This is a genomic window from Marinomonas pollencensis (genome assembly GCF_003387375.1).
Taxonomy (GTDB): domain Bacteria; phylum Pseudomonadota; class Gammaproteobacteria; order Pseudomonadales; family Marinomonadaceae; genus Marinomonas; species Marinomonas pollencensis.
Genome location: NZ_QUNG01000010.1, coordinates 1 through 57,671, shown reverse-complemented (window position 1 = coordinate 57,671; position 57,671 = coordinate 1). Strand labels below are relative to the sequence as shown.

General features: G+C 43.2%; 56 protein-coding genes, 1 pseudogene and 3 riboswitches (1 of these 60 running past the window's edge). Of the genes and pseudogenes, 42 read left to right on the top strand and 15 right to left on the bottom strand.

From position 1 onward, the window contains the following. Positions 1-892: the 3' portion of a leucine-rich repeat-containing protein kinase family protein gene (locus DFP81_RS13655; protein WP_115898529.1), read on the top strand. The gene continues 356 nt to the left of window position 1, outside the view; 892 of the gene's 1,248 nt are visible here — the last part of the coding sequence; the start codon falls outside the window, past its left edge; its stop codon occupies positions 890-892. Positions 893-969: 77 nt separating this feature from the next. On the opposite strand, the gene cfa is transcribed toward DFP81_RS13655, so the two are convergent. Both cfa and DFP81_RS13645 read right to left on the bottom strand, forming a co-directional pair. Beyond that, the gene (cfa, locus tag DFP81_RS13650) at positions 970-2,184 is read right to left on the bottom strand and encodes a cyclopropane fatty acyl phospholipid synthase (RefSeq protein WP_115898455.1); all 1,215 of its coding nucleotides are present in this window, start codon (positions 2,182-2,184) and stop codon (positions 970-972) included. Between the two features lie 395 nt (positions 2,185-2,579). Continuing rightward, positions 2,580-3,077, bottom strand: a complete 498-nt coding sequence (locus tag DFP81_RS13645; RefSeq protein ID WP_115898454.1) for a 6,7-dimethyl-8-ribityllumazine synthase — start codon at positions 3,075-3,077, stop codon at positions 2,580-2,582. Positions 3,078-3,202: 125 nt separating this feature from the next. Next, positions 3,203-3,359, bottom strand: a riboswitch (FMN riboswitch). Positions 3,360-3,634: 275 nt separating this feature from the next. Between DFP81_RS13645 and DFP81_RS13640 the strand changes: the two genes are divergently transcribed. The 24 genes from DFP81_RS13640 (at position 3,635) to DFP81_RS13525 (ending at position 27,526) form a co-directional block, all read left to right on the top strand. Then, on the top strand, positions 3,635-3,991 hold the full coding sequence (locus DFP81_RS13640) for an MliC family protein (RefSeq protein ID WP_147299454.1): 357 nt from the start codon (positions 3,635-3,637) through the stop codon (positions 3,989-3,991). Between the two features lie 136 nt (positions 3,992-4,127). Next, positions 4,128-4,904 (top strand): precorrin-3B C(17)-methyltransferase, encoded by a 777-nt coding sequence (cobJ, locus tag DFP81_RS13635; RefSeq protein ID WP_115898452.1) that lies wholly within the window; start codon positions 4,128-4,130, stop codon positions 4,902-4,904. Positions 4,905-4,929: 25 nt separating this feature from the next. Next, positions 4,930-5,709 (top strand): precorrin-4 C(11)-methyltransferase, encoded by a 780-nt coding sequence (cobM, locus tag DFP81_RS13630; protein WP_115898451.1) that lies wholly within the window; start codon positions 4,930-4,932, stop codon positions 5,707-5,709. A gap of 14 nt (positions 5,710-5,723) precedes the next feature. Continuing rightward, the gene (gene cobW / locus DFP81_RS13625) at positions 5,724-6,812 is read left to right on the top strand and encodes a cobalamin biosynthesis protein CobW (RefSeq protein WP_115898450.1); all 1,089 of its coding nucleotides are present in this window, start codon (positions 5,724-5,726) and stop codon (positions 6,810-6,812) included. 112 nt (positions 6,813-6,924) lie between these two features. Further along, complete coding sequence (gene cobN, locus DFP81_RS13620; protein WP_115898449.1) at positions 6,925-10,791, top strand: cobaltochelatase subunit CobN; 3,867 nt, start codon at positions 6,925-6,927, stop codon at positions 10,789-10,791. An 83-nt stretch (positions 10,792-10,874) separates the two neighbouring features. Continuing rightward, positions 10,875-12,107, top strand: coding sequence for a sirohydrochlorin chelatase (locus tag DFP81_RS13615; protein WP_115898448.1), 1,233 nt, complete (start codon positions 10,875-10,877; stop codon positions 12,105-12,107). 1,009 nt (positions 12,108-13,116) lie between these two features. Next, positions 13,117-13,524, top strand: coding sequence for a DUF1801 domain-containing protein (locus DFP81_RS13610; RefSeq protein WP_245959169.1), 408 nt, complete (start codon positions 13,117-13,119; stop codon positions 13,522-13,524). A 137-nt stretch (positions 13,525-13,661) separates the two neighbouring features. Next, positions 13,662-14,492: a GIY-YIG nuclease family protein gene (locus DFP81_RS13605; RefSeq protein WP_181903097.1), complete on the top strand. Its 831-nt coding sequence runs from the start codon at positions 13,662-13,664 to the stop codon at positions 14,490-14,492. A 742-nt stretch (positions 14,493-15,234) separates the two neighbouring features. Beyond that, positions 15,235-15,615, top strand: coding sequence for a hypothetical protein (locus tag DFP81_RS13595; RefSeq protein ID WP_115898446.1), 381 nt, complete (start codon positions 15,235-15,237; stop codon positions 15,613-15,615). 113 nt (positions 15,616-15,728) lie between these two features. Beyond that, the gene (locus DFP81_RS13590) at positions 15,729-16,835 is read left to right on the top strand and encodes a hypothetical protein (protein ID WP_115898445.1); all 1,107 of its coding nucleotides are present in this window, start codon (positions 15,729-15,731) and stop codon (positions 16,833-16,835) included. An 85-nt stretch (positions 16,836-16,920) separates the two neighbouring features. Then, positions 16,921-17,877, top strand: coding sequence for a hypothetical protein (locus DFP81_RS13585; protein ID WP_115898444.1), 957 nt, complete (start codon positions 16,921-16,923; stop codon positions 17,875-17,877). Positions 17,878-17,964: 87 nt separating this feature from the next. Further along, the gene (locus DFP81_RS13580) at positions 17,965-18,522 is read left to right on the top strand and encodes a hypothetical protein (protein WP_115898443.1); all 558 of its coding nucleotides are present in this window, start codon (positions 17,965-17,967) and stop codon (positions 18,520-18,522) included. A gap of 115 nt (positions 18,523-18,637) precedes the next feature. Next, on the top strand, positions 18,638-19,396 hold the full coding sequence (locus tag DFP81_RS13575) for a protein-tyrosine phosphatase family protein (protein ID WP_115898442.1): 759 nt from the start codon (positions 18,638-18,640) through the stop codon (positions 19,394-19,396). Positions 19,397-19,484: 88 nt separating this feature from the next. After that, positions 19,485-20,168 carry a hypothetical protein gene (locus DFP81_RS13570; RefSeq protein ID WP_115898441.1) on the top strand — a complete coding sequence of 228 codons (684 nt, stop codon included), beginning with the start codon at positions 19,485-19,487 and terminating at the stop codon, positions 20,166-20,168. Positions 20,169-20,284: 116 nt separating this feature from the next. Beyond that, positions 20,285-20,509: a hypothetical protein gene (locus tag DFP81_RS13565; protein ID WP_115898440.1), complete on the top strand. Its 225-nt coding sequence runs from the start codon at positions 20,285-20,287 to the stop codon at positions 20,507-20,509. 103 nt (positions 20,510-20,612) lie between these two features. Then, positions 20,613-20,990 carry an HNH endonuclease gene (locus DFP81_RS13560; RefSeq protein ID WP_115898439.1) on the top strand — a complete coding sequence of 126 codons (378 nt, stop codon included), beginning with the start codon at positions 20,613-20,615 and terminating at the stop codon, positions 20,988-20,990. Between the two features lie 111 nt (positions 20,991-21,101). Further along, positions 21,102-22,043, top strand: a complete 942-nt coding sequence (locus DFP81_RS13555; RefSeq protein ID WP_115898438.1) for a PD-(D/E)XK nuclease family protein — start codon at positions 21,102-21,104, stop codon at positions 22,041-22,043. Positions 22,044-22,261: 218 nt separating this feature from the next. After that, on the top strand, positions 22,262-22,402 hold the full coding sequence (locus DFP81_RS18245) for a hypothetical protein (protein ID WP_181903096.1): 141 nt from the start codon (positions 22,262-22,264) through the stop codon (positions 22,400-22,402). 324 nt (positions 22,403-22,726) lie between these two features. Continuing rightward, positions 22,727-22,891 (top strand): hypothetical protein, encoded by a 165-nt coding sequence (locus DFP81_RS18365; RefSeq protein WP_220342976.1) that lies wholly within the window; start codon positions 22,727-22,729, stop codon positions 22,889-22,891. Beyond that, positions 22,884-24,494 carry a hypothetical protein gene (locus DFP81_RS13545; protein WP_220342975.1) on the top strand — a complete coding sequence of 537 codons (1,611 nt, stop codon included), beginning with the start codon at positions 22,884-22,886 and terminating at the stop codon, positions 24,492-24,494. The genes DFP81_RS18365 and DFP81_RS13545 overlap by 8 nt, the downstream gene beginning before the upstream one ends. Before the next feature lie 117 nt (positions 24,495-24,611). Then, on the top strand, positions 24,612-25,607 hold the full coding sequence (locus tag DFP81_RS13540; protein ID WP_115898436.1) for an AAA family ATPase: 996 nt from the start codon (positions 24,612-24,614) through the stop codon (positions 25,605-25,607). A gap of 104 nt (positions 25,608-25,711) precedes the next feature. After that, a complete protein-coding gene (locus tag DFP81_RS13535; RefSeq protein WP_115898435.1) occupies positions 25,712-26,554 on the top strand; it encodes a hypothetical protein in 843 nt (280 codons plus the stop codon). 2 nt (positions 26,555-26,556) lie between these two features. Beyond that, positions 26,557-27,036 carry a hypothetical protein gene (locus DFP81_RS13530; RefSeq protein ID WP_115898434.1) on the top strand — a complete coding sequence of 160 codons (480 nt, stop codon included), beginning with the start codon at positions 26,557-26,559 and terminating at the stop codon, positions 27,034-27,036. A gap of 85 nt (positions 27,037-27,121) precedes the next feature. Continuing rightward, positions 27,122-27,526 (top strand): GNAT family N-acetyltransferase, encoded by a 405-nt coding sequence (locus DFP81_RS13525; RefSeq protein ID WP_115898433.1) that lies wholly within the window; start codon positions 27,122-27,124, stop codon positions 27,524-27,526. Between the two features lie 170 nt (positions 27,527-27,696). Here the strand turns inward: DFP81_RS13525 and DFP81_RS13520 are convergent, their stop codons facing one another. The 3 genes from DFP81_RS13520 to DFP81_RS13510 form a co-directional block, all read right to left on the bottom strand. Beyond that, complete coding sequence (locus DFP81_RS13520) at positions 27,697-28,620, bottom strand: nucleotidyl transferase AbiEii/AbiGii toxin family protein (RefSeq protein WP_115898432.1); 924 nt, start codon at positions 28,618-28,620, stop codon at positions 27,697-27,699. After that, on the bottom strand, positions 28,607-29,011 hold the full coding sequence (locus tag DFP81_RS13515) for a DUF6088 family protein (protein ID WP_115898431.1): 405 nt from the start codon (positions 29,009-29,011) through the stop codon (positions 28,607-28,609). Before DFP81_RS13515 ends, DFP81_RS13520 begins: the two co-directional genes overlap by 14 nt. Positions 29,012-29,852: 841 nt before the next feature. Continuing rightward, complete coding sequence (locus tag DFP81_RS13510) at positions 29,853-30,740, bottom strand: LysR family transcriptional regulator (protein WP_115898430.1); 888 nt, start codon at positions 30,738-30,740, stop codon at positions 29,853-29,855. A 133-nt stretch (positions 30,741-30,873) separates the two neighbouring features. Between DFP81_RS13510 and DFP81_RS13505 the strand changes: the two genes are divergently transcribed. The 6 genes from DFP81_RS13505 to DFP81_RS13480 all read left to right on the top strand — a co-directional run bounded on the left by DFP81_RS13505 (position 30,874) and on the right by DFP81_RS13480 (position 35,554). Continuing rightward, positions 30,874-31,476: a short chain dehydrogenase gene (locus tag DFP81_RS13505; RefSeq protein ID WP_245959168.1), complete on the top strand. Its 603-nt coding sequence runs from the start codon at positions 30,874-30,876 to the stop codon at positions 31,474-31,476. Between the two features lie 39 nt (positions 31,477-31,515). Then, positions 31,516-32,286, top strand: coding sequence for a meso-2,3-butanediol dehydrogenase (gene budC / locus DFP81_RS13500; RefSeq protein ID WP_245959167.1), 771 nt, complete (start codon positions 31,516-31,518; stop codon positions 32,284-32,286). 11 nt (positions 32,287-32,297) lie between these two features. Beyond that, positions 32,298-32,960 (top strand): nitroreductase family protein, encoded by a 663-nt coding sequence (locus tag DFP81_RS13495; RefSeq protein ID WP_115898429.1) that lies wholly within the window; start codon positions 32,298-32,300, stop codon positions 32,958-32,960. 13 nt (positions 32,961-32,973) lie between these two features. After that, entirely contained in the window at positions 32,974-33,510 is a 537-nt protein-coding gene (locus DFP81_RS13490) for a peroxiredoxin family protein (RefSeq protein WP_181903095.1), read from the top strand. Positions 33,511-33,994: 484 nt separating this feature from the next. Then, entirely contained in the window at positions 33,995-34,813 is an 819-nt protein-coding gene (locus DFP81_RS13485; protein ID WP_220342973.1) for a M23 family metallopeptidase, read from the top strand. A gap of 147 nt (positions 34,814-34,960) precedes the next feature. After that, positions 34,961-35,554 (top strand): class I SAM-dependent DNA methyltransferase, encoded by a 594-nt coding sequence (locus tag DFP81_RS13480; protein ID WP_115898427.1) that lies wholly within the window; start codon positions 34,961-34,963, stop codon positions 35,552-35,554. A 241-nt stretch (positions 35,555-35,795) separates the two neighbouring features. On the opposite strand, the gene DFP81_RS13475 is transcribed toward DFP81_RS13480, so the two are convergent. Genes DFP81_RS13475 through DFP81_RS13460 form a run of 4 tightly spaced genes read right to left on the bottom strand, consistent with a single transcriptional unit; the run spans position 35,796 to position 39,880 of the window. Further along, positions 35,796-36,917 (bottom strand): lyase family protein, encoded by a 1,122-nt coding sequence (locus tag DFP81_RS13475; protein WP_115898426.1) that lies wholly within the window; start codon positions 36,915-36,917, stop codon positions 35,796-35,798. Next, positions 36,910-38,427 carry a tripartite tricarboxylate transporter permease gene (locus DFP81_RS13470; protein ID WP_115898425.1) on the bottom strand — a complete coding sequence of 506 codons (1,518 nt, stop codon included), beginning with the start codon at positions 38,425-38,427 and terminating at the stop codon, positions 36,910-36,912. The genes DFP81_RS13475 and DFP81_RS13470 overlap by 8 nt, the downstream gene beginning before the upstream one ends. 3 nt (positions 38,428-38,430) lie before the next feature. After that, positions 38,431-38,904 carry a tripartite tricarboxylate transporter TctB family protein gene (locus DFP81_RS13465; protein ID WP_115898424.1) on the bottom strand — a complete coding sequence of 158 codons (474 nt, stop codon included), beginning with the start codon at positions 38,902-38,904 and terminating at the stop codon, positions 38,431-38,433. Positions 38,905-38,917: 13 nt separating this feature from the next. Further along, entirely contained in the window at positions 38,918-39,880 is a 963-nt protein-coding gene (locus tag DFP81_RS13460; RefSeq protein WP_115898423.1) for a Bug family tripartite tricarboxylate transporter substrate binding protein, read from the bottom strand. 310 nt (positions 39,881-40,190) lie between these two features. Between DFP81_RS13460 and DFP81_RS13455 the strand changes: the two genes are divergently transcribed. Then, entirely contained in the window at positions 40,191-41,123 is a 933-nt protein-coding gene (locus DFP81_RS13455) for a LysR family transcriptional regulator (protein ID WP_115898422.1), read from the top strand. 441 nt (positions 41,124-41,564) lie between these two features. After that, positions 41,565-41,656, top strand: a riboswitch (glycine riboswitch). Further along, positions 41,657-41,767, top strand: a riboswitch (glycine riboswitch). Between the two features lie 23 nt (positions 41,768-41,790). Continuing rightward, entirely contained in the window at positions 41,791-42,405 is a 615-nt protein-coding gene (locus DFP81_RS13450; protein WP_115898421.1) for a trimeric intracellular cation channel family protein, read from the top strand. A 204-nt stretch (positions 42,406-42,609) separates the two neighbouring features. Here DFP81_RS13450 and focA read toward each other — a convergent pair. Then, positions 42,610-43,511: pseudogene (gene focA, locus DFP81_RS13445) on the bottom strand (formate transporter FocA). Positions 43,512-43,809: 298 nt separating this feature from the next. Between focA and DFP81_RS13440 the strand changes: the two are divergent. Next, positions 43,810-44,166 (top strand): MerR family transcriptional regulator, encoded by a 357-nt coding sequence (locus tag DFP81_RS13440; RefSeq protein WP_115898420.1) that lies wholly within the window; start codon positions 43,810-43,812, stop codon positions 44,164-44,166. Between the two features lie 59 nt (positions 44,167-44,225). Continuing rightward, positions 44,226-44,603 carry a carboxymuconolactone decarboxylase family protein gene (locus DFP81_RS13435; protein ID WP_115898419.1) on the top strand — a complete coding sequence of 126 codons (378 nt, stop codon included), beginning with the start codon at positions 44,226-44,228 and terminating at the stop codon, positions 44,601-44,603. A 65-nt stretch (positions 44,604-44,668) separates the two neighbouring features. Here DFP81_RS13435 and DFP81_RS13430 read toward each other — a convergent pair whose 3' ends face one another. Together DFP81_RS13430 and DFP81_RS13425 are read right to left on the bottom strand one after the other, a co-directional pair. Further along, the gene (locus DFP81_RS13430) at positions 44,669-45,187 is read right to left on the bottom strand and encodes an aggregation factor core (protein ID WP_115898418.1); all 519 of its coding nucleotides are present in this window, start codon (positions 45,185-45,187) and stop codon (positions 44,669-44,671) included. 132 nt (positions 45,188-45,319) lie between these two features. Beyond that, positions 45,320-45,499: an SEC-C metal-binding domain-containing protein gene (locus DFP81_RS13425; protein WP_115898417.1), complete on the bottom strand. Its 180-nt coding sequence runs from the start codon at positions 45,497-45,499 to the stop codon at positions 45,320-45,322. Between the two features lie 109 nt (positions 45,500-45,608). On the opposite strand from DFP81_RS13425, the gene DFP81_RS13420 reads away from it, so the two are divergent. From DFP81_RS13420 to DFP81_RS13410, 3 genes are all read left to right on the top strand, one after another. Further along, positions 45,609-46,163 (top strand): NUDIX hydrolase, encoded by a 555-nt coding sequence (locus DFP81_RS13420; RefSeq protein ID WP_115898416.1) that lies wholly within the window; start codon positions 45,609-45,611, stop codon positions 46,161-46,163. A 68-nt stretch (positions 46,164-46,231) separates the two neighbouring features. After that, a complete protein-coding gene (locus DFP81_RS13415) occupies positions 46,232-46,627 on the top strand; it encodes a TlpA family protein disulfide reductase (RefSeq protein ID WP_115898415.1) in 396 nt (131 codons plus the stop codon). A 239-nt stretch (positions 46,628-46,866) separates the two neighbouring features. Then, the gene (locus tag DFP81_RS13410; protein WP_220342971.1) at positions 46,867-48,105 is read left to right on the top strand and encodes a cystathionine gamma-synthase family protein; all 1,239 of its coding nucleotides are present in this window, start codon (positions 46,867-46,869) and stop codon (positions 48,103-48,105) included. 229 nt (positions 48,106-48,334) lie between these two features. Here the strand turns inward: DFP81_RS13410 and gloA are convergent, their stop codons facing one another. From gloA to DFP81_RS13390, 3 genes are all read right to left on the bottom strand, one after another. Then, positions 48,335-48,862, bottom strand: a complete 528-nt coding sequence (gloA, locus tag DFP81_RS13405; protein WP_115898414.1) for a lactoylglutathione lyase — start codon at positions 48,860-48,862, stop codon at positions 48,335-48,337. Positions 48,863-49,179: 317 nt separating this feature from the next. Continuing rightward, on the bottom strand, positions 49,180-51,090 hold the full coding sequence (locus DFP81_RS13395) for a TonB-dependent receptor domain-containing protein (protein ID WP_115898412.1): 1,911 nt from the start codon (positions 51,088-51,090) through the stop codon (positions 49,180-49,182). A gap of 40 nt (positions 51,091-51,130) precedes the next feature. Continuing rightward, entirely contained in the window at positions 51,131-52,105 is a 975-nt protein-coding gene (locus tag DFP81_RS13390; RefSeq protein ID WP_115898411.1) for an MBL fold metallo-hydrolase, read from the bottom strand. A gap of 180 nt (positions 52,106-52,285) precedes the next feature. Between DFP81_RS13390 and DFP81_RS13385 the strand changes: the two genes are divergently transcribed. The 4 genes from DFP81_RS13385 (at position 52,286) to DFP81_RS13370 (ending at position 57,600) form a co-directional block, all read left to right on the top strand. Beyond that, on the top strand, positions 52,286-53,197 hold the full coding sequence (locus DFP81_RS13385) for a LysR family transcriptional regulator (RefSeq protein WP_245959175.1): 912 nt from the start codon (positions 52,286-52,288) through the stop codon (positions 53,195-53,197). A 227-nt stretch (positions 53,198-53,424) separates the two neighbouring features. Continuing rightward, positions 53,425-55,626: a YccS family putative transporter gene (yccS, locus tag DFP81_RS13380; RefSeq protein ID WP_115898409.1), complete on the top strand. Its 2,202-nt coding sequence runs from the start codon at positions 53,425-53,427 to the stop codon at positions 55,624-55,626. A 457-nt stretch (positions 55,627-56,083) separates the two neighbouring features. After that, entirely contained in the window at positions 56,084-57,091 is a 1,008-nt protein-coding gene (gene yiaK, locus DFP81_RS13375; RefSeq protein ID WP_115898408.1) for a 3-dehydro-L-gulonate 2-dehydrogenase, read from the top strand. Between the two features lie 26 nt (positions 57,092-57,117). Continuing rightward, complete coding sequence (locus tag DFP81_RS13370) at positions 57,118-57,600, top strand: TRAP transporter small permease (protein WP_115898407.1); 483 nt, start codon at positions 57,118-57,120, stop codon at positions 57,598-57,600. Positions 57,601-57,671 lie beyond the last annotated feature (71 nt).

Sequence of the window (57,671 nt, the reverse complement as noted above, 5' to 3'; positions counted from 1 at the left end):
GCCAGATGAAATTGGTTTGCTACCGCGCTTGCAAAAATTGGCGTTGGCGGGCAATCAATTGCGTCACATTCCAGAATCCATCAAAGGTTGCCAAAACCTAGAGTTGATCCGTTTATCCGCGAATAAACTGTCGTCCTTTCCTGATGTTTTATTACGCTTGCCGAAATTGGCGTGGCTGGCGTTTTCCGGCAACCCTTTTTGTGCAGATCGCCACTATCATCAAGAGTTTAAAACCGTGGCTGCCGAAGATTTGATCTTGCATCAGGTGTTAGGGCAGGGGGCTTCTGGGGTAATTTCGAAAGCCACTTGGCAGCGTAATCTTTATGGCTTTCCTGACAAGATTGCCGTCAAGGTGTTTAAAGGTGAGGTAACCAGCGACGGATACCCAGACGATGAACTGGACGCCTGCTTGTCAATTGGTGTGCATGAAAACATCGTTAAGCCTCTTGCGCAAATCTCTGAGCCTGAGTGTTCTGCGTTATTGATGGAGCTGATCCCTGAAGACTATCAAAACCTGGGGCAGCCTCCAAGTCTAGTAACTTGTACGCGTGATACTTTCACCCAAGGACAGGCTTTCTCTATTCAGAAAATTGATTTTATTGTGACGCAAATGGACGCCGTGTTGCAGCACTTTATGGATAAAGAAATATCTCACGGTGACCTGTATGCGCACAATGTGCTGATCAACCCAGATGGACACATTCTATTTGGTGATTTTGGCGCAGCCTCTAAATACGCCAATTTATCCGCTGAGCAAAAGCAAGGTATTCAGCAAATAGAGCACAGAGCCATGGGACATTTTATTGATGACATGTTGAGTCTTTGTGTGGCCTCAGACAGCAAGAGTGAGTTGTATCAAGCATTGCGCCAACGGCTTATTGAGCTGGCGTAAGCTGTCTTTATCTGTGCTATAAAACGCATCAAGAATGCCACCAATAAAGGCTCTTTCTTGATGCGTTCTACTGCTTGTTAACGCACGCTTTGGTAACGCGGTAAGTTAGCCGCGCGCTTTCTTAGTACGACTTGATAAAGCTGTAGTGAACGACTGCGAAATGCGCCAGCGCAGACCTTCAAATAGTAGACCCACATGCGGTAAAAACGCTCACTGTATTGTTCTTTTAACTCTGGCCACGCGGCCACAAAATTATCATGCCATGCCAGCAGCGTGGTTGCATAGTCAGGGCCAAAGTTGTGCACGTCTTCTATGACAAAATAAGGTTCTACTGCCTCGCTGATCTGGCTAAGGGATGGAATGACCCCGTTGCGGAAAATGTATTTGTCTATCCAAGGGTCTGTTCCTACCGAGGCTTGTGCATTGCCAATAGTGTGCAATACGAAGATAGCGTCGTCTTTCATTAAGCGATGGGCGGTTTGCATATAGGTGTCATAGTTTTTCGGGCCCACGTGTTCAAACATACCAATCGACACCAGTTTGTCGTATTGCCCATCTAGGCTTCGGTAGTCTTGCAGCGCAATGTTAACCGGCAGCCCTTGGCAACGCTCATCGGCCAGTTTCTTTTGTTCTTTCGAGATAGTAATGCCGGTGACATTGACGCCATATTCTTTGGCGGCCAACTCAGCAAAACTGCCCCAGCCACAACCAATTTCTAATACGGATTCGCCTTTTTGTAATCTGGCTTTTTCGCAAATGAGGCGTAGCTTGTTGATTTGCGCCTGATGAAGATTGTCTGCCTGATGCCAATAACCACAAGAATACGCCATGGTCGGGTCTAGCATGGCTTGGTACAAATCATTGCCGGCGTCGTAATGTTGCTCACCCACTTGATAGGCGCGTTTTTCTGATTGGCGGTTCATCAAGGTGGCGGCAAGCCAGTGGCGCATTTTAACCCAACGACCGCTGACCTTTTTATCCAGTTGAGCATTGATGATACGCGAGATAAATTCATCAATTTGCTCACAGTCCCACCAACCATCCACATAGGCTTCACCTAAACCTAGAGACCCATGGCGCAGAACGCGCTGCCATATTGCCTCATTATGCACCTGAGGATCCCAAGGGTTATTACCATTAATAGTGATGCCAGCGTGGGCAAGTTGCGAGCGAACCCAGTGCTCAATGGCAGACCTTGGTTTAATAGGCTGGGGAGTCGATGAGGGAGGTTGAGTCTGAAGGTTCGCTGAAGATGTCGTATTCTGATCGAATTGTTCGCTGGACACGCCCATTTATTATCTCCTTATCATATTGAGCCGCAAAAATTGCTATACAACTGGAAACACATTTTTCAAATATTACTCTTTTGAAAATGAAAGCCTATATCAAAGAAGCTATTAAGGTTATTGGAGAATTTTATAAGCAAGTTGTTGTTGGTTATATGCGGGAAAATGACTAATCTTCGGCTAAGTTGCTGTTATATTTTTATAAGTGGGTATTTCTAGGGAGCGGAAAGTGGTTTTGTCACGGCTAAATAGCGACTGAATATAGTGAGACATCGCCCAGTAATAGGCCAAAAGCGTTGAGTGGGTAGCAACCAATGAACAAAAAAACGCCTTATTTAAGAGAGTAAATAAGGCGCTTTATTAGACGCTCTGGGCGAGTGTCGGGCGTAGAAGTGCTGGTTTTATAGCAGCGCTTGCTTTGTCTTAGTCGTTAATTGAATCGTCATGTCACAAGCATTAGCAAGCTCGATGCCTTTCTTCACGAAGTGACGGCTGTAGTAACTAGAGTGCTCATCGTGTTCGTGGAAGTTGTGTGGTGTTAGTACCGCAGTAAGTACCGGAACTTCGGTTTCTAGTTGTACTTGCATCAATGCATTACATACGGTTTGTGCCACAAAGTCGTGACGGTAAATACCACCATCAACCACCAGTGCGCTGCCTGCGATTGCCGCGTATTGGCCGCTTTTAGCAAGTAACTTGGCTTGAAGAGGTATTTCGTAAGCACCTGGAACAGGGAAAATATCAATTTTATCTAGGTCGTAACCACGAGCGGCTAGCTCAGTTTTAAACCCTTCTAAACAATTTAAAACGATGTCGGTATGCCAAGACGCATGAATAAATGCAATGCGTTGGTTTGCTGAGTTAAAGTCAGTAACATTCGTTGTTGAGCTCTGATTCATTTTTAAATCCTACAAATAAAGGTGAATCAGGGCGAACGGACAGGCAAATACGTCACTATTTAGTGAAGTACCTAACATTAGGCGAAAGTACAGCGTAAAGCGTACCTTGCTTGAGGTATTGTCTGACGCGCTCTCTATCATCCGGACTGTAACCGTCGGCTCTGGAATCACACCAGATCTGCTGACCTCAATCCTTGATATAGAAAAGGAGTGAGCGCTCGCGGGCTTAGAATAAAATTCCTTACCGCCGGTGGGGAATTTCACCCCGCCCCGAGAACGAAATCGAATAGTTTCGATGTACGCAATATACGGTCTTTTAATAACAGCTGTCAAAGCCTAGAGTAATGTTTTCTAAGGAGATTCATTTTTCTTGTCATCTTGCTAAGCGTAAAAGCGCTTTTGTTTCTGCTGTGAAAAAGCGAAAATAGCCACATCCGTGTTTTTTATCTGATGACTCTGTGTTTACCAACCGTGAGTCAGCCACTTTTTGATCCGCCTGATTATTGTTTGTGAAAGGAGTGATTGTGAAAGGAGTGATTGTGAAAGGAGTCTCTAAAATGTCGACTACAAAGAAATGGACAAGCCGCTTGTTTGCTGGTGTGACTTTACTGGGGTTGACTGCCTGTAGTGGCATGGACACCGGCCCAGAAGACAGTTACCCAAGCTTAGAAAATAGCCAAACAGATGTGGCGGATTATCTATGCACGGGCATGCCGCTAAAAGTCATGTTCCACGGTGAAAAAGCGCACATCTTATGGCAACAAGAAACCTATGACTTAACTCGGGCCATCAGTGCCTCAGGGGCTTACTACCTAGGGGAAGATGTGTCTTTTTGGGTAAAAGGTAAGCGAGCTGGTCTAGAAATTGACAACCTGACCAAGGTGAAATGTCAATTGATTCGCGTTGAGGCTTAATCGGGCGCTTAGTTCTTTGATTTACCTGAAGAACGCTCACGTTAACCTTGTCTGTTTTCATCTCATCTTAGTGCGTTCACGTGTACAATAGTCCGATTCGCGTAATGACAACGCACGACTATTTTTAAGAGATGTGATGAGCAAACTATTTGTAATGGGCATGGGCCCTGGTGATTTAGGTTTGGTTGCACCAAACGCAACCAAAGCATTGGCAGCCTGTTCTGATTGGGTGGCATACGGCTATTATTTAGACCTGTTGGGAGAGTTGAGTGAAGGCAAAACTTTCCATGACCTACCGTTAGGTGAAGAGATAGGCCGTGCCCGTCTTGCGTTAACTTTAGCTTCACAAGGCAAAAGTACCGCGTTAATTTCCAGTGGTGATATTGGAATTTACGCCATGGCGACCTTGGTGTTTGAATTGCTGGACCTGCAACTGCAAGGCAAAGAAGAGCACCCTGAATGGTTGGATGTTGAGATCGAAGTGATTCCCGGCATCTCCGCAATGCAAGCGGGCGCCAGCCGAGTGGGCGCCATGCTGGGTCATGATTTTTGTACTATCTCCCTTTCTGATTTATTAACCCCCTGGGAAACCATCGACAAACGACTGCACGCCTGCGGCGCAGGGGATTTTGTGGTGTCTTTTTATAACCCAGTCTCGAAAAAGCGCGACTGGCAATTAAATCACGCCCGTGATGTCTTATTGCAATATCGTCCGGCCAACACGCCAGTGATGATTGGCCGTCAGCTAACTCGCCCAGAAGAACAGATTACCTTTACCACGCTTGGTCAGTTAGATGCCAAAGACGTTGATATGTTCACCATGGTGAGCGTGGGTAACTCAGACACAAAACACATAGTGAATGGCGAAAAAGAGTGGATTTATACCCCGCGTGGCTATTCAAAAAAGCTTTAATGCTGACTAGATTAAAGGAAGTAAGATGACGGTTTACTTTATTGGCGCAGGCCCTGGTGACCCAGATTTGATGACCATCAAGGCGGTCAAAATCATGGAGAGCTGTCCTGTCGTTTTGTACGCGGGGTCTTTGATTCCTACACAAGTCATCGACAGTGTGCGTGACAGCGCCGAAGCGATTTACGACACGGCTGAAATGAACTTAGATGAAACCACAGCAGTGATTGAAAAAGCGGCCAAAGAAGGCAAGGACGTAGCGCGCTTACAGTGTGGTGACCCGGCTTTATATGGCGCCATTGGTGAACAAATTCGTCGTCTTGAAGTCTTAGACATTGATTATCAAGTGATACCGGGTGTCAGTGCGGTGGCAGCGTCTGCGGCCATGCTGAAAAAAGAGCTTACTCTGTCTGGCGTATCGCAAACTGTCATCATGACGCGCTACGAAGGCAAAACACCGTTCCCTGAACGCGAGCGCTTGCCGGCGCTTGCACAAAGTGGGGCTACCCTTGCGATTCACCTTGGAGTGACCCGCATACATAAAATTGTCGATGAGCTGATACCCCATTATGGCGCTGATTGTCCGGTGGCCGTGTGTTACCGAACCAGCTGGCCAGACCAAGATTATGTGGTCGGTACCTTAGCGGATATTGTTGCTAAAGTTCGGGAAAAAAAGTTTACTCGAACCAGTCTTATTTTAGTGGGGCAAGTGCTAGACACTGAGGACTTTGCGGACTCTTATCTTTACGATAAAAGTCAGGCCCATATATTCCGAAAAATCCATCGTCGAAAAGACGACAAAAAATAAAAGCAGGATTCATTATGCAGCTTAATAAAATCCCAACCACCATAGTTACTGGTTTTCTAGGCAGTGGTAAAACCACCTTATTGTCCAATGTACTGAAACAAGCGGCAGGCAAACGCATTGCTGTGATCGTCAATGAATTTGGCGAGCTGGACATCGACTCCGAAATCCTGCGTTCTTGCCCGCTTGACTGCCCTGAAGGCGAAGAAGGTCAAGAAAACGGTGAGCGCAGCGACGATGGCTTTTATGAATTAGCCAATGGCTGTATCTGCTGTACCGTAGAAGAAGAGTTTTTGCCTGTCATGGAGCAGCTAGTCGCGCGTCGTAAAGACATCGACCATATCTTGATTGAAACCAGTGGCTTGGCTCTGCCTAAGCCTTTGGTTCAAGCGTTTAACTGGCCGGGTATTAAAGAATATTGCACGGTAGACGCAGTGATTACCGTGGTGGATGGCCCTGCGGTTGCTGCTGGGCGCTTTGCCAATAATGAAGAGCAAGTGCAAGCTCAGCGCCAAGCAGACGAAAGCCTGGATCATGATCCAAGCCTACAAGAATTGCTCGACGACCAGCTAAGTGCTGCGGACCTTGTTGTGGTCAGCAAGAATGACTTATTAGATGAGAATGACCGTGCCAAGGTGCAGTCTATTATCACCAACGAAGTGCCTAGCACGGTGAAAACTGTGTATATCGAAAACGGCGAAGCGGCGCTGGATATGTTGTTAGGCATTGATGCCGCAACAGAAAGTCGTATTGATGACGTGCATAATCACCACGATCACCACCACGCACATGGCGCGCACCATGACCACGCCCACGATCATTTTGATTCCTTTGTGATTACCTTGGGTGAAGTGTCGTCTGATTTGTTGCAAGAAACTCTGACTCAGTTGATCGAAGAGCACAATATTTTCCGTGTGAAAGGCTTTGCTGCGGTACATGGCAAGCCAATGCGCCAAGTCTTCCAAGCCGTGGGCACGCGTTTGGATCGTTACTTTGACCGTTTATGGTTGCCAGAAGAAGTGCGCCAGACTCAGTTGGTCTTTATCGGCAAAGGCATTAACAAAGAGCAAATTGAAAACATTTTGCACGATGCGTTAAGCGCATAGCAGGTCGAGAACCAGCCCCCAATACGTCACCAAGGTTGTTCGCATCTGCTGATAACCCTGGTGACTCAGGGTGGTTTATCGCCGAAAAATATCAGTAAAGAACGGAGAAGATGTGCATTTATTAGCAGCCAAACCGGGCGGATTCGTCGACGATGAAGGCATTGTCGACCTAGGTCAAGCGCCGGCACAGTTGGTGATACTTGCCGCTGCAGACAGCGTACTGGGTGCTTTAGGCAGTACGCTAGACCAGCTCACCTCGGTGGGCGCCTCTTTGCCGACCGTGCGCTTGGCAAACTGGATGCAGCTGGTTAAACCCGCGGCCTATGATTTGTATGAGCATAAGGTACTAGAGCAGGCTCAGGTAGTGGTACTCTCGCTGCTTGGCGGTGAGCATTATTGGACCTATGGCTTTCAACAACTGCAAGCTTGGTCGCGAGCCAAACCTGGCCGTACCTTGATAGTCGTACCGGGTGACGACACTCCTGACCCTGCATTATTTAACGCTTCAAGCGCTCCACCAGAAGACAGCCATCGTGTGTGGCGCTATCTTCGGGACAGTGGGCAAAGCAACAGTCAGCAACTCTTCTATTTTTTGGGTGATCGCTATTTTGCTAAGGCACACCCTTGGCAAGAACCTGCGCCACTGCCCAATGCTTTGATCTATCACGCCGGCCAATCCGCCAGCTTTTTACAATGGCAAGATGACTATCAGCACGCTATCCACGCGGGTCAGTCTGTGGCTATTTTGGTGTTTTATCGCTCTCATTTGCAAAGCGGCAATACCGTCATGTTCGATGGCCTTATTGAGGTATTGTCGCAACAAGGCCTAGTGCCACTGGCGGTGGCGGTCAGCTCACTAAAAGATTCAGTGTCGGTTGGTTTGATCGAGTCGCTCATTGAACGCACCCAAGCTAAAGTCATCTTAAACACCACGGGCTTTGCTGCAAACCGAGTCGGCAGCCCAGACTTGGCTTCTGAGCCAACCGATTTTCAGTCCGCGTTTGCCTCACCGATTCCAGTGTTACAACTGGTTTTATCAGGTAGTACCCAAGACGATTGGCAGCAGCAAAGCCAAGGCTTACGCAGTCGTGATGTGGCGATGCAAATCGTGTTGCCAGAAATGGATGGCCGTATTATTACCCGAGCGCTCAGTTTCAAAGCCTTGAGCCATTACAACGAACTCGCACAAGTTGACCTGGTGCGTTATGAATTGCACTCGGAACGCGCGCACTTTGTTGCCGAGTTAGCCAAGCGCTACACGGAGCTCGCTAACAAACCGAATCGGGAAAAACGCATTGCTTTTGTGCTGGCTAACTACCCAACTAAAGACGGACGCATTGGCAATGGCGTGGGGTTAGACACCCCCGCATCGACGGTAAATTTGTTAACCGCACTGGAAGCCGCAGGCTATCCGATTCAAGACATTCCTGAGCATGGCAATGCGTTAATAGAAGCCTTGCTGGGGGCCGTAACGAACAACCCAACCACCTTACACGAGCGTGGTTGTTGGCAAAGTTTGGCACTGGAAGACTACCTGCATTATTTTTACCAGCTACCGTTAGACTGCCAACATGCCGTTTGGGACCGTTGGGGGCCACCAGAAGACGACCATAAATGCCGCGAACAAAACGGCCAGCGTCGCATCATGCTAGCGGGCATTCGCTTGGGAGAAACCTTTGTCGGGATTCAGCCTGCGCGAGGTTTTAATTTGGACCTCGCCGCGAATTACCATGACCCAGACCTGATTCCACCACACAGTTACTTGGCGTTTTATTTTTGGCTGAGACACGTTTATAAAGTCGATGCTTTTGTGCATGTGGGCAAACACGGCAACCTAGAATGGCTGCCGGGCAAAGGCACGGCCTTGTCTGATCAATGTTGGCCCGATATTGCTCTCGGCCCTATGCCGCACTTTTACCCCTTCATCGTTAATGATCCGGGCGAAGGCGCACAAGCGAAACGCCGTACCCAAGCAGTAATCATTGACCATTTGATGCCGCCAATGACCCGTTCAGAAAGTTATGGCGAAATGGCCGAACTGGAAAATTTGGTCGACGAATATTACCAAGCCATGGGCATGGATGTGCGTCGTGAAACCTGGCTGCGTGAACAAATTTTAAAGAAAGTCCAAGAAAGCCATTTGTTAGAAGAACTCAGCGGAGTGGAAGCCAGTGAAGAAGGTGTGCTGGTGGAAGAAAGCGTACTAGAAGGCCTAGATACTTACCTGTGTGAGATCAAAGAAGCGCAAATTCGCCATGGTTTACATCGCCTTGGGGAACTACCAGAAGACGACAAGTTAGCCGATACCTTGGTGGCTTTATTGCGTTTGCCCCGTGGCAGCGAGATTAGCAGTAAAGGCATATTGCATACCTTGATGGCGGATTTTGGTCTGGATCAAGACGACTTTGACCCACTGCAAAGCACCCGCAAACCTTGGTTAGGCATGCAGCCAAAAGCCTTGCAGAGCGTAAGCAATGGCGACTGGCGAACTCATGCGGATACGAAAGAACGTTTAGAACTATTTGCTAAAGACTTGGTGCTGCGTCACTTGGTAAGGGATGAACCGCTTGATGGGTTAGCGCAGGGCTTGCCGCAAACCGCAGAGCTATTAGCGCACAGTAAGCGCAGCCTGATGGTGGCGTTAACACAAAGCGCCCACAATGAAATTCAAGCCTTATTAACCGGACTCGCAGGTGGTTTTATACCGCCTGGGCCAAGTGGTGCGCCGACCCGTGGCCGGTTAGATACCTTGCCAACAGGGCGCAACTTTTTCTCCGTGGATAATCGCGCCATTCCGTCGCCCGCTGCTTGGGCGATAGGCCAGCAATCGGCGGAAGCCTTGATCCAGCGGCACCTGCAAGAAGAAGGGGACTACCCGAAAGACTTAGGCTTGTCGGTATGGGGCACCGCCACCATGCGCACCGGTGGGGACGACATTGCTCAAGCCTTTGCACTAATGGGCGTGCGGCCGATTTGGGCACCGGGTTCGAACCGTGTTACCGACTTTGAAATACTCTCCTGCATGCAACTCGGTCGACCTCGTGTGGACGTGACCTTGCGTGTGTCTGGCTTTTTTCGTGATGCTTTTGCCAATGTGATGCGCCTTTATGATGCCGCTGTGCAAGCCATCGCCGAGTTCGAAGAGCCGGGCAATGGCAACACCATTCGTGCCAATGTGGAAGCCAGAAAACACACCTTATTGGCACAAGGTATGAGCCCAGAGCAGGCCAGTCGACAGGCTTCTTATCGTGTGTTTGGCAGTAAACCCGGTGCCTATGGAGCGGGTTTGCAAGGCTTGATCGACGAGCGTTGTTGGGACACCAAAGCTGACTTAGCAGAAGCCTATGTAAACTGGGGCGGTTACGCTTATGGCTCAAATGACGACGGCAGCCAAGGAGAAGGCGTGGAGGCCAAATCGGCCTTTGTAGAGCGCTTGTCACAGCTCGATGCGGTGGTGCAAAACCAAGACAACCGCGAGCACGATATTCTTGATTCGGACGATTACTACCAGTTCCAAGGGGGCATGACCAACGCGGTCACCGAGTTTAGCGGCCAAGCGCCGAGTGTGTATCACAGTGATCACTCGAACCCAACCGCGCCGAAAATTCGTACCTTAAAAGAAGAGCTAAACCGCGTGGTGCGCTCTCGGGTGTTAAACCCCAAATGGATCCAAGCCATGCAAAGCCATGGTTATAAAGGTGCCTTTGAAATGACCGCGACGGTTGATTACTTGTTTGCCTACGATGCGACTACGGATGTAGTGGCGGATTATCAATACGAACAAGTTACCGACAGCTTGCTGTTAGATCCAGACAACCAAGCGTTTATGCGCGATAATAACCCCCACGCACTGGAAGAAATGGGCGAGCGCCTATTAGAAGCGATCCAGCGTGGTATGTGGCAAAACGCAGAACACCACAGAGAACAAATTCAATCCTTGTTGCTTGACCTAGATCAGCAGCAAGAACAACGCCAGTGACCTTTGGGCAGAAGGGCATTGGTTATCGTGCTGGTGGTCGTTAGACTATTAACCAGCTGAGTCGAACAAAGTAGAGAGAAACAATGAGCAATACAGAGCAAGCCAAAAAGGGCATTATGATTTGTGGTCACGGAAGCCGTGACAAAGACGCAGAGCGCGAATTTGGCTTAGTGGCAAAGGGCTTGAAAGAGCGCTTTCCTGAACTACCAGTAGAATATGGCTTTTTGGAATTCTCCGCGCCGAATATCCACATGGGCTTAAACCGTTTATTAAGCCAAGGCGTTGAAGAAATTTACGCGGTTCCGGGTATGTTATTTGCCGCGACACACGCGAAAAACGACATTCCTTCTGTATTGACCACTTATGAAGAAAAGAACGCCGGACTTCATATTACCTATGGTCGTGAGCTGGGCTTGCAAGACGACATGGTCGAAGCCTTTCAGGCGCGTATTTATGAGTCACTTGGGCTAGACCCTGAAAACCCACCAGAAAACCTCTACGACACGTTATTGGTCGTAGTGGGGCGTGGTACATCGGACACAGGCGCCAATGCCGAAGCCGCTAAATTGACGCGCATCGTCAATGAAAACATGGGCTTTGGTTGGGCAGACACTGTCTACTCAGGTGTGACTTACCCATCTGTGGGTGTCGGCTTAGAAAACCTAATGAAGCTAGGCTACAAACGCATTGTGGTTGCGCCTTACTTCTTATTTACCGGTCGCTTGATCAAGCGTATTCAAGGCTATGTGGAGAAAGTCGCCAAAGAAAACCCAGCGATTGAATTCATCCAAACGCCTTACCTAAGCGACCATCCACGTGTCATCGACGCCTTCCAAAACCGCGTCGAAGAGATCATGCAAGGTGAATTACAAACCGGTGAAGAAACCCTAATGAACTCCTTCAAACGCCGCTTAGCCGCAGGCGAAGTAGACGTTCATCACCACCATGCCGAATTCGTCGACCCACAAGACGACACCCAAGGTTTGTCCGTTTCTGATAAAGAACACGGTCACGAACATGCCCATGACCATGGACACCATCATTCTCATGGCCACGACCACAGCCATGATCACGGTCACTCCCATGAGCATGGACACACACACGATCATTCCCACAGCCACGGTCATTCACATGACCACGGACATGGCCACAGCCACGGGGTTTACAAACACATCGGCCACCCAATGGGACCACGCACCATGATAGGCGAAGGCATCTGCTGCTGCTTCATGGGACAATTTACCGATGAAATCCTAGCGGAAGAAAAAGACAAAATAGACAACGACTGCCCCAAAACCGCATTCGCCCACAAATAGATTTTTTTGCATTGAACTTGCCCTTTCTCTCCCCCTTACTTCAAGGGGGAGCTGGAGGGGGTTATTGGTTCTGTGCCTTCCATTCAAACGCTTTGCATACCTGACTTTTATTCCGCTCTGCTGAGCAGGTAACTTTTTGCTAGATCTACATAACTCAATTAAGACGATTGTCTTGTGGGCTGGCCTTTAGGCCGGTAACTGGAGAATATCTAAAGCCAGTCATCGGTTAAAGTCGAAATGATAGGTGACGTTATGCACTGCTCAGGGTCGAACCTCTTTTTGCCATACAGACCTTATTGTAGCTAGAAACACAGCTTCAAAAAGGGCTTTGACCTGACCTCGACCTCACTGCTGGACCGTCACCTGAAGATCATCCAGTCCAACCGGCGTTTCTCTTCGGCACTTCTTCACACCTGTCGCCTACCTCATCGAAAACACCGATTGAACTTGCTTCTTTTAACGGGACAGGCACCTTAAGACCCCAGTGTTTTCGATATTCTTAGCATGCCTATTCTTAGCATGCCTGTCCTGATAAATCATTGAACTTGCTTCTTTTAACGGGACAGGCACCTTAAGACCCCAGCGTTTTCGATGTTCTTAGCATGCCTGTCCTGATAAATCCTGCTCTGCTTGTGGCGAGAGTACTGTGATGTATCTGCGAGTAAGGAGATAGAGCGGGTTCGAATCATGCTGCCATGGCAGTTAGGGTTAGCGCTTAGCGAGATCAGAGTATAAAAACAGATCAGGTCATAAGGTCTGAGGTAATCGCTTGCCTATCTGGTCAAATCACGCTACAAAAGGGCACGTAAAGAACCAACATAGCGGCGATCAAAGACGATCTGAAGCGGCATAGTCCAAACAATCTTTGGTATTAAGCGAGTTATTTAACAGGGACGTCCCACCATGAAAAAAGCAAATCCCCTATATAGCACGCAGCCGTTCAACAGTGGGTTATAGCCGCAGCTACGCTGCCGTATAACCCTTAATTGTTATATGAATAGGGAGGCTTATGATGCAACTTGCAGTTCGAAAAAAATTTGATGGTTACCCTGAACATGCAAAAAGCATATTGCTGGAACTTCGTTCGTTGGTGCTCGACATTGTTCATGAGCAAAATTTAGGTGAGGTGGAAGAAACTCTTAAATGGGGTGAGCCTAGTTATCTTGTAAAAACAGGTAGTACGGTACGCTTTGACTGGAAACAAAAATCACCAGATAGTTACTTTATATATTTTAATTGTAAAACCAAACTTGTAGACACTTTTCGGGAGCTATATTCAAATGATCTCGAATTTCAGGGAAACAGAGCAATTGTGTTGCGGCTCAGCGAACCTATGCCTACAACCATATTACGGCACTGTATTGAACTTTCGCTTAAGTATAAGAAAGTTAGGCATTTACCATTATTAGGGGCTTAGCTTCAGTGGTTAATTCATATAACAAGTTTGTCAACAAGGACAAATTTTAGCTACGCATTTTGTGTTGGCGCTGCGCGTCAGTATTACACAAACTGCTTCACAAAAATTAGCCTGTTACAAAGGCGTTAGGTGCAAAAATGCAGAATTCACATATGACCTCAAAAGACATTTCCCTTAATGAAATTCTTCGCCTAGATAACTTATCAAACATAAAGATAAGGTTTAACTTAATGTTTGATGGTAACTGGAGCCCAGCTGATTTTTATAAGAATGCTGACCATGAAACAATGCTTAATGGTCAGTACTGGAATTACAGTAAAAATAAATCATTTAAAGTTGGCCAAATAAATTTAGGTTTCATAAAAATTGATGATAATTTATGGCTTTTGTTTCATGTTGGTAAAGTCACAAAAGATTTGAATATCTTGAATGGCATGGGATATGAATTCGAATCATTGCCAGAATATGAGAAGTACTGTGGCAGGCTGATTATTAGATACAAGAATAAATCGCAAAATATGGTTCGGCTAGCTGAGTCAGTAATTGATGATTGTCTAATAGAGCAAATTTTGCCAGATAAATTTGATAATGATTTATTTCCAGGTTATGAAAATATTGACCTATCTTGGTCAGATTTAACTAGAGTGATTAGTAAAGAAGCATGGAAAGCAGCACTAGCCAATCAAAAGGGGGTTTATCTCATCACTGACACATCAAACGGAAAAATGTATGTAGGTTCAGCTTACGGGGAAAATATGATCTTAGGGCGTTGGAATTCATATGTTATTAGTTGTCATGGCGGCAATATTGATCTGAAGAACTTAGACCCTAGCCATATAAAAGAAAATTTCAGATATAGCGTCCTAGATATATTTAAATCAACAGCCGACGATAAAGTCATCCTTAGCCGAGAAACTTGGTGGAAAAAAATATTAAAAACAAGAGAGTTTGGCTATAACTCCAACTAAGCACCTAACAAGTTTGTCAATAAGGACTATTAAAGCTGTGCGCCTTTTGGGGGGCTGCGCCACTTTAATCCAAAAGTCACCCAACTTTATCAGCCTGTTACAAAGGCGTTATATTTCCAAGAAGTACATACCGAGTGTTGGTATTTTTCCTAGGCGCAGGTGCTTCAATAGAGTGTGGGATGCCGCTTGTTTGGCCATTTACAGCTACATTTCGCGAAAATGTTTTAAAAAGAATTGATACAAATCTTTTCAACTTTTCAGATAGTGCTTCTAATGGGACAGGCACCTTAAGACCCCAGTGTTTTCGATGTTCTTAGCATGCATGTCCTGATAAATCCTGCTCTGCTTGTGGCGAGAGTACTGTGATGTATCTGCGAGTAAGGAGATAGAGCGGGTTCGCATCATGCTGCCATGGGACAATGGCAGTTAGCGTTAGCGCTTAGCGAGATCAGAGTATAAAAACAGATCAGGTCATAAGGTCTGAGGTAATCGCTTGCCTATCTGGTCAAATCACGCTACAAAAGGGCATGTAAAGAACCAACATAGCGGCGATCAAAGACGATCTGAAGCGGCATAGTCCAAACAATCTTTGGTATTAAGCGAGTTATTTAACAGGGACGTCCCATCATGAAAAAAGCAAATCCCCTATCCTATATAGCACGCAGCCGTTCAACAGTGGGTTATAGCCGCAGCTACGCTGCCGTATAACCCTTAATTGTTATGCACTAAATCGGAGAAGTTGATGTTGTCGGAGCTGGCCACAGGCATTGTCGGTATTTTGGTAGGGGGACTAGTTGGAAATCGATTAGCTATTGGGAGAGACCGGCGAAAGGAGTACAACGAAATTGTGGATGCGCTGCATGAGAGGCTGGAGAGTCAAGCTTTGATTGCTCAGAAAGGTCAGTTCCCGAATGACGCGCACAGTCTCGACAATGCTTCCTTTATTCCCTTGCGTAGGAAGCTTTCGAACCGGCAAAACAAGAAACTCGATGTTGCAATTGAGGGTTACGCAGCTGCAAAGCAGCAGTGTGGGTACTTTGAAACAGGTTTGTACCATTTCAATAAGGCGGAAATATTGATAGCAGCAATCCGTAAGTTGCAAACCTTTGTCAAGCAGCGCTGAGCATAACAATCCAAGGCAGCGGGACATATTTTGCTTCGCTGCGCTCAAAACGCAAAATATGCCCCTGCTTGGGGCGTTATAGCTTTGATGTAATTCAGGAGAATGCTTAACTTATGGATATTTGGCTTGAGCGACTGGATAGATTGCTCACGATAATCAGGCCCAAAGCCTACAATGTAATAGCAAGAATAATTATTGGCTTAGGCGTAGTTTTGGTGGCTGAGTCACAGTTAAACATTGTACAAGCTATAGTTATTGCAGGGTATGAAAGCTTATTTGGTCGCTCCGAAATTTTAAGAAATTTTATGGAAGGCAGTTCAAACCACTGGATTGGTTTGTTCTTGATAGTAATAGGTCTTATTTACCATTACTTGATGACAGTAGGAAAAGAACAGGTTGATCTTCGGTTATCTGAAATCCCAAAAAAGCCGATTCTGAGTATAGAACTACTGAATGCCGACTTAGAACAATACAAAGACAACTCTGTTAACCTAAGAGGTTGTATTGTTGCTACCCCTCCGGAAGACGAAATTCCAGAATACAAAGTAAATTATAACTTGCCCAATATGGAAGGGTTGAACAATGTCTTAAATACTTTTGGTAACATTGAGCGTAACCCAAATTTCTATAAGGAGCGAGGTGAGTTCTTAAAAATCTGGGGAGGCTCTGAGTTAATTTCTCTACAAATCACTAACCTCACGCCAGTCTTGGCTACTGGTGTTAAAGTAGAAATTACGTTACCACGAAAGAAAGGGGTGAGTGCCGATAATACAAAGGATGACTTCCCTCCATTGCCGAGCGAAAAGGCCAGAAACCAATTTGGATCACTGTCAGCGTTATCTATCCCTCATCAAACTGTGCATTATGATATCAAGCGTGATCACAATGACCAGGTGTATAGATTTTTTTGGAATATTGGCAATATACAAGCAAATACCAGTTGTACATCTGATACATATATTTTTTTACGCTCTGAAGAAAGCTTTGATTTAGAGCTTAAAATATTCTGCGATCAATTTGATAGCCCATATATAGAAACATATCGGGTCAATAGAAATAATCAGACACAGACTATCTCCGTCTCTCAGTTGATGACAGAAAATGAATCTTTCAACGAACTTGTTTGTAATTGTGTAATGGATGGTTACATACAGCGAGTTGCAGAAAAGAAGTTGGAAGAATATGAGCATGAAAGCCAAGAGCTTATACCCCGAGGTTAGGGCTATAACAAACGCGTCAATCAGGACGCTCGCAAGCTCGCGCCTATTACGCGGGCGTTAAGCTAATAATCTGAGAAATATCGTTATGGAAGATGTAATACAAAAAAGGGTTCTTTTAGCTAAAGAATTCCATCTAAATGGAATCGAAAGCTCGAGAAAAAACGACCCACTAAATAAGATGATGGCGGTTCATAACTTCCATATATCAATCGAAATAGCAGTCAAATCAATATTGCTAAAATATGAAATCCGGAATGAAAAAAAATTAAATATCGACTTTGAATCCATGCTCAATGAAGTGGATCAATTTCAAGAGTTTAAAGACAAAGCCTTAAAGCTTCCTTACCGTCAGGAAATACGGAATCTCAACCTAATGAGAAATATGGTTCAGCATCACGTTATTGAGCCAGATGAGAGTAGTATGGATGATTGGCGTCTATTTTCTTACCGCTTTTTAAAGCGAGTATTTGATAGCTATTTCGACATAGACTTTGATCAAGTTAGCCGTATATCTTTTATTAATGACGAGGGCTTAAGGAAGTACCTTGAAAAGGCTCAACAAGATTTGGAAGACGGAGACTACGATTCAGCTTCCTGTCTTGCGGCAGGTGCTTTTGAGTATGCCTCTTTGTCAGTTTCAAGCTTCATACCAAATTCCAGTTCAGAGTTTTTTATTACATCTAGCTTAGGGCATTCAGGTGTTAGTCACGATCTTCAAGATGCTTTTAAAAAAACACTAAAGAGAGTAGATGAGTCTGAACATTTCTCTGCTTTATTAGCATCAGGCGTGAATTTGAGTGACTACAAAAAGTACAAAGATTCATCGCCGTTTGTTCATATTATGGCTGGCGGAAACCAACAATATGATACATATGCCGGTAAAGTCTTTGATCTAGAGTCAACTGTTTGGTTGCAAAACTTTGTTATAGCCACTTTTATCAAGTGGCAGCAATTGGGTCTAGATCCAAAAATTCCAGATTATCTCTTGGAACCAGCAATTCAATCTTTAGAGAAAGAGCCGGATAATTGTGAGCAGGAATAAGCTTAACAAGTCAATCAACTTCGCGCCTTCGGCGCCGGACGCAGCAAATCTGCGCCGGTTATTGAGGCGTTAAATGGCAGGAGTTTTATGCACGAACATCGAGGTGACATTGTTAATTCATTGGTTCACTTGACTAGAGAGAAAGAAGATAATTCTGCTCTCGAAGTTTTATGTCAAATTTTAAGTGATGGTGAATTAATCGGAAGTCGTAAAAAGGGCTTTATAAAAGGCCCTAATTCTGCTGTGTGTTTTACAGAAACACCACTCTCATCGTTAAAACATTTCGCTACTAAGTCGGAGCAGAAGGAAGATGCTAGATATCGTTTTTATGGTATTGCTCTTAATAAAGAAGGTGCTTTTAAACTAGGTGCTAGACCTGTAATTTATTTGCCTGACAACGAAGGAGACTGGATCCCGAAAGAGCAAAAATGGCGACATGTGCGTTATGAATACGACAAAGTTGATTGGACTCATGAAAGAGAGTGGCGCAAAAAAGGTAACCTTGATCTTACTAAACTTGTAGGAATATATATTATTTGTTGGCACTCAAATGAAATTGAACAAATTAAAAAGTCCATGAGTAAAGAAGTAGCTAAAAAAGTGCGTGGTTTTTTACCAATGCTTCATTTAAATATGATGCTGTAGCCATTTAACAAGAACTTTAAACGGAACTAAAACAGTTGGTTAGGTTTCGCTTCACATTATAACCAACTATTTTAGTCCGCTTAAGTGAGGCGTTAGCACTCTTAAGGAGCACTGAGTGATCTCAAAGAAAGAGCTAAAAGAACTAGTAATTGCTCTTGGTAAAAAATATTTGTTCCCAGACTTTACCAACAAGCTCACGTGGTTTGTTGTTACAGTTGGTGGAACAATTATTCTGACCCCAACTGCTTTTAAGCAGATATTTTACAACTGGCTGGTTGCAACATTTAACTTGAATTCTGGGGTGCAATTCACGTTTGCAGAGCTAGAATCAAGCACAGCTGACTATACTTTAGGCTTTTCTCTCATCGCATTAGCATTAATCCATAACGTCGCAAACAGATACTTTATTTATAAAACCGGTTACATCGCAGCAACCGAAGCAAAGGAGCTAGAGGCAGTAGATCGTGCGTTGTTTGAAAGATTTCTCGCAGAGTTTCCCTCTAACTCAAGATCGGCGGTTCTTTTAAAAGAGCATGACTTCGGTAACTCCTACCATGACAACAATACCGACGAGATTGATCGCTTCGTAGACACATGGAATACCGCAGAGACAGAGTTTTTGGATCAGGAGCTTGAGGCTGCTCGCAAAGAGCTATATCAGAAAATGCATGAATTTATATATAGGCTAGCCCAAAGCTCTGGGTATATTCACACTGGCCCTATGCTGTCCGCTGTTCCCGATGCCTACCGGGGAGCCTGGGATTGGCCTGAACATGTCGATTTACAAATTAAAGAACTTAATGAGAAAAGCACCGAGTGTTATAACCTTCATCAGCAGTTCGTCATGCTTGGGCGGCGTAGGCTAAAGTGCTAACAAGGCGCTGCTGTCGGACAAATTTTCCGTTGCGCTTCAAATTTGCCGCAGAGCGCGGCGTTAGAGCACCAAGCAGGGAGAGAAAGGATTGAACTTATTATTTTGGTCAGGGATAGCGTTCACGCTGATTGCACCGGTGGTAATCGGCATACAATTCGATGACCAGTCGACAAGCTGGGTAGCGGCTTTATGTGGCGCGTTCGTAACTTTTATGGCTAGGATTGGCGATTTGGCTGAGCTTTCGCTTGGGCCTGTGAAGGCAAGAATGAAAGAGCAGATAGAAAAGGCGGCCGCAACAATAGATCAGCTAAGGCAGGTTGCCACCACAACATCGGAAGCTACGCTCACTGACCTCATGGCAGGTAGTTTTATGGGTGGAATGTCGCTGAAGAAGAGGCTGGAACTACACGACAACATTATTGACGCATTAAAGGGCATAGGTGCATCCGAGGCTCAGTTAGAGCTTGCAGAAAAAGATTGGAAAAAAGGCATATCGATAATCTATCAGCGTGCAATTCGCAATGCTGTAGAGGAAAGGCCTGACCCCAACAAAATCAACGTAAATGCATCTGATGAGCAAAAGAAAGCAGATAAGGAAATAAATGACCTGATGAATTTTGAACGTTGGGAGTGTCCTTCTCCAAGCCAGATACGATCGGTATTAAAAAAATATCAAATAGAATCACCATCGGCTGAAAAATGGATATCCGATTACGAGTTCTTTTTAGAAACTAATGTTATCAGAAACAGAGCAGGTTTTGAGCAGGTATAGCTCTAACAAGCGCAGGCAAGCCGACGGCTTTTCCGTTCCGCCTGCGGCTCCACTACTAAGCCGCGGTTGCTGCGGGCGTTATACGTCTCTCTATATGAGCATTGAGGATCTTAAATATGAATTTAGAACAATTTTTAACTTTGCCAGAAGAACATGATCTATCAGCTGATTCAGTACAAAAGTTAAACCAAGATCTTTCATCTAAAACTATAAGTGATATTCCTTTTGAGAAAAGATCTATCGTTAATGAGTATTTGGTAAACGTCTTAATTATGGAGGCAGTTGAACCCGTTATTAAAGGTAAACTTGAAGCTCTATTAATTGAATTACAAAACGCATAACAAGAGTTTTCAAGTTGAAAAATTACAGCGGGCCATCGCTTCGCGATAATATCCCACCGTACTTTTCAACTTAAAACGGCGTTAGCTTACAAAAGGAGTTTGTATGAATAAAGTTATTGAAGCACTCGTTAATACTGGTCAATGGGGTGAGAATGATGTAATCCTCGGAATTAGAGCGGGATTTAAATGTGAGTATTGCGATAAAGATTTATTAGCCACTGTGGATAATTATAAGGAGTGGCAAAAAGATCATATTATTCCTTTATCTAAAGGTGGTGAGAATATTAATGAAAATATTGCCATATCCTGTAAAACTTGTAATGTGAACATCAAAGGGCGTTGGAATCCTGCTGATGAATCTACTTCAGAGAACCCTACTCGACAAGAGTTAATTACCATAGTTCGAGAATACGGCATTAGACGAAGAACCCAAATGTTAAGTGATGTATGTTTGTTCAGAAAAATCGTGTTCACAAAGTAAGCTAACAAGAGCTTCAAACGGAAAAAATACAGTTGGCTGTTTTCACTCCGTTCAACATTTTAGCCAACTATATTTTCCCGCTTAAGTAAGCGTTAGGTTTATCAGGAAGTCATGAATATATTTCAAGTATTGAGTCAAGGAAAATCAAGGCTGCATGAACCAAGCATGTCAGCAATGCTCGGTTATCTATTGGATAGCAACAAAGATCACGGCTTAAGTGATTCTGTAATCAGAAAGCTTCTGCAAACAATTGATGACGAGAGATTTAAAGAGATAACATCATCGGGTTTTATAGATTCGCAAGTTTCGCTTGAAGAGCCATATCAACTGAATGGAAAGAGAAAAGATATAGATATACAGATAATATTGCTCAATAACGACAAAAAGGAATGCCATAGAATTATTATAGAGAACAAAATTAAAACTGGCGCTGCTAATCCAAAACAGCTTGATGAATATTATCAGGCAATTCTCGCCGATGAGCCAAGTATCAAAGAGCTCACTATTATTTTTCTCACTCCAAAGGTCAGTAATAGCCAGCTATCTGCTGAATTCAATAATTTGGAACTACGGAAAAAAGGACACGGAAAATATTGGATTCATTGGAGTTCAGGTGATAATTGCATATCAAAAATACTTCAAGAATTACTAGAGTTGGAAGTTGCTGGGAAAATTAACCCTATTAATGAATACATGCGTCATACTTTAAAAGCATTTATTCGTCATAGCTCTCTAACTACAGAGCCCTCAACTCAGAAAACCATGAGAGCCGGTGAAGATATTGGCGAGATACTTGAAGAAACCGCAATTACAACGAAAAGCGGTGAATACCGAGTTGTAAAAAGAGATAGCACTCAGATTCAAGTATTTAATATTGAGACTGGGGATAAAGAAGTGGCTCGTTACATTCTTGCTGAATATATTGATGAAAATAATATCGGTATTCAGCACGAAAAATACAATACACGAACAATCGGCAAGAAATTTTTCGAGTGGAGAAAACAAAATCTAACAAAAAGCTTCAGCGGACGCGCTAAAAGCGCGCGCCGCTGAGCTTGGCGTTAGATTTCCAAGAAGTACATACCGAGTGTTGGTATTTTTCCTAGGCGCAGGTGCTTCAATAGAGTGTGGGATGCCGCTTGTTTGGCCATTTACAGCTACATTTCGCGAAAATGTTTTAAAAAGAATCGATACAAATCTTTTCAATTTTTCAGATAGTGCTTCTAATGGGACAGGCACCTTAAGTCCCCAGTGTTTTCGGTGTTCTTAGCATGCCTGTCCTGATAAATCCTGGTCCTGATAAATCCTGCCCTGCTTGTGGCGAAAGTACTGTGATGTATCTTGGCGATGTATCTGCGAGTAAGGAGATAGAGCGGGTTCGCATCATGCTGTCATTGGACAATGGCAGTTAGCGTTAGCGAGATCAGAGAATAAAAACAGATCAGGTCATAAGGTCTAAGGTAATCACTTGCCTATCTGGTCAAATCACGCTACAAAAGGGCACGTAAAGAACCAACATAGCGGCGATCAAAGACGATCTGAAGCGGCATAGTCCAAACAATCTTTGGTATTAAGCGAGTTATTTAACAGGGACGTCCCACCATGAAAAAAGCAAATCCCCTATATAGCACGCAGCCGTTCAACAGTGGGTTATAGCCGCAGCTACGCTGCCGTATAACCCTTAATTGTTAGGGCTGTTTCGCTAGTTTAGTCATACATAGAAGGATTTTAGTAAAATGATTAACGACTTAAGTCTAAGCAAGAATGTTCAGTTTTATAAGCTGAATAAAGCACTTACCAAAAAATCTATCGAAGATACATTTAAAGAGATCTCTCAAGAGCGTGTGGGAAATTACCTTTTAAACGACCATAAAAAAAAACCATACAACGGCATTGGGTAATCAAGTTATATATTCTATTGTTTCATATAAGATAGAAGCAGAGCCCTCGTTTTTAGAAGGCACTTCGATTAAAGAACAAAAGTACGCTTATTTGTTATTAATAGAGTGTGATGACGCCTTAGCTATTTTGAAGAAATATGTAGATTCACCTGAGAAAATTTTTTCTTCTTTTATAGATGAGTTTGATTATGAAAAATTCTGTCATTTTCATGGTGATAAAAAACCTGAGTATGAAAGAGTTACCATGAAAAATATGAGCATATCAAATGCGGTAATTAGATCCCGTTCATTAGAAGCTAAAAGTTTGAATGGTATTGTCTCATCTAATTCATCTAGCCGATCAATTCCAAGCAACTTCAGAATGAAAGTTGGAGCAGACTCATACACACTAACACCAAGTACTTCTAGAGTTAGTCATAGAGATAAAAAATCTGCATTTGATGGATTAGTCGACTGGGTTGTTGAGATTAAAGAGGAAATCAAGGCAACCACCAATCAAAGTGAGTTTCTTCGTAATTTTGCTTCTCCGATTTGCTTAAAGGATATTATAGGTTTAGGTCATAAAATCGTGGCTATTCTGATAGATTTGACTGAAATAGAAAATAAGTTTTTAAATGGTGTAGCTGTTTTAACTAAGGCTGATGGTAGCCAATTAAATGGGGGAGAAATCAATAGGTTTTTTAATCAATTAAAATCTCCAATTTTAGTCGATGGTAATTTAATGAAAGTGAAAGGAACCACTTTATCGGGCAAAGTATCATACTCAAAAAAACTAATTACAATTAGAAATAAACTCCTTGATAGTATTTCCGTGACTGAAAATGGTTCTGATACTTATTCGATAGGTAGTTATATAAATAAAGAAAAGCCTTTTTCTGCTGTTTTCGACTCACCAAATTATTCATATTATTCAAAGTCATGTTTTGAAGATAAACACTTAGTTAATAACATTCAGTCGATACTTAATATTTTTGATGATAGTTATAACTTTACTGGTATAGCTAGCGAAAAAGAGAAACCGCATACAGTCAATTTAACTAGGTTTCCTGCCAATTCACTATTTAGGAAAGTGGAAGATCAATATTGTGTTTCTCACAATATTGTTATCTGTGATGACATGAATGACGAATGGGCTGATCATATTGCTATAGATAGCAATAGCGCTATTCCGTCTATCTCTTTTATTCATTCTAAATTTATTAAGAAAGATACATATGGTGCTAGTGCTTTTCATGACGTTGTTGCTCAAGCATTAAAAAACATTGGCCGAACACAAGCAGAAAAGCAACTATTTAAGAATAAATATGATAATGAGTGGCACAAGAATTATGAAAACACAAATATTAGTAGGGTCACTGGTGCCAATAATTGGCAAGATTTAGAAGTAGCTCTAGATGCTGTAAATCAAAACCCTAACTCTATAAAGAAAATTGTACTTGCAACACCTTTTTTGAGTAAGGCTAAATTGGCTGGTGAATTAAACAAATTAGCTTTGGGTCAAAAATGTAAGCCTCACTATGTGCAGTTAATTTGGCTTATAAATACGTTTATAAGTTCATGTAAAGATTTTGGAGTTCAAGCTCACATACTGTGTAAACCATAGCCCTAACAAGTCAATTCAGCAGGACAAAAAACAGTTGGTTTTGCTCCTGAGTCGCTAATTATAACCAACTATTTTTTGCCTCTGATTGAGGCGTTATGAGTCAAAAGGAGAGCTCGATTGAATGAGACTATAGAAAAAAATCGGTCTAGCGAAGAGCGTCGTTTCAGACTTCGATTAGTACTTATTTTTACGCCAACGATTATTGGCATTCTAGTTTGGATTAACGCTGAATTAATATCAGGACTATTATACTTAAACATCAGGTTTGTATTAGGAGTCGCTGCATATTTAATAGCGGCTGGAGCCGCTTACTTTCTAATGGTTTATTTGAAAGGTGGCATAAAGGTTCCGATAGTTGATCGGATGGCAAATAAAATGAAGCCATCATGGGAATCGCAAGACTCTAATTCTTCTATAGTCCAAGAGGATTTGGATGAACTAAAAAGGAAAATTACGGAAGTATCTTACGCACAAATTCAATTGGAAGAAGGGCAGCAAGAGGCGTTGATAAATGAATTAAAAAATACAATAAGCTGTGATCTGGCCGCAGAATTAGAAAAAGAATATTCCAGTGCAGCTTTAACAACGGCTCAAATGAGACAGGCCAAGGATAATTACCGAAAATCGATAGATAGGTTGTCCAAGGAAATTGAAACTCTCACAAGGCGAGCAAATTTAAATTTGGTTATTGGTGTTCTAACCACATCGATTGCAGTCGGGTTGCTTACATATATGGTTTTAGGAACAGATGCAAAACTCGAATCTTTAACCGGTATCCTTTCTTATTATATACCTAGGGTGACAGTGGTTATATTTATTGAGGTCTTCTCATTTTTCTTTCTAAAAATGTACAAATCCAACCTGACTGAAATAAAATACTATCAAAAGGAAATTACAAATATATCTACCCAGCAAATAGTGTATGAGAGTGCAGTATTGTCAAACGAGAATGGTGCCTTATCGTCGTTTGTTAGAGCAGCTTTGAATCAAAGCGAGGAAACTGGAACCGAACAATCTAAAGCTGATACAGTTGACCAAATTGAGCACTTGTCAAAGGTTGTGCAAGAAACATCTAAAATTATTTCTAATCTGTCCAAGAGTTCGAAAAAGTGATTCATAACAAGGCGTTCAAAATCGCCTACGGCTCGGACTGCGAAAAGCGCAGCCGTTTAACGCGGCGTTAAACGTAAAACATACATGGGAGTAAACATCCAAAAATGGATTTTTATCTACTACAGGTTTCATTACTTCCAAGAAATGATGAAATCTTCAAAGAAGAAGAGCTTAAAAGAGATATTCGACATTTTGAAAAGGCATTAGATTCATCATCTGAACTTTTTGAAAGCTACTCTCTCAAGGTTAGAATCTATGATTCTGATTCAGGAGTAATGGCTGGAGTCGTTTCGAAGAAGTCAGAAGTGCATTTGCACGATCGAGAGTTTAAATCACACCAAGAAGATAATTTTCCTCCAGTATTATGGATTTGGGATAGGTATGAGCAAGTCATTTTGGTAGAAAGAAAAACTAATGTTTTTTCTAGTGCTAAATCTGCAGCTAAAGCTTTCGATCAGATAGGCAACAATATTTACCTTGCTGAACAGAAGCTAAGAGCCCATATTTTCCCAAAACTGACTGATAATAGTTTTTGGGACTCATATGATTTGTTACAATATATCACTACAGTAGAGTTTGATTTGGCTACTCCCAATTTATTTGGTAGTACAAAAGAAGAGTTGGGTGGTTTTCTGAAAGACATATCCAATGAAACCAATGCATCTGAGTTTAAGCCTGTATTCAAGAACAAAGATGGTTTTCTTAATCTAAGAAATTCAAAATGGGTAAACATACTCGTTGATTGGGCTAAGGATGGTGGTGGAAGTTGGTCTATCTGGGGGAAACGAAATGATAATGAGAAAACAAAGAAACTTGAGAGTAGAAAAACAGCAAAAATATTAACAGTGGATGGAAATATTTCAGAGGTTGAACTCGATGGTTACTCTGCAGACGATGTTAAAGATATTCTTGAAGTAATTCGTGAACAATATACTTTCAGGAGATAGCAGTGAGATATGTAATAGGCTTCTCATCAATTTTTATAGTTTCACTGCTGCTATCATCGAGTGCCAATGAATCATACAAAGTTCTAGAAAGTGCTCTTAGCGGCGTTCTTGGAGCATTATTGGGTGGCATTATCTCTGCAATATCAATAATCTTCGGCTTGCTAACTACACGAAGCGAAAAGCTTCAAACATTTGCATCTAGTAATGGTAGGTTTTTGTCTTTTGTAAAAGGGTTAAAGCTAGATGCCTATATTTTACTTGGATGCACTTTCTTAGCAGTATTTCTTCCATACTTACGAAATATTGATATAGTATTTCTTCAATATCCTACATGGCAGCTTATGCCGTCAAAGAACATGCTTTTCACGACAGCTGAAATAATGGTTGTTATTTTGTCTTTCGTGGTAATAGCAGAAATAATATCGGTACTCTTTAGGGTTTTTGAAATAGCATTGGTAAAAGAAAATGTCCCCAAAGATTAAGCATCGTGCATTTACGTTTAACAAGTCAATCAAGAGGGACGCCTACGGCACCCCTTATTGAGGCGTTATGTGGTTAAGAGGAAACATGAAAATTTCACTATTAGCGGATCATTCGTATGAAGCTCCTAAAATAGCTAAGTGGTACTACGATGAGTGGGCTAGGGTTGCTCCAAATGTCACCGAAGAAAAAGTACTCGAAAAAGTTATCGAGAAATCAGTTAATCGAAACTCGATCCCTTTGTCGCTAGTTGCCCACCTTGATAGTGAACTTATTGGTGTCATCGAACTAAAGATTCGCGAAAACAAGAACTATCCGGAATATGAATATTGGGTAGGTGGCGTGTTCACTAACCAGGATTATAGGCGCAAGGGAGTTGCTCATGCGTTGCTAGAATCAGCGAAAAATAAAGCTATAAACATGGGTATAAGAACACTGTATTTGCAATGTGAGAGCTTTAACATTGATCTTTATTTAAATCATGAACATTAAAGTGCCACCCACAGTTAAAACCCAGTCATAGCGGGCCTTTCGGACTAAGGAAGCATTTTCTTTAAAATTCTAAAGAGCTATTAACGACTAAATGTTCTGCGATTAAAAGGTTTTGAATATGGATGATGACTCCTCGTCTGTTATTCAGTAGGCCAACCAACCGAACATTCCTAAATTATCAAAGAGTTCGCTTCAATATGATCTAGCACTTGGTTTGTGAGCGTTGAAAATACGGTGAGTGCGTCTTCCCATGAAACGGGGGGTTCTGCGTAGACCATGGGACTGACGTAGTTGTTGTAGCGTTCAGAAAATTTTCTGTCATCAATCAATCGTTGGTGTTGGTTTCCATAACGTTCGACATCTATTTTGATTGCTTTTGCGACTAATGAACTGAGCTGGTCGGTGCTTGAGGGTTGGGTAAGTTGGATGTGATAGGTGTCGTAGATGTGCCTAATGAGTGTCTCGTCATCTGTCCGTTCGATGTTTCTAGCGACACTGGCTGTTCTTCGTATCATTGATAGGAGCTTTTCTGCTTGAGTATCAATGATGGCAGAACAAGGAAACTCGTCAATTTCAATACCGGATTGCGTTACTTCGGCGAAGATGGATTGAATCGATCTAGTTTCTGGTTTGCTTAAAAGGTCTGATTCTATAAATTCTAATTTGATAAAGGGGCGCAAACAGGGAATTTGTTGGTATTGTTGGGGGTAGCGGATATCAAAGGCGAAGTATCTATATTTGTCCGAAATTGTAGGTGTTCCTTCGATTGAGAAAAGGGCGCAGCTTTCAATCAAAGACTCAATAAGACTCTTCACGTCTTTACGAGCACTTCTTCTGGCATTTTGTGATGACTGATGTGAAAACGATTGTTTTGGTATTAGCTTCAAGTCAATGTCTTCAGACATTCGATAGGTTTTGACTGTCGATTTAGCCAATGCAGTACCGCCAGAAAAAACAATCTGATGATATTCCAGTTCAATGGAAGAAATAAGGTGTAGTAGCTGAACAACGTAGTAATCTTTTTCGACAATGGCGGGATTACCAAGACCAATGGCGTCGGCAACATCAACAAAAAGTGAGCTATCGATCGTCATTGATGCCCTGTTTTCCTATCGAAATTTTACGGGTAAAGCGCGGGTTGTTGAGAATTATTTTGATGTTGGCTGGAATTTGAGTACTTTCCCCAGAGATATTCAAACTGGATAGGTTATCTAGTTTGTAATCGACACCAAGCCTTTCCATCGCTTCAATTAATACACCATCTGCGCCAGAAGTATTGTCAGGCATAGGTTTCCCTGTGATTCTATTTTGTCTGATTCGGGTGTAAAGACCATAACCAATTTTCATTAATAAGCCGTCTTTAACAAGGTTTCTAAGGCCACGTCCGACTTGGTCGTATTCGGCAATGTCTTTAAAATCAGAGCGCAGAAAGACAGAGCGCTTAGAGCGTTTTACTCTTGTTTTTATCCTGTCTTGAATTGTCATCTTAGCCCCCGTATTTATTGGTTATATAGTATGCAAAAATACGACAATTTACAAATGCAAAAATACGACAATTTCAGGGCTGATATTTGAAAGAATTAAAGTGCCACCCACCTTTAACACCCAGTCATAGCGGGCTTTTTTGGACTAAGGGCTCATTCCCCTTTAAAATTTCTGGCGTTACATCTATCAAGGGCATTCTAAGACAGGCATGTTTAAAAGCCGTGGAAATGTATTTAAGGACTGCAAAGAGCAAAAAATATTTGTAGGCTGCAAAACAATGGGGAAGAAAGTAGCAACTGACTGGACAGGCACCTAAAGAGCCCAGTATTTCCACGGCTTCTAGCGCTTTCTTGATCAGTTAAGTCAGATCAGAGTTTAATCAAACCAACTCTGGTCTGTTTCTTTCTAAATCACCTCTCAACTTAATCGTTTTTAACGCCCCATTCGCTTTATCTAGTTCACTTGATGAGATCCGGCAATACCGTATATGGTTTGTAGGATTTGAAGGATAATTGGGGGCTGACCCTGAGGAAACCCCATGAATTTCACGTCAAGATACTCGATGCTTCACTCAGTGTTTTTGTACGTTGTATGATTCCTTCTCGCCATTGCTTCGCTGTGATTTTTAAATTTACTGATATGGCTCGTTTTCCTAAATATGGATCCCTCAGGATCTGACTTCTTTTTCTCAAAGCAGCGGGCGCGGCTGAATGAACTGCTAAGACAGTTATTACGAGAGTTCGAGCCTAACTGAATAGTGGAAGTGTGAGGCTAACAAAACGCTCCACCTGACAGCTATTCCGCTGCGCTCCATAACGGCAGGTGAGCTTAGCGTTAGCACTTAATCAATTTCATTAAAAGCACTGACGAAATAATCAATCAAAGCCCTTGATGTTTTACTCATGAGTTTACTTGAAGGGTATATAATGCTTACGGGTAATGGCTCTGTGGCAAATTCACTTAAAACCTCAGTTAAGTTATTCGTTGCTAAATCCATTTTTACATATTGCTCTGGCAGCATCGCTACACCCATGCCTTCTCTTGCTAATGCTAAAATACATAAGGAATCATTAGCTTCCAGACTACCTTTGATTTTAAACGATTTTTGTTTTCCATTAACCTTATATGTCCAGCGTCTCGGAGTGGCTGTCGCCATATTGACAAGGCAGTTGTGTTCACTAAGCGCAGAGGGCGTGTCCAAAATTGCACTTCTTTTCAAATAAGCTTCGCTGGCAACCGTTTTAAATGAAACCTCACCTAACATGCGTGCATGAAAGTTGGAGTCTGATAATTTTCCGCCACGGATAGCCATATCAAAACCTTCCTCGATAATATCTACCATTCGGTTCATCAGTACTAATGAAATTTTTACATCAGGGTGTTGCTTGTTAAAGGATGAAATGATTTGAGGAACATGTTGCTGGCCTAGCATGATTGGCGCTGAAATCTTTACGTGCCCTGTTAATCGTTCATCGACTGAATTCAGCTCTTTTAGGTCATTCACCTGTCTTGAGATCGCCGTCATTTTTGACAAATAAGTTCTACCTTCATCTGTCAGGTGCAAAGAGCGCGTGGTTCGGTTGATCAAGCGTACACCCAACCAGCTTTCCAACTCTGTAATTTGTCGGCTCACCGCTGATGGCACAAGATTTAATTGCTCAGCAGCTTTGCTGAAGCTCTTGTCTTCAACGACCTGTTGAAAGGTCTGTATAGACTTCAGGATATCCATAAAAGGCTCGCTCCATTTGTTGATTGTTCTTAATTTATCACAAGTAAATTCTAATTAGTGATATTTATTCATTTCGATGCGCTCGCTATGATGTTTCCAAGTTAACAAACAGACTAAACACATAGAGGACTAAATGATGAAAATTGTATTGATTGGCGCAACTGGAACGATTGGTAAAGCGGTTGCAAATGCGCTAGAGCAGCATGAGTTGATTCAAGTTGGGTATAAAGGCGGAGACTATCAGGTCAACATAGAAAGTCGCGATTCTATCTCTGCGCTGTTTGATCAGATTGGAGAGGTTGATGCCATTGTTTCTACAGCGGGTGCAGTCGCTTTTTCTCCGGTTAAAGATTTAACTTATGACCAATTCAAACTATCGCTTGATAACAAATTAATGGGACAACTTAACCTTTTTCAAATAGGCCAAAAATACGTACGAGAAGGTGGGAGTATCACACTATCATCCGGCGTTCTGGCACAGCATCCAATGGAAGGTGGTGCGGCAGTCAGTCTTGTTAATGCTGCTTTGGATTCATTTGCAAAAGCCGCAGCATTTGAACTGGGTGACAGTTTGCGGGTTAACACGGTAAGTCCACATTTTGTTAAAGAGACTATGGAAGCGATGGGTATGGATAGTACTGGCGGTATCTCAGCAGCTGATACCGCTAAGGCTTATAAGCATGCCGTATCAAGCAAGGAAACAGGTCAGGCTTTTGATGTAGCAAGTTACCTTTAAATCGCCATCGATAATCATTAAACAATCAGGAGATGAATAGTGTCAATTATTAAAAAATCAGCAATCGTAACCGGTGGCGGCTCAGGTATGGGCGCCGCCACCGCCGAAAAACTCATTCAAAATGGATGGAATGTGACGATCTTTGGTCGCACACAATCCAAGTTGGATGATACTTTAAAAAGCATCAATAAGCCGGACCAAATACTTGCCGTAGCAGGCGATGTCAGCAATCCAGAAGATGTTGAAAAGCTTATCAATGCGCATGTTGAACGCTTTGGTGGACTAGATGGATTGGTCAATAGTGCGGGTATCGCCATTGGCGGCCCAGTTGGTGAAGTCACTCTGGAGGACTTTAAACAAGTAATGTCGATTAATGTCGAGGGCGTGTTCCACACCGTTCACCATGCTACGCCTCACCTGAAAAAATCCGGCGGTTCAATCGTTAATGTGTCTTCTGTGTCTGGTATTGGCGGCGATTGGGGTTTCAGCCCATATAACGCCTCCAAAGGCGCGGTGAGTAACTATACACGCGCATTGGCGTTAGAGCTTGGTGGGCAAGGAGTTCGCGTGAACGCAGTTGCACCAACCTTGACGGATACGGATATGGGATCATTCCTAACCGAAAGCGAGGAAATGATGGCACTGTTTAAGAGCCGTACGCCATTGGGCCGCGCGGCAAAACCAAATGAAGTGGCCTCCGCCATTGCTTTCCTTCTCAGCGAGGAAGCAAGCTTCATCAACGGTGTGAACTTGCCGATTGATGGCGGTGTTTCCGCATCAAATGGCCAGCCTAACTTTTTTGGTGTTTAAGGAGTATTGCCATGGATAAGCACCCAATTATCACCGACCTGGAAACGCGCAAAACCTCTAAGCATTATGATCCGACGAGACGTGTCTCGTCGGAAGATATGGAGGTTTTGTATGAATCGCTGCGCCTTACTGCTTCGTCCATAAACTCCCAACCATGGAAGTTTATTGTGATTGAAAGCGAGGAGGCAAAAGGTCGCTTGGAAAAAACCTTCGCTCGTAAAAACTTTCACAACAAGAAGCATATTACCGATGGATCGCATGTGATTTTATTAGCGCATAACCCGCGATACGCAATTGAAGATTTCGCCAAAGTTGTGGATACGGACATCGCAAATGGGCGTGGAGATAATTCGTCTGAATCAAGGAATAGAGCTCTATCCAAATTCTCTTTTGCGGAATCGAAGATGGATGCTACGAGGAATAATGCCGAGTGGACAAAGGCGCAGGTCTATATCGCACTTGGCAATGCCCTGCATGTTTTGGCACGGTTAGATGTTGATGGAACCCCCATGGAAGGTATTGATCCTGAACTCATCAGCGAAGAGTTTGAGCAGGAGCTGGACGGTTATGTATGCGAAGTCGCACTCGTCGTCGGATACCATCATCCCGAAGGGGGAAATGCTAAGCTGCCGAAATCAAGGCTACCACGCAAAGACGTGCTGAAAATACTTTAAAAGGGTGATAACCATGTACACCAACAAGCTACATCCGGGAGAGACATTCCCTGATATTAAAGCAAAGCTGCTATCCGGTGAAGACACCAATCTTGCAAAAGCAGCAGGCGATACTAATTGGAAAATGGTGGTCGTTTATCGCGGTGTGCACTGCCCTGTGTGCACGAACTATTTAAATGAACTGGACGGCTATGCTGATGACCTATCAAAAATCGGCGTTGAACTTGTCGCTGTTTCAGCCGATAGCAAAGAACAATTAAAGGCACACTCTAAGAAATTACGGGTGAGTTTTCCTATTGCTTACGGGCTAACACAGCAGCAAATGCAAGAGATGGGGCTTTATATTTCCAGCCCCAGATCAGAGAAGGAAACCGATCATAACTTCCCAGAGCCGGGACTTTTCATCATTAATAAAGATGGGGATTTGCAGATTGCCGATATTTCCAATGTCCCGTTTGCAAGACCGAACTTGGACTTACTGCTTTCCGGTTTGAGATGGCTTAAAGACCCGGATAATAATTACCCAATTCGCGGGACATTCCGGGGTTAATTGGGGTCAGAATAAAATTAAATCAAAGGGATACGCTACAGGCAGTAGCATTAAAGTGCCACCCACCCTTAAACTCCAGTCATAGCGGGTCTTCCCGTCCGAAGTATTCCGCTGCGCTCCATAACGGCAGGTGAGCTTAGCAACTGACTGGACAGGCACCTAAAGAGCCCAGTGTACCCAATGCTTCTAGCGCTTTCTTGATCAGTTAAATCAGATCAGAGTTAAATCAAACCAACTCTGGTCTGTTTCTTTCTAAATCCCTCTCAACTTAATCGTTTTTAACGCCCCATTCGCTTTATCTAGATCACTTGATGGAATCCGGCAATGCCATATACGGTTTGTAGGATTTGTACCGCATATCGGCCTGTTACAGCGGATTTAAATAGTCATATAATGTATATAAAATTAACTTCTTGTGTCTTCTGCTAGTGGCTTCAGATGTCATTGAAAAGGTCAAAAAAACCATCAAAATGAAAGGGAAAGCATGCTTAATTATCTAAAGTACGCCTTTACGCTGTGTTGTATCTTTGTGTGTTTACCGCTGAGTGCGAAATTGATCACGATTACTGAAAAACAATATCAAAGCGGTGGTTATCTTATTGTTCAGGCTGCGCCTTATTCAATGGTTAAGTTCCTTGATACTTATTATAGGTCTGATAAAAAAGGCTATCTTTCTATTGGTTTGGGCCGAGATGTCTCAGGAAATAAACGTATTTCCATTACTGCGCCTTCTGGTGAGGTTGAGCGCAGGACACTTCATATTGCGCCACGAAAATATAAGGTACAAAGAGTTAATGGTGTTCCTAATTCTCGTGTGACGCCACCTGCAGAGGTGCAAAGACGCATTCAGGCAGAAGCGAAACAAGTACGAGATGTGCGTGCCAAGGTGAGTGATTATGATAATTGGCGAACCGATGTGTTTCAGTGGCCAGTACAAGGTCAGGTCACTGGTGTGTACGGCAGTGAGCGATTTTATAATGGCAAAGCGGGCAGTCCCCATTGGGGGGTCGATATCGCGGCACCGAAAGGTGAGTCTGTTTATGCGCCAGCAGGTGGCAAAATTGTATTGGCGGAAGAGGATTTATATTACAGCGGCGGCACTATTATTTTAGATCATGGTGCTGGGGTCTTCAGTACGTTTTTGCACTTATCCAGTGTTGATGTAAAAGTAGGGCAGTTGGTACAGAAAGGCGAACATATTGCGGCTGTTGGTTCTACTGGTCGATCTACTGGTCCTCATCTTGATTGGCGGATGAATGTTCGTGATGTACGAGTAGATGCGGCTTTGTGGGTCAAAGAGTAATCTCTAAGGCTTAGAGTGGATTATGAGCACATCGAAATGAATAAAAACGGAGGCAAACACTCCCGCTTTTTTGTGTTTCGCTTCGCTCAGTATTGCACACAACAAGTTCCGTGTTAGCACGGTTTATCAAGGCGCTAAGGCTCTTAAATGGAACCATTTGTACTAGGAACGAAATACGACAAAATTGCTCAGTGGTGGCATGACCAACACGTAGAGTCTTCCTATGGCGTAAATCAGTTTCAACGAGCTGTTAAATTCGCGCGGTGCGGCGGGAAAGCCCTTGATGTAGGTTGTGGTTCTGGTGGTAGATTTATACGCATATTGGAAAGCAATGGTTTCTCTGTTACTGGCCTTGATGTTTCAAAAGAAATGATTAAATTAGCTAGCGTAAAGCACCCAGAACACAACTTTTTTCATGCGGATATATGCTCCTGGGAAACAAAAGAAAAGTTCGACCTCATTGTGGCATGGGATAGCATTTTTCACTTACCCTTGGTTATGCAAAAGCCAGTTGTGACAAAGCTATGTCAGCTTTTAGCAGAAGGTGGCATTCTGATATATACATTTGGCAATGCTGAAGGTGAGCATACTGATCAATGGCACGATGACACTTTCTACTACAGTTCTATTGGTATTAATGAAAACCTACAAGTGCTTATAAATAATGGTTTATCTGTTTTACACCTTGAATTAGATCAATATCCAGAAAATCATGTTTATACAATTGCCACCAAGCCTTAACAAGCGCATTCACGGGGATCAAAATACCGCAGCGCTCCAATTTACTCAGTGTTGCGTGTGGTATACCAAGACAGTTAAGACGAAATTCTTTTAACATAGACTCTACAAGGCTTTTATCCCATGTAAAGTGAGGCCGATTTTCTTGCTGCCATATTCATATAACTCCTATGGACCTAAACTGACAGGCACCGGCTCAGAATGAGGTAACTGTCAGATCAGACCTAAGCTAGTACATCTATGATTATTGTTTTATTTTCATTTTTTTGATGGTTAATTCTTCATTGTATTTATTTAAGTTAGATAAAGCTTTGTTGTTATCAACAGAAAGATTGTCGAACATTTGGTTAGCCCACATTAACGCTCCAGAGGTGTATTGAAAAACTTCAGGTACGATTAACCATTCACTAATCCATACACCACCTGAGCGCTCATGCTCGTGCATATTTGTTTCATGAATTGCTTCCGCCTGCTGTCTTCCTAACCTTGCGATGGCTTCCATAAACTCAGAGCACCTTTGATTTTTCTTATGTGCCATAGAAGAGGACCCTCCTTTTCCAGGTTGAGGAGACTCAAACATTTCACCAATATCCGACGACGAGAGTAGGTTAATATTACGTGCTATTTTACAAAGACTACTGCAAAGTAGGCCAAGCGCTGTGATGATTTCATCAAGGCCATCTCTTGCATTTTGCCAGTGTGGTTCAACACTATTCAGCTTAAGAGTATAAGCTAGAGATTGTTTTAGATGCAGTCTTTTACCTTCGGGAACTGATCGTAAATCACCTACTGGCCCACCGCATTGCACATTAAGACCTCTAGCAGAGGCTTCATTGATGCAAGCGTGACGACGCTTTAGTTCAAATAGCCAAACATTTAATTTTGCACCTAAAGTTATCTCTATCGCATGTTGGCCATTAGTACGACCAATCATACTTATGTTTCCATAGGAAACATTAAATCGTTTGATTTTCTCTAATAGGGTAATAAGTTGCTGGTTAATCAACTCAAGTCCACGGTGCATTTGTAGAACTAAACCAGTATCCATAATATCTTGTGTTGTTGACCCATAATGAACAAATGTCTCTTGATCTGCATCAACCATTTTTCTGATTTGTTTTACAAGACCCACGATTGGGCGACCAGCCAAAGCCATTTCTGATGTTAAGTTTTCTAAGTTGAGGTCTTCAAACTTTAGACTTTGCAACTTATTCGCAACATCTGAAGGAATAATGTTTAGTTCTGCCTGGCAAGTAGCTAGTGCTTGCTCGGCCTCTAACCAGCTTGAAATAGTGCTTCTTTCTGACCAGTTTTCTTGCATTTCCGCTGAAGTAAACTGATCTTTATAAATAGAAAAATTAAGCATTGTTCAATTCCTTATTTTCGGCTTGGTTCCTTTCACGGCGAATACTTCTTATTCGGAGTAGCATTACACTGATACCTAAAAGTATAAAAATAAGTGCAATAGGTCGCTCAATAAATACCATTAATCCACCGTCGGACATGAGTAAAGATTGACGAAGTGACTCTTCAGTTCCTTTAGCCAAAACAAATGAAATAATAAACGCTGCCGTATTAAACTCATACTTTCTCATAAACCAACCCACGACACCGGCACATATCATCACTAAAACATCAAACATAGAACCACGTGCAGAATATGAGGCGATGAAGCTGGTAAGAAATATCATCGGATAAAGTACATTTTGTGGAATGCGTACAATCAGTTTGGCTACCTGTGATGCGCCAAAATAACCAATTAATCCGTAAGCTGCTATTCCAATTAAGCCACAGGCAAATAATTGATAAATTAGTTCTTTGGATGTCAGGAATAATGTTGGCCCGACTTGAATTCCATGGATTAAAAATACTCCCAATAAAATAGCTCCGATTGTTGAGCCGGGAATACCTAGTGTCATCAAAGGTGCCATTGAAGGGCCAGAAACGGCGTTGTTAGCAGATTCTGGTGCCGCAATTCCTTCTAATGCTCCTTTACCCCATTGTTCTGGTTTCTTTGCCCGTCTTTTACCTTCGCCATAGGAAACAAAAGCCGCAATAGCTGAACCTAAACCAGGTAAAATACCTATGCAAGAACCAATAAAGCCGCCTCGAATTGCATGAGGTAAACATGGTTTATACTCTTCCCATGTCAACCCATCGTTATTTTTATCATATGCTTTAGTATTTAAAGCAGCCATACGTTTATTGCGTTTCTCCATTTGATCAAACACTTCCCCCAGCACGAAAACTCCGATCATAAGAGGCACAAGACCAATACCATTTGTCAAATCAAAAACACCAAATGTAAAGCGTTCTTCACCAGATATGGGGTCTAAACCTATCATTGCGATCAAGCCACCAAGCAGAGCACTAATCAAACCTTTAGCAATAGATTTACCAATTACAGAACCAATGACAATAAATGCAGTAAAATAGATTGCGAATGTTTCTGGTGGCCCAAGGCGAAGAGCTACGGAGGCAATTGCTCCAACGCCGACAATAAGCAAAATATCTCCCATAAAGTCACCTATAACAGAGGATATTGTTGCTACCTTCATAGCCTTGCCAGCTTTTCCTTGTTGAGCTAAAGGGTAACCATCGAGTTGAGTTGCTGCTGAAGCGGCTGTGCCTGGTGTATTAAAAAGAATTGCTGCAATCGAACCGCCATAACGCCCAGATTTCCCAATCACATATAAGAATGCTAATGCAAACAGAGGGTCCATATAGTAGGTAATTGGTAATAGCATTGCGATAGCGGCAGCAGCAGTAAGCCCCGGAATTGCACCGACAATCATTCCAACCACCGCAGCCAGAAGTATTGCGACGATTAACATCGGGCTGGTGAGAACAAAACTAAGAGCTGAGAATATTTCCATGCTTTAACTCCTGATTAAATCTAGTGGGTCAAAAACAGTGCCGTATGGAGGAAAAACACCGAGTAATTCAAAAAAAATGGTGTGGAAAACCAATGGGCATAGCACTATTGATACTGCTAAACCGATAGGGCTGCGAACACCAAAAGTATATAAGGCAATAGGGGCGACAAGTGCGGTTGGTAAAAGATACCCAAATGCGGATATGGCGTAGTGATAACTAAAAGCTAACACAGCTAAACCAGACACTTCTATTATAGTGGTCGAGGGGCGAAAGCTAACATTTGATTTAGTGATAGTGCTTTCTGTGAAACCTCCAATAACAATGATCGCACCACCAAGAGATAAACAAACTGCAACAATCATGGGAACTAAGCCTGCCCAGGTTTCCCCCTCCTGTGCGGCAGGGATTTGGTAAGCTCCCCATACTGCACTTAAACCGATTAAGGAAATAACCATTCCTTCTATGAGTTTACGCATAATGCTTCTCTCTTTACTTTTTCAAATTTTCAAGAATTGGCAAGATGTCAGATTTCATTTCCATAAGGACATTTTGAGTATCTTCTGCTGGGAGGTAGGCGGGTGCTGTACCTCGTTTCGATAGCATTTCAACAAAAATAGGCTTTTTAGTGATCGTCTTTAAAGAGCTTTCAAGATAGGTAATAACATCTTTTGGAGTATTTTTTGGAGCCAAAATAATTACAGGCGAAGATATATTAGAGTAGGGGATATTGAGCTCTTTAAATGATGGTACCGAATTGACTTTCTGATCTCGTGTGCTCGCATTCACAGCTAAACCACGGAGCTGTTCTTCGAAGCCTTTTAATTGTTGAATTCCTATAAAACCAAAATCGGTTTGATTACTCATTATGGCAGCTCGTGCAGGGCCGCCACCTTTAAAAGGCACATCTTGGGCTTCAATGCCATTAGCAGCAAGGAAGCCAAGGCCTGCAATGTAATGAAAACCCCCGCGGCCAGAATGAGCCCAACGTAATGTACTAGGACTATCTTTCGCTGCGTTTATGAGATCCTGAGCGGTTTTATATGGACTGTCATTTGAGACAATTAACGATGTTTTTAATTGTCCTATCTGTCCTACAAATTCAAAAGACTTTAGCGCGTCTATCTTAGTATTGCGTGTCAATGTAGAGAGTAAAAACGAGCCGCCAGAAGTGAGCATAATAGTGTAGCCATCGGGTCTTGCTCCTAAAGTTGATTGAGCTCCGTTTAAACCCCCGGCCCCCGGTTTGTTAACAACCACCAAAGGAGCGTTAATTGTACCTTTTGCCGCTGCAGCTAACGCACGAGCATACGCATCTGTACCGCCTCCAGCTTTATATGGAACCACAACATTGATCGAGCGACGTGGATAATCGCTTGCTTTTGCTATGGTGCTGGTGAATATCGTCAGTGAAAGTGCAGAGGAAATGGCAAAGACAAAACTTTTTCTTATCATGAGAATAGCTCCTATGGAGGATTATTTATTTTTATAAATTCAGCATATACTCTTTTTTTTCTTTAAAAAAATGCAAAAATGCTTTACTGACTTGTGTTTTTTGCATCATTCGTAGTGAGCATTAACTACAAAAAGTATTTTTTAGTTAATTGAGAGGCTTGCGAAGGCTGGATATAAAAACTGACCTTTAACAGAGGCGTTATATGCCTTTAGTTAATCTGTAGCTCAAAATTTATTGATATTTGCTTGTTAAAAATGCAACTATTATTCTCTGACTTCCATTCTTTGCATTTTTCTGTAGTACGATTTTATGAATATAAAAGCATTAAGAGCATTTCTTTTAACTCTTTCCGAAGGCTCTTTATCTGGAGCCGCTTTATTGTTGAATCTTAGTCAACCTGCGGTTAGCCGACTTATTAGTTCGCTTGAAGGTGAGCTGAAAATGCAGCTTTTTTATAGGACAGGTCGCAGGTTAAAGCCCACACCAGAAGCTTTGGTGTTCTATAAGGAAGCGGGACGTATTTTAGACAACTTAGATCAAATCCCACGCATAGCGGCAGATATACGATCAGGAAGAAAAGAAAGCTTAAACATAATTGTTATGCCTAGAATTGCGTATGCACTCGTGACTCCTGTTATGAAGCAATTTATGAAAACAGATAGCGATACTAGAATACATGTTGATATCCAGACTAGAAGAGAGGCATATAGATGGCTTTCAGGTAGAGAATATGATTTTGGTATAGGAGCTCTTCCTATAGATGACTCAGATACAAAAACGGAAGTATTATTACGAGCTAGAGCTCAAGTGCTGATGCCGAAAGACCACCCATTAGCGCAGAAGAGTGAAGTATCAGCAGAAGATCTTATTAATGAACGCATCATAGCTTTATCTCCTGGTCTTCTAATGCGTAATCAAGTAGACGACCTTTTCAAATCAGCTGGTTTAATGCCTTCTTATGCTTGTGAAGTAAGTGCTTTAATGTTGGCTTGCCAATTAGTCACGGAAGGAGTGGGTGTTACGATTACAGACTCTCTTACAACCTCTGCAATTAACACTCAAAACGTGACTTTACGTCCGATTGTTCCTGAAAGATGGATGTCATTCGGCTTATTATTTCCTCGAAAATTTGAGCAATCTGAAAGCTCACAGAGGTTTATGGGTTTACTAAAATATCGAGCACAACTATTGGCTTCCAAAGACGATACAGTCATTGCAACTGAGACCGTAATACGTGATTAGATAAGATCATAAATGATGGAGCATACGATTAAGTCGAGTAGCACAACTTGATTTCCTGAAAAGTCCAATAGCAGCTAGTAATGCATATGGTTTATCACTTTTTAGCATTGTCATGCGACTCTCTATGCGATCGGAGGTTGTTGTGTGAATGGAGCAAGCTACGGAGCAACATGTTGAATTTCATGCAATTAAATAACTTCACTGGTACTTCTCCGTCTAGTGTGGGAATAGGTGAATTAATCTATTCTCTTGTCAAATCTACTGGTCCATAGATATTTCACAAGTTAATATATACTCGCAATGTATCGTATCAATTAGGCTGTCAGTGATAGCAGGAGGAAGCCGCTTGATACGATAGCTTCTGTTAGAGGTGTTTTTCCGATTACGTGAGCAATCAGAGCTTTTTTATCTATTTCATTTCCCATAGCAATTGTCTACAATGCGCGCCCCGCAGGAGAGAGTCGGCTTTAGAAGCTGGCCGCCGAAGGCGCAAACTCCCATAAACGCTCAGGCCAACGTACTGCGGATTTAGAATATTGCCATCTGGAGAGAGGTTACATTTCGTTAGTAGCCCGCCGAAGGAGCAAGCCAGCGGTCAGGTCCGTCTGGTTAAACTCTCAGGAACAAAGGACAGGGGGAGAGGCACAGATTTACACAGGAGTTCTGTGTGCTTACGATTGTTTATCTTATTGCCATTACCGCTGAAGCGATGTCTGGTGCTTTAGTGGCGGGTCGCCGCAATATGGATATGTTTGGTGTGGCTTTGATCGCCTTTATTACTGCGTTAGGCGGCGGCACGGTACGTGATATTCTGCTCGGAAATTTCCCCGTTAATTGGACTCAACATCCTTCTTATATCTATCTGACGATTGGCGCAGGTCTTTCGACCATGGTGCTTGCGCGCTTTATGCATCGCTTGCATAAGTTGTTTCTTCTGCTGGATGCTATGGGCTTGATCGCCTTTACTATCATTGGCTGTAATGTTGCTCAGCAATTGGACTATAGCCTGCCTGTGGTCATTATGGCGGGCATTATCACTGGTGTATTCGGCGGTATTTTACGGGATATTCTTTGTGATCAAACCCCGCAAGTACTGCAACATGAGCTGTATGCCAGCGTGTCTTTAATGGTCGCTGTGCTTTATTTAGTGTTGCAGCATTATGGGGTGAATGAAGAGATTACCTTGCTAGCGTCATTCGGCAGTGGTTTGGCGATGCGACTGGCTGCCATTCGTTGGAGCTGGTCTCTGCCAGTGTTTTATTACTCGCCAGAGCGTTGGTAGAGTCTGTAATTTCAAATGCTTACTAAAGCGAGTACTAAAGTGCGACCAGCCATAACAAGGCTACGCTTTCTATTTGAGAGTAGGATAGGCGCTGAAGCATGCTTTTTCGTTAGCTTGTAGTGCTATGGGGAGGGCATTAAAAAATCGTTAAATTGAGTAACTTCCAACATCGGATGATCCGCTCTTGGAAGTTACTTTATTGGACTATCTGCGTTGTGTGTTTAGCGTTTGATCTAACGCTTTTTCATGGGGCTTTTTGCGATCAATACTCCAATAGCCAAGGCCAACTAGAATCCCACCACCAAAAATATTACCCAGTGTAACCGGTATCAGGTTATGAACAATAAAGTTGTAAAAAGTAAGCTGGCTGAAGTCTGATGCTAGGTGGCCATGGGCGATGTAAAACGCTGGGTCACTAACCGCTTTAATCGCTAAGCCAAGAGGCACCATAAACATATTAGCGATGCTGTGCTCAAAGCCACTGCTGACAAACATGGCAACAGGTAAAATGACAAGAAGCGATTTACCAATACTGTCTTTGCTTGTGAAGGTCATCCATGTTGCTAAGCAAACTAGGAAGTTACATAAAATACCTAGGGCAAATGCTTGTGACCAATCATACCCAAGCTTACCTTTAGCAACTATCATGGCGTGCATGCCCCATTCACCGCCATCAAGTTGGTACAGTTTTGCGGCCATTACGAGACCAAGCATAGCCATAGCGCCGACTAAATTACCTAAATAAACCCGCCCCAGCATCTTAGTAATTGAGCCGTATTAAAGCGACCTTGTGCCCAGCCAACAGTACTTAACACAGTACTTGTGAAGAGTTCACCGCCACAAACGATAACCAGGATTAAGCCAAGGCTAAATGCAATGCCACCAACAAGGCGCATCATTCCCCAAGGGGCGCTGTCGGTGCCGGTTGTTACTGAGAGGTAAAAGACGAATGCGATGGAAATGAACATTCCAGCATAAATGGCTAATGCGAAAGACTTGGTAAAGGAGCTACGAACTTTTTCGTAGCCATATTCTGACGCTTTATCTAGTGTTGTTTGTTTTTCGTTTGTTGGTACTGATGGGGTTAAATTATCCGAATTGTTCATAGGTTTTTCATGATATATCACGCCTTCTTTTTTACTTAAGTAAGCGAATATTTCATTTTAAAATCATGGGTTTATATAGAATAGCTATGCCTTGAAAATCAGTAATAATAAGGCTTTTTGTCCTTACTTTATGTCTTTTTCAAGCTGTTGCTCATCGCTTGTTTGTTATTTAACCTAATTGGCTCGCAAGCCAAGACAGGCATCTTTAAAAAACATTAATCACAGTGCTTTCAGCGCTTTTCTATGCTGAATGTCAGCTTGATATAAAATGTCTCTTCCTTAACTCTGGAGCATCCAAATGAATATGAAAGTGTTTTCTGAAAAGGTGGGTTTATCGTCTCATACATTGCGCTATTACGAGAAAATAGGCTTGCTCAATCAGGTTCAAAGGAATGCGAGTGGTCATCGTGTGTATGGGAAGAAAGAGGAGGTTTGGGTTGGTTTTATCAAGCGTCTTAAAGAAACAGGTATGCCGTTAGAAGAAGTCTTGCGCTATGCAACTTTGAGAGAGGCGGGCGGCTCGACGCTATTAGAGCGTCAACATTTGCTTGAGAAACATAGGGAAGGTTTGATGCGTCATATAGAGCAACAGCAAGCGCATTTGAGTGTTTTAGAAGAAAAGATCGATTTATATAAAAGCGGAAAAGTGGCTTGACTTAGAGTGAACTCTAACTTGTATGGTGTGTTTACATTCATCCAATGAGGAGCATACCAATGAGCGATTCACGCTTTGATAAAGGGTTAAAATTACTGAACGAAATTGACGGTGAAGCAGGGCAAAATGTCATCGATAGTCTGCAAGATATTTGTCCTGATTTGGCGAGGTACACGATTGAATTTCCGTTTGGCGATATTTATGCCCGAACTGAGTTGGATTTAAAATCACGAGAAATTGCCACGGTCGCAGCGTTAACCGCGTTAGGCCATTGTGCGCCTCAGCTGAAGGTGCATTTGAACGCCGCACTCAATGTGGGTTGCAGTGAGCAAGCGTTAAAAGAAGTGATTCTTCAGATGGCGGTTTATGCCGGTTTTCCTGCTGCTTTGAATGGCATGTTTGCTTTTAAAGAGGTGCTTGCAGAGCGCTCGGCATAAGCAAGAGCTAGATCACTAGAGCGCATGATGTTTCATGGGTTGATGTCCTATCTAAAACAATTCAATTAACAATGGGTAAAGGCGAGTGTCGTCTTGCCTTGGTTGTCAAAAGTCCCTTTTAATGTGGCGTTATCTTTTGATGTTATTTCAATCGTGGCGTTTTCAATTTCTGAGCCTGAGACACGTATATTGCCCCATTCGCTTTGTTTTAGTGTGTCATCCACATCGATAGTAAAGTGAGTGGCCTCATTGGCTTGTAACTTGGCAATCTTGATGGACAGTTTTGTTGCGCCATCGTTAACCTGACTCCCATTCGTTAGTTGTATATTTCCATCACCGGCTTCAAATGGTTGAAAGACGTCAACACCTGCTCCTGTGGCTGTGGTGTCAAAAATTAATTTGCCTGTACTGTTGGCTAAATCGATATTTGCGGTGATGTTTTCCATCTCGCATTGGCTGGTATTGGTTAACACAAAGCGATCTTTGGGCGCACTTTCAACAAAGCGAACCGCTACGCTGGCGTGGGTTATTGAGCTGGCGAGCAAAAGTACTGGTACTGTGTAAAGGATAGAAATTTGAGACATGGGGCTTACTCCAAGATGGCAATAATTGTTTAACTAGAACGAAGGAAACAGAGAAACAGATCATTTTTTATCTTTGCTGATAGGAGCTGTCGTCAATTGGGAATATTAAAGAGTCACCCAGCCTTAGATTCCTTATGTATTTTTACCACAGCACTTTTTAAGCTTACGGCCATTACTGCAAATACAAGGATCATTACGCCCTGTTTTAGGCGTGTCTGGTACGACTGGCTTGTTTGGTGTTGCACAACATTCGCAGCCAGACTGAGCGGGCTCGTGCACAGTGCTCATTGATTGCTGATGTTTATCTATCATCTTCGTTTTGCCTTTTTCATTAGGCTAAGTTTGATTGGTTACCAGCTAACCATTATTATCCAGCCTTTATTCTGAGTAGCTGCCTTTATTCTGAGTAGCTGCCGTTTTTATGCGTTTGTTAAAGTCCACTGTTCACCCTGACATCGAGTCTCTCGATTCGCCTTCATTCACTCGTCTTGCTGCACGAGGCATTATTTTGAAAGGCGATAAAATCTTAATGCTCTATACCCAGCGTTACGATGACTACACCTTACCTGGTGGCGGTATTGATCCTGGTGAAAACCAGATGCAGGGCTTAGTTCGTGAACTCACTGAAGAAACAGGCGCGCAAAATATTCATAATGTAGAGGCGTTTGGTTTGTATGAAGAATATCGCCCTTGGCACCGAGATGGCTTTGAGATCATGCATATGAAGTCCTATTGCTACACCTGTGATATTGATGAGCACTTGGGTGAAACACGCTTTGAAGACTATGAAGTCAAAAATGGCATGAAGCCTATGTGGATCAATGTTCACGATGCCATTAGGCATAATCTAGAGGTGATGGAAAACAGCACTAAAAAAGGCTTGTCGATTGAGCGTGAGACTTTTTTGTTGTCCCTCATTAGGGATGAGCTACTCGCTGAGTCGAGCCGCAGCGAGAAACAACCCTTGAGTGCCTAGGGTTCACGATTTCAAAACGGGCGCCATCGTATAAGTCGTCATTATGAAATAGCTTAAAGGAAAGCGAAATGGAAGTGGGTCTAATGGAAAGCGCAAGCTATCAGGTCAATACAGTTGATCCTGCGGATGTTTATCAGCGTATGGCGTTAGGGGAGACTTTTGTTGTCAATGTCGTTACCGCCTGGTGCCCTGATTGTACAGAAAGGCAAAAACCACACTTAGCGGCCTTTGTAAAAGAAATGGCCTCTCATGAAGTGGCGGTTCTGCAAGTGAGGGTGCAGTTAGAGAAAGGCTGTTTCATTAGTCCAGAAGACGAAAAGTTAACGCTGCAATTTGGCGGTCCGGGCTACCCGAGAACTGTGCTGGTCAAAGCGGGGCGCGTTGTTGATCAAGACAATGTTGAGGTGATTACCCCAGAGGGGCTAGCCACCTTGGCAGCAAAATTTATAGCGCAATTAACCTAACACGGAATTTATGTTCTGGTTCAGCGTTGGGGGCGGTTACTTTATAAGATATCTTCATAAGCGGCCCACATAAGACGTATTTAATCGTCTATGAGGTGCTCTGATTACGCTTTGTGGCTTATCGGCTCACAACACCTGCTGCGCTGCTCTTCCTAGCATAGTGTTTGGATGCGTATTATGATTGCAGCCATTCTAGAAACACTCATCCTACGTCCAAGATTTAATGTGGTGATACATCAATGATAAAGTTAAAAGGTTTTACCAGTAATATTGTCCATCATGACCGTCAACAGGATTATAACGACAATCCAATCCATACTCCGATCTACAACTCTGTTCCTTACGGTTATAAAAAAACGCAAGATTTGATGGATGTCTTTCAAGGTAAAGCAACGGGTCAAAGCTATGCAAGACAATCGACGCCAACCACGGACAGCTTACAATCCATGATTACCCAAGCGGAGTCTGGTCTGGACAGCTTGGTTTTTGCGACGGGCATGGGGGCGATTAGCGCTACTTTCTTGAGCATGCTAAAGCAAGGTGATCACCTGATTGCTAGCCGCTATTTGTTTGGTAACTCTTATAGTCTTATTACCACACTTGAGAATTTTGGCGTCGAAATTACATTAGTTGATGCGACCGATATTCAGCAAGTTAAGGCGGCTAAGCAAGATAACACCCTGATGGTTTTCGTAGAAACCATTGCCAACCCAGGCACACAAATTGTCGATTTAGAGGCCATTGGTGATTGGTGTGAGGAACAGAAATTGGTGTATTTTGTCGACAATACCATGACCTCACCTTATCTATTTCAACCGGTTCGCGTTAAAGCCAGCTTGGTAATCAATAGCTTGTCTAAATATTTTAGCGGCCATGGCACAGTACTAGGCGGCGCAGTGACGGAAACAGGGCAATACGATTGGACGAATTACCCTAATATTTTCGAAGCCTATCGAAAAGGCGACCCAAGCAAATGGGCGATGAAGCAGATTAAGAAAAAGTCGTTGCGCGACATGGGTGGATCACTCAGCTCTGACGCCGCCTACCAAATTGCGGTTGGCGCAGAAACGATGGCTTTGCGTATGGATCGCTCTTGTGCAAATGCCCTTGCCCTTGCCCAAATGCTCGATAACCATGACAAGGTGGAAGCTGTGTATTACCCAGGGCTAGCTGCGCATCCACAACATGATAAAGCGTCTAAATTATTTAAGCATTACGGTTCTATTCTGAGTTTCGACTTAAAAGAAGGTTACGATTGCGCCGAGTTATTAGACGCTATTGAGATCATAGTGAATGCCACCCATTTGGGTGATAACCGTACTTTGGCGTTACCAATGGCGAGTACCATTTTTTATGAAATGGGCCCAGAAAACAGAGCCAAAGCGGGCATTAGCGAGCAAATGATACGCTGCTCTATTGGTATTGAAGACACAGAAGATTTGCTAGAAGGCTTTAAGCAAGGCTTAGCGTCATTGTAACGCGCTGAAGACAAATAGGGGCGAGTTCGCTTTGTTTCTATTTGTCTTGTGGTTTAAGCGGCGGTTTGCTGGTGACATGAGTGTTTGCGTCCAGTTAAGAACGCAGAAATAGTGTTAAACCGAATGGTGCGACCGCACACTGTCAGTCCAATGGCAATCTAAAACAAGCTTAGCGACAAAACTCAAAACCACCTTATGCTAGATCGAGAAGGTGGTTTTGAGCGGTTTGTTATTGGGAAAGAATAATCTCTGTAATGCCTTCTGCGGACAGAACTTCGATCCAGTAACCGTCTGGGTCTTTGATAAAGGCAAGGCCTTTCATAGAGCCATCGTCTGGCTTTTTAACGAACTCCACATCGTATTTAGCAAAGCGTTCACAGGCGGCATATACGTCAGGTACGCTAATGCCTATGTGGCCAAAGCCTCGCGGGTCTTCATTGCCATTGTGGTAGCCTGGGAAGTTTTCGTCGTTTTCGCTGCCCCAGTTGTGGGTTAGTTCTATTAAGGCTGGGCGTTTAAATACCCATTCTGTTTTCGTTTTGTCGTCGCCTTCTGGTATTTCTTGTTCGTAACCTAGGAAGTAAAGGCTGAACTTCATCGTAGGAAAGTCGTATTTCCCTAGCAGTGTCATACCCAAGACATTTTGATAGAAATCCACGGACACTTTAGGATCTTTAATGCGCAACATGGTTTGCTGCAGCACATAACCTTCAGTGGCTTGAGAAACTTCTTCAGCTGTTTCGTGGTACTTAGACATCGAATAATCCTTAATACAAATGATAAAACGTTATAGTGCTTATTGTCTCAGTGAAGAGGTAAGCGTTATGTTGCTATTCTCTATGATTCAACACAGAGTGGAAAGTAAGATATAAAAGAGTTGTCTTGATTCAGGCTAAGGGCGCTTTCAGAAAGCAAAAGCAGTTGCTGTGGCTCGCCTTTTAAATGTCTAAGGGGATCTAGTCTGATAGCTAGAATTAAAGCCTCAGCTAATCCAATAGGGTGGGGCTTAAGGGAAGGCAATGGCAGCGCATTAAAAGAAATGATTTGCATGCGCAGCCATTGCGAAAGATGAAGTTAGAATTGATACTCTAAAGAAGCCCAGTAGGCTCGACTGGAGTCTACAAAACCGAATTCATCGTATGAAAACTCTTGATCTAGCAGGTTGTTGATACCGGCCTGAAGCGTAAAGGCATCGCTTAGTTGATATTGAGTGCCGATGTGCAGCAGGTCATAAGAAGGCGCTTGTATTTCTGTGTTAGATGAAAGTCCTGTTTCCATGGACTCTTCCCCTCTGTATTCATAATCTAGCCAGATTTTGGCCTGGGGCGATAATGCCCATTTCACACTACTCGCGAACAGGTGCTTTGGCATTTGTGTCAGCGGTTGACCTTTATTATCACCGGAAAGTTGTTCTGATTTTGTGTAGGTATAACGCACACTCATGCTCAGGGAAGGGTGCCACTTCCATTCCGTACTAATTTCTACCCCTTGGGTTTTTGCTTCATCGATATTGACATAGTAACGGTCACTGCTGATGGAACAAATAGACGTAGGGCAACTGGTGCGGACAATTTTGTCATCAAACTGGTTATCAAAAATCGTGATGCTCGCTAAGGTTGTTGCTCGGCTATAGATAAGCCCAACTTCCTGACTTAATGAGGTTTCTGGCTGCAATTCTGAGTTGCCGTAGAGGTTACCGCCGCGACTGTATTGCACCCAGTTTTCTGTCATTTGACGAAGTTCTGGTGTTTGGTAGCCAGTGGCTGCACCGGCTTTGATTGTCCAGTACTGGTTTAGAAACCAATTAGCATATAAGCGGGGGCTGAGTTGTGAGCCAAAGTTTTCATTTTTGTCGGTACGTAGGCCTCCAGTTAAGGCAAAGCTGTCTCCAATTAGCCATTCATCTTCAGCGTATAGCGAGTATTGATCATTACTGATGATGCTGTCTTCCATGACATTGCTGTCATCTTTAAGCTTCGCTTCTGAGAAGTTTGTTCCTAGGGTAAGGGTATGGTCTGCAAAAGGAATAACCCATCGTGAGTCGAGCACTGTATTGGTAATACGAATTTCTCGGCCTTCATTGTAGGTACTTTCATGTTGTAGATAGCTGTTGTCGGTGAGTGCTCCCCAGTGGCCTGTGTGTGCGATAGAAAGGGTTTCTTTTTCGTTATTTGTCTCGCCATCACTTGCGCTTTCGGATAATGACTTTCCTGCTGTCGTGATCCTATTTTGACGACTTTTGATCAGCTCTATGTCGAAAGTGTGTGCTTTATTAGGTGTGAAGCGTAGTTGCCCATTGTAGTTATGAATCTCTTTTTCAGGCGCACCTCGTAATACGTTATCTTCGTCGTTGAGTAGGTAGCGTGCGCCAAGGCGAAAACTTAATTTGTCATCGATCAATGGGCCGCTTAAAAATAAACTACCTTGTTGGCTTGTGCCGAAATCATTGCTATCCGATGAGGTGACGTCATAGCCTAGGTTACCATGCAATGTATCACTTGCTTGACGGGTAATGATATTGATAACACCGCCCATGGCATTGGCGCCATATAATGTCGACATAGGGCCACGGATTACTTCGATTCGCTCAATGGAAGATAAGGGCGGAAGCCATTCTTGGTCCATACCACCAGCGCCGCTAGGCTGGGACTCACGAGAAGACTGTGGCCTGCCATCGACGAGAAGAAGCGTATACTTTGTTGGCATGCCGCGAATCGAAATGTCTTTCCCAGACGCTCCCCCCGTCGCAAAAACACCAGGAACATGACTGAGTACTTCAGTGATGTCACGATACGCGCCTTGTTGAATAGTTTCTCTATCGATCACGGTAATGCTCGCTGGGGCTTCGGCCACGGTTTGCTGATAACCTGCGGCTGAAACTACCATCTCATTCAGCTTGATCGAGTCTTCTGCCAATGCATTTGAAGCAATGAGATAAAGCTGAGCGCCTGTGATAGACGAAATAAAAGTATGCTTAGATGACATGTAGTGAACCTTTAGACAGTTTTTATAATAATGGTTGAGGTTATTGAGACGCTTGCAGCTTTTTTAATTGTGCTTGGCTGCAGTCTCTTAATAAGGCAAATGCTTGCAATGCATCTGGATCGACAAAAGGGTGTGTTTGCTGGTGGTTTCTGTTATTTAGCTGCTTCATTCTCGCGAGACTATTGTCACGAGTTGGGTGGTTGGATAAAAACACATCAACCTGATTTTCTTGGGCAAGCAGTCTGAACTGTTCGGCTGAAGAGGAGTACATGGCTAAGCGCTCAGCATTAGGGCCGAAATTCAAACCTGTTCCGCCCCACAATGCCGCCATGTGTGGCTTACCTTGGTCTTGGACAGGAAAAATCAATGAGAGGGTGCCAAGTGTGTGGCCGGGGGTAACGGCCAACTGTATTCGAGTGTCGCCAAGGGTAATAGTGTCCCCGTTGTCAACGGATAGGTCTCTTGTTGGTGCTTTGCCCCACCTTGGGTTGCTGATTTCTTGTTTCGGTTTTTCTAGCTCTCGCCAATCTGCCTCACTCATTACCAGACGAGGTGAAAAGCGTTCTGTGAGATATTCTTGCCCACCATAGTGGTCGCCGTGAGCATGAGTAATGATCAGGTAGCGTAACTCATTTGGGTCTAAGCCAAGGCTCTCCATACCAGCAATGATGATCTTTTTCGCTTGTTGGTTCGTATTCATTGCGTCAATCATAATTAACCCTTCTGAAGTACGAATAACCCAGCTTGCCACTTGGCGGTTGCCGACAAAATAGAGGTTATCAAAGACTTGTTGTGGCGCTACGGTGGCGGCTTTTGCACGCTTCTCTCTGGCTTGATCCGTCATTTTTCGAGTGTTTTTCTTATGTGAATGAGCACCCGCTTGTTTTAGTGGTTTGTCAAGGGCACATAGATTGGTTAAACCTGGGTAGTTTTTTCCTGCAACCAGCCCTTGTTGAGCAAGTTGTTCCGCTGTCTGTAAGTCCGTAGCTTGAACAGGGATAGACACAGTGCTCATGAATGCACTTATCAGGAGTGTGGTTGTCAAATTAAGTGAAGCAAATGGGGTTGTCACAGGGCATCTTTTTTTGATAGTGATTATTGTTTGCATTCTCACATAAGTTATAATCGAGCGCCCGGAACAATTTGTTCGGTTTTGTGCAATCCAAAATGTGTAAGGAAGTAGCTTGTGTACGATATGAATGATTTACATAGTTTTGTGACTTTGCTTAAAACCAATAGTCTGACGCAAAGTGCGAAATTATTAGGGGTGTCTAAATCCACATTGAGTCGGCGTATCACCCATTTGGAGGAGACAGTCGGGCAACCTTTACTGCTCCGACAAGCCAGTAAAATGACCGCAAATGACGCCGGTAAAGCCTTTCTTCCTTTTGCCTGGGAGATCTTGGATGCCGCTAGGCGGGCGCAAAAAACAGTAGATACAATGCAAGAGTCTGTTATCGGAGAGCTAAATATTGCGGTCTATTCCGGCTTGATTCGGTCCTGGTTTCCAAAGGAAATTGTGCGTTTTACTCAGCAATACCCAGATGTGCGAATTTCTCTTAATACTTTCAATAAGTTCGAAGATGTTAGTGCTGAAACCGATGCCTGCATTTGGCTGGGAACACCTCAACCCTCAAAGTTTAAAGAAGAAATGATTGGCTATTTGACGTGTGGTTTATATGCATCGAAAAAGTTTATGGAGAAAAACGCCAATCTAAATGAAATAGAGGATCTAAATAGTGTGCCTTGGGTCAATATGCATCATTTTTATTTGCCAGAAGGCGATTTAGAGTTAATGCATTCTGAGGATGGATCAAAATGCATTAACATCCCTCGTTCTCGTATCTGGAGTGATCAAATAGCCATGCAACTAGAAGAAATTGCGCGCGGCTATGGAGTAGGCGTGTTACCAGATTACATGGTGGCGATGCGTGAAAAACATCATGCTGGTGACCTTGTGCGGGTTTTTCCACAATGGAAGCTACCCATGCTGCCAATGTATTTACTCTACCCCTATGGTAGTTTACCTAAGCGCTTGTCGGCTTTTCTTCATCATTTTAGAAACCAAACCCGAGAGATTTTGGGAGATCCGAAAAGGGAAAAATAAGCCGAGTAACGTTGCACTATATAAGCCCTAGAAGCGTCGCTTGGAAAAACGCTTGTGTTACTAAAAAACTATGAGAAATTGTTAAAAAAGTACTTTTGAATCATGTTATTAGGAAGTAATTTGCAGATGCTCTTTGTTGCCTTGTAGTTGTAATAAGCCCCGTTTACACTTGCTTCTTACCCCATGCTTTTTTATTGCTGTCGTCGGCTAGGAGACGCAATTCAACTATGTTGCCCTTTAAACATTCTCTGCAAGCTCTGCGCAAATTAAGCGTGACCAGTAACAGTCAGCTGTCCTATGGTATCCGAGTGTTCATCGCTTTATGTGGTGCGATGGCATTGAGTTGGTTTGTGGGCCATATCGACATGGTCATTCCACTCTTTTTGGGGGTGATTGCCAGTGCCTTAGCGGAAACTGAAGATGGTTGGCAAGGGCGTGTAAGAACGCTTTCTATCACCTTGATATTGTTCATTATTACAGCCTTTGGTGTGCGCTTACTCATGCCCTATCCCTGGCTGTTTGGCGCCTCTATTGCGGTGGTGGCTTTTTCTTTATCAATGGGCGGTGCGTTAGGTCGTCGCTATGGCTTAATCTCACAAGCAACCTTGATTCTAGCGGTTTATACCATGATAGGGTTAAATCAAGCGGCGGACGAATTGCCTGTTTGGTATGAGCCTGTGTTATTAACATTAGGGGCGTTGTGGTACGGCATTTTGTCGGTGATCTGGGCGGCTTTGTTTGCCCATGTGACGCTGCGTCAGGCATTGACTTCACTGTATATCGAAGTGGGCTTGTATCTAAAATTGAAGTCTAAGTTTTTTCCTTTGCCGTCGCGTGGCGCAGTAGATTCATTACGCTTAGAGTTAGCACGACAACATGGGCAAGTGGTTGTTGCGTTAAATCGGGTGCGAGAAATATTAGTTAGCCGAATTGATAGTGACCCTAAAAACCCTAGGTTAGGGCGCTACATTCGTTTTTATTTTATTGCCCAAGGCATCCACGAGCGCGCGAGCTCTTCTCACTATAATTATTCTGATTTGGCGGAAACTTTCTTTCACAGCGATATCTTATTTCGTTTACAACGCCAGTTATCAGAAGCAGGAACCAGCTGCCGCAAAATAGGCGAAGCAATACGGGGCGGGCAGGCGATTGATTTACGTGACAGCGAAGAAGCCGTGGCAGGTGTGCAACGCTCAATGGCGTATTTAGAGCGTGAAGCCGAGCCAACGCAATGGCGTTTGTTTCGGCCCTTACGCCAGTTAACCGACAACGTGATTGCATTGCAACAAGAGTTGGATAAAGCGCGTCAGTTAGAAGATGTTTCCTTATCCGATGCCTCAAAGCAAATTCCCCAGCCACGCGTGACTTTGCGCTCTATATTGAGCCAAATTGCGGATCAATTAACGCCCAAGTCTCAGGTTTTTCGTCATGCGGTGCGTATGTCTATCGCACTAACCTGTGGTTACGCCATTATACAAACGATGGATTTGATGGTGGGTTATTGGGTGATGTTGACCACGCTATTCGTTTGTTTGCCAACCTTCGGCTCAACGCGGAAACGTCTCTATGAACGTATTGCCGGCACCATAGTTGGCTTGGTTGCCGCTTGGTCTTTGATTACCTTATTTCCAGTCGAAATCATTCAATTATTGATTGCTGTCGTTGCTGGGGTAGTGTTTTTCTTAACTCGTACCAATCGCTATATGTTGGCGACGGCGGCCATCACACTGATGGTGGTGTGTTGCTTTAACCAAGTCTCAGACGGCTACAATGTTATTTGGCCGCGTCTTGTGGATACCCTCATTGGTAGTGTGATCTCTTGGTTAGCGGTGTTTTTCATCTTGCCAGATTGGTTCTACCGACAATTGCCAATAACCTTTGCTGAAGGTTTGCGTCGTAGTGCGGATTATTTACGAGAGCTGATGCGCTTTTATCAAGAGGATGATGTGAGTGAGCAGGTTTATCGTCATAGCCGCCGCCGAGCTTATAATGCCGATGCGTTATTAACATCGACATTAGTGAATATGCAGCAAGAGCCAGGGCATTTTCGCCGTGATACCGAGCTTTGGCAGCGCCTGGTAATACGTAGCCATACTTTATTTAATTACATCGCTGCATTCAGTGCTCACCGCGGCACGTTAATCGATCAGTCCAGCAATCAGTTATTAGCGGATGCGGGAGATTATATCGTGGAAAGTTTGCATGAAGTGGCTGAGTGTCTTGAGCAACGTGAGCTGGTGAATGATAGCAGCGCCGAAATTGAACGTTTGAGGAAGACGCTTGAGCAGAACCCAATCGATGAAGATGAACGTCATTACTTTGTGCAGTCGCAATTGCATTCCTTGCTAGGGCAGTTAGAAGAAATTCGGCGTTTGACACTTGAGCTACAAATTCAGGTGCATGGCAATAGCATTAAAACGGTTTCCTAAACTTGTCAGTTGAGGAGGAAGCCACGAACAGGTTCACTTTCCTCAGGATATCGATAACGCTTTGCTGTACGTAGTGAGCCTTTTTTAGCTGACTATTTAGAATGAAAACCAGCCTCGGCTGGTTTTTTTATACCTAAAGTAAATGACGGTGAGCGTTTTTATAAAGCCTAGTTATTAGTATTTTCCTGTCTATTTCGTCAAACGTTTTTAGCCTGAAAAAGTGTTCGCGTATTTTTAAATGTTTTTCTTTTTAAATATCTTTCTAACTTATTGCCCACATTAATATTTTTATTAAAACCCCAAGATCTCCAAAAAGGCGTACTGTTTTTTTATAGAGATTTAAGGGGAATTTTTTCTAAATTTTTCTCAATTGAGCTTCACATTATCGAGATTGGCTGCCATTATATGGAATAACAACAATAACAAATTCCGTAATACGGAAAACATGAGGTTTACTATGCCAATCATATCTGTAGCGCAGCTGACTGATACCTATAAAACTATCCTGCTTTCTCGAGGCATGGAGCAAGACAATGCAACGCGTCTTGCTGAAGGTTTTGTCGAAATGGCCAACGAAGGGATTTACTCTCACGGCATTAATCGTTTTCCGGTGTTTATTTCGCAAGTGGATAAAGGTCAAATCAAACTCAATGAAACACCAGAATGCGTGAATAGTATGGGCGCATTAGAACAGTGGGATTGTCACTTTGGCCCAGGTGTTTTAAATGGCTTAATTTGTTCCGATCGCGCAATGGAGCTTGCTCGCCAATATGGTATTGGTATGGTGGGCATGCGTAATTCTAACCACTGGATGCGCGGTGGCTCTTATGTACTGCGCATGGCGCGTGAAGGGTTTGCAGGCATTGCCGCAACCAATTCTACTGCCGTTATGCCAGCCTGGGGCGGTAAAGATCACCGCTTAGGCACCAATCCTCTTATCATGGCAATCGCTGGTGATCCTCCGGTTCTGGTTGATTGCTCCATGTCTCAATTTTCTTATGGTCAGCTACAAAACTACGTTTTAGCCGATAAAGAACTACCTGTTGTAGGCGGTTATGATAACAACGGCGAACTGACTAAAGACCCTCACGTGCTTTGGGAAAACAAGCGCATTTTGCCAATGGGCTTTTGGAAAGGTTCTTCGATGTCCTTGGTATTGGACATGATGCTAACCGCGATTACAGGCGGCCATTCGGTACCAGCCTTAACCGAAAATATGGGCGGCGAGTTCGGTGTTTCTCAATTCTTGATTGCGATTGACCTAAGTAAAACCATTGAAGCCTCTCAATTCTCTTCAGAAATGAAGCGTATTCGCGATTATGTGTTGGCGTCTGAGCCTGCAGAAACGGGTACGGTCCAAGTCGCTGGTAGCAGCATTGAAAAATTCCTAGACAAGCACGAACGTGCCGGCGGTATTGAAATTCATGATTCGATTTGGCAACAGATAGAGTCACTATTGAATTGATATAACTGTTCTTAGAGGCTGTCATCATGAAAAAAACAATAAAGTGGATGTGGCAAGGCATAGACGTATTTATCACCGTTGTACTCGCAGCGATGATTGTATTGGTATTTACCAATGTTGTTTTACGTTACGGTTTTTCTTCCGGCATTCGTTCATCTGTTGAGCTTTCCAGACTGTGTTTGGTGTGGATTGTTTTGCTGGGGGCTGCGGTGGTGTTACGCCGTGGTGAGCACCTTGCGATTGCGGAATTTTCAGAACGCTTTTTCCCTACTGCAGTACCGATTATTAATCGTTTAATTTGGGTCGTTATCTTAGTTTCCTCTGGCATGCTGTTTGTGGGTGCGATGAATCAAACGATAGCAAACTGGAACAATATATCACCGCTGACAGGTTTGCCAACGGCCTTATTTGCGCTGGCAGGAGTGGTGTCCGGTTTGTTAATTGTGATGATTTCTTTGGTTCGAATATTCAACCCCAACTGGCTTATGGATATGGAGGACGAAGAATGACATTAACGATTTTCTTGGTCGTGTTAATGGGCTCTATTTTATTGGGTCTACCGGTTTCGTTTGCGTTACTG

Bases quoted from the DNA above. Each gene is read 5' to 3' on its own strand.
- DFP81_RS13590 (WP_115898445.1), top strand. From the start codon at position 15,729: ATGGATATTTGGCTTGAGCGACTGGATAGATTGCTCACGATAATCAGG.
- DFP81_RS18365 (WP_220342976.1), top strand. From the start codon at position 22,727: ATGATTAACGACTTAAGTCTAAGCAAGAATGTTCAGTTTTATAAGCTG.
- DFP81_RS13475 (WP_115898426.1), bottom strand. From the start codon at position 36,917: ATGCTTAATTTTTCTATTTATAAAGATCAGTTTACTTCAGCGGAAATG.
- DFP81_RS13390 (WP_115898411.1), bottom strand. From the start codon at position 52,105: ATGAGCACTGTGTCTATCCCTGTTCAAGCTACGGACTTACAGACAGCG.
- DFP81_RS13535 (WP_115898435.1), top strand. From the start codon at position 25,712: ATGGATTTTTATCTACTACAGGTTTCATTACTTCCAAGAAATGATGAA.
- DFP81_RS13585 (WP_115898444.1), top strand. From the start codon at position 16,921: ATGGAAGATGTAATACAAAAAAGGGTTCTTTTAGCTAAAGAATTCCAT.
- DFP81_RS13605 (WP_181903097.1), top strand. From the start codon at position 13,662: ATGCAGAATTCACATATGACCTCAAAAGACATTTCCCTTAATGAAATT.
- cobW (WP_115898450.1), top strand. From the start codon at position 5,724: ATGCAGCTTAATAAAATCCCAACCACCATAGTTACTGGTTTTCTAGGC.
- DFP81_RS13430 (WP_115898418.1), bottom strand. From the start codon at position 45,187: ATGTCTCAAATTTCTATCCTTTACACAGTACCAGTACTTTTGCTCGCC.
- cobJ (WP_115898452.1), top strand. From the start codon at position 4,128: ATGAGCAAACTATTTGTAATGGGCATGGGCCCTGGTGATTTAGGTTTG.
- DFP81_RS13505 (WP_245959168.1), top strand. From the start codon at position 30,874: ATGATGAAAATTGTATTGATTGGCGCAACTGGAACGATTGGTAAAGCG.
- DFP81_RS13495 (WP_115898429.1), top strand. From the start codon at position 32,298: ATGGATAAGCACCCAATTATCACCGACCTGGAAACGCGCAAAACCTCT.
- DFP81_RS13490 (WP_181903095.1), top strand. From the start codon at position 32,974: ATGTACACCAACAAGCTACATCCGGGAGAGACATTCCCTGATATTAAA.
- cobM (WP_115898451.1), top strand. From the start codon at position 4,930: ATGACGGTTTACTTTATTGGCGCAGGCCCTGGTGACCCAGATTTGATG.
- DFP81_RS13485 (WP_220342973.1), top strand. From the start codon at position 33,995: ATGCTTAATTATCTAAAGTACGCCTTTACGCTGTGTTGTATCTTTGTG.
- DFP81_RS13425 (WP_115898417.1), bottom strand. From the start codon at position 45,499: ATGATAGATAAACATCAGCAATCAATGAGCACTGTGCACGAGCCCGCT.
- DFP81_RS13640 (WP_147299454.1), top strand. From the start codon at position 3,635: ATGTCGACTACAAAGAAATGGACAAGCCGCTTGTTTGCTGGTGTGACT.
- yiaK (WP_115898408.1), top strand. From the start codon at position 56,084: ATGCCAATCATATCTGTAGCGCAGCTGACTGATACCTATAAAACTATC.
- DFP81_RS18245 (WP_181903096.1), top strand. From the start codon at position 22,262: ATGCCTGTCCTGATAAATCCTGGTCCTGATAAATCCTGCCCTGCTTGT.
- DFP81_RS13385 (WP_245959175.1), top strand. From the start codon at position 52,286: ATGAATGATTTACATAGTTTTGTGACTTTGCTTAAAACCAATAGTCTG.
- DFP81_RS13520 (WP_115898432.1), bottom strand. From the start codon at position 28,620: ATGACGATCGATAGCTCACTTTTTGTTGATGTTGCCGACGCCATTGGT.
- DFP81_RS13615 (WP_115898448.1), top strand. From the start codon at position 10,875: ATGAGCAATACAGAGCAAGCCAAAAAGGGCATTATGATTTGTGGTCAC.
- DFP81_RS13440 (WP_115898420.1), top strand. From the start codon at position 43,810: ATGAATATGAAAGTGTTTTCTGAAAAGGTGGGTTTATCGTCTCATACA.
- DFP81_RS13455 (WP_115898422.1), top strand. From the start codon at position 40,191: ATGAATATAAAAGCATTAAGAGCATTTCTTTTAACTCTTTCCGAAGGC.
- DFP81_RS13460 (WP_115898423.1), bottom strand. From the start codon at position 39,880: ATGATAAGAAAAAGTTTTGTCTTTGCCATTTCCTCTGCACTTTCACTG.
- DFP81_RS13580 (WP_115898443.1), top strand. From the start codon at position 17,965: ATGCACGAACATCGAGGTGACATTGTTAATTCATTGGTTCACTTGACT.
- DFP81_RS13595 (WP_115898446.1), top strand. From the start codon at position 15,235: ATGTTGTCGGAGCTGGCCACAGGCATTGTCGGTATTTTGGTAGGGGGA.
- DFP81_RS13395 (WP_115898412.1), bottom strand. From the start codon at position 51,090: ATGTCATCTAAGCATACTTTTATTTCGTCTATCACAGGCGCTCAGCTT.
- DFP81_RS13645 (WP_115898454.1), bottom strand. From the start codon at position 3,077: ATGAATCAGAGCTCAACAACGAATGTTACTGACTTTAACTCAGCAAAC.
- yccS (WP_115898409.1), top strand. From the start codon at position 53,425: ATGTTGCCCTTTAAACATTCTCTGCAAGCTCTGCGCAAATTAAGCGTG.
- DFP81_RS13410 (WP_220342971.1), top strand. From the start codon at position 46,867: ATGATAAAGTTAAAAGGTTTTACCAGTAATATTGTCCATCATGACCGT.
- DFP81_RS13435 (WP_115898419.1), top strand. From the start codon at position 44,226: ATGAGCGATTCACGCTTTGATAAAGGGTTAAAATTACTGAACGAAATT.
- gloA (WP_115898414.1), bottom strand. From the start codon at position 48,862: ATGTCTAAGTACCACGAAACAGCTGAAGAAGTTTCTCAAGCCACTGAA.
- DFP81_RS13560 (WP_115898439.1), top strand. From the start codon at position 20,613: ATGAATAAAGTTATTGAAGCACTCGTTAATACTGGTCAATGGGGTGAG.
- DFP81_RS13515 (WP_115898431.1), bottom strand. From the start codon at position 29,011: ATGACAATTCAAGACAGGATAAAAACAAGAGTAAAACGCTCTAAGCGC.
- DFP81_RS13370 (WP_115898407.1), top strand. From the start codon at position 57,118: ATGAAAAAAACAATAAAGTGGATGTGGCAAGGCATAGACGTATTTATC.
- cfa (WP_115898455.1), bottom strand. From the start codon at position 2,184: ATGGGCGTGTCCAGCGAACAATTCGATCAGAATACGACATCTTCAGCG.
- DFP81_RS13415 (WP_115898415.1), top strand. From the start codon at position 46,232: ATGGAAGTGGGTCTAATGGAAAGCGCAAGCTATCAGGTCAATACAGTT.
- DFP81_RS13565 (WP_115898440.1), top strand. From the start codon at position 20,285: ATGAATTTAGAACAATTTTTAACTTTGCCAGAAGAACATGATCTATCA.
- DFP81_RS13610 (WP_245959169.1), top strand. From the start codon at position 13,117: ATGATGCAACTTGCAGTTCGAAAAAAATTTGATGGTTACCCTGAACAT.
- DFP81_RS13465 (WP_115898424.1), bottom strand. From the start codon at position 38,904: ATGCGTAAACTCATAGAAGGAATGGTTATTTCCTTAATCGGTTTAAGT.
- DFP81_RS13525 (WP_115898433.1), top strand. From the start codon at position 27,122: ATGAAAATTTCACTATTAGCGGATCATTCGTATGAAGCTCCTAAAATA.
- DFP81_RS13420 (WP_115898416.1), top strand. From the start codon at position 45,609: ATGCGTTTGTTAAAGTCCACTGTTCACCCTGACATCGAGTCTCTCGAT.
- DFP81_RS13555 (WP_115898438.1), top strand. From the start codon at position 21,102: ATGAATATATTTCAAGTATTGAGTCAAGGAAAATCAAGGCTGCATGAA.
- DFP81_RS13480 (WP_115898427.1), top strand. From the start codon at position 34,961: ATGGAACCATTTGTACTAGGAACGAAATACGACAAAATTGCTCAGTGG.
- DFP81_RS13470 (WP_115898425.1), bottom strand. From the start codon at position 38,427: ATGGAAATATTCTCAGCTCTTAGTTTTGTTCTCACCAGCCCGATGTTA.
- DFP81_RS13510 (WP_115898430.1), bottom strand. From the start codon at position 30,740: ATGGATATCCTGAAGTCTATACAGACCTTTCAACAGGTCGTTGAAGAC.